The following is a 57,671-nucleotide window of genomic DNA, read 5'->3' as shown; positions in this document are numbered from 1 at the left end:
TTTCTTTACCCGGCACTGGTATTCGCATGGCGACGCTTCGTGAGGGGCATGTCGCCGACCGTCTTGACAGCGGGCCTTCGGTCCGCTCACACTCTCACATGTGAATAATCGTTCAAACATCGTGTCGTTGTCCGCCGACGCCTGCTCCTCCCCTGTCGTCGACGCGCACCGGGTCGCCGACGTCCGGCAGGCGCTGCCGACCGAGCAGACGATCCAGGATCTCGCCCAGATCTTCGGCCTGCTCTCCGACCCCGGACGCCTCCGGCTGATATCCGCACTGCTGGAGGGCGGAGAGATGTGCGTGTGCGACCTCGCGGCGGCGACCGGGCAGAGCATGTCCGCCGCCTCACACGCATTGCGGCTGCTGCGGGCCAACCGCGTAGTGAAAGTGCGCAGGACAGGACGGATGGCCTACTACCGGCTCGCGGACTCCCATGTGCGGATGCTGATCGACCTCACCATCGCCCACCTCGGCCACGACGAAGGGGATCCCCATGACGACTGATCAGCGCGGCGCCGCGGACCTCGGCCACGGACATCAACACGAAAGTGGGCGCGGACACGGGTCCGGTCACGGTCATGGGCATGGGCATGGGCATGGGCACGCGGTGAGCGCTCAGGCGGACCGCCGCTACCTCACCGGCGCCCTGCTGCTGATCGTCGGCTTCATGATGGTCGAGGTGGTGATCGGCTTCATCGCCCGATCTCTCGCGCTCATCTCCGACGCGGGCCACATGCTCACCGACGCCATCGCCATCGTCTTCGCCATGGTCGCCATGCGGATCGCCGCCCGGCCACCCCAGGGCGGTTTCACCTACGGCCTCAAACGCGCAGAGATCATCTCCGCGCAGATCAACGGCATCACCCTGCTGCTCCTCAGCGTGTACTTCGTGTACGAAGGCGTTCAACGGCTGATCACGCCACCGGATGTCGCGGGCGTCTACATGGTGGCGACCGGGCTGGCCGGCATCGTCGTCAACCTCGCCGCCACCTGGCTCCTCAGCAAGGCCAACCGGTCGAGCCTCAACGTCGAGGGCGCCTTCCAGCACATCCTCAACGACCTGTTCGCCTTCATCGCCACCACCGTCGCCGGCGCCGTCGTGTGGCTCACCGGGTGGGGACGTGCGGACGCCATCGCCGCGCTGGTCGTCGCCGCGCTGATGCTCAAGGCGGGCTGGGGACTGGTCCGCGACGCCGGCCGCGTCTTCATGGAGGCCGCGCCCGCCAACATGAACCCCGCCGAGATCGGGCAGAAAACCGCCGCCCTGGAGCATGTGACAGAGGTCCACGACCTGCACGTGTGGGAGGTCACCTCCGGTTACGCCTCCTTGTCGGCGCACATCCTGGTGCGGCCGGGCGCCGACTGCCATGCCGTACGCCAGGCCGCCGAGCGTCTGATGCGCGAGGAATACGGCATCGAGCACACGACCCTGCAGGTCGACCACGCCCCCGAGGACCTCCTCCCCGCTACGGACAGCCGGCGCCACTGCGCCGACCCGCACGGCCCCATCCACCGGGCCGGGATCTCTTCCGTGCAGCAGTAGCCCATACGATCACGGTGCCGGTCCCCTCGCCGACCCCAAGGTGACGGCCACCGTGTCACGCGATGTACCGAGACCAGGACGGGCGACCGACGGCATGCCATCGGTCGCCGCCTCGAGTGGATGATCAGGAAGGCCGCCGATCCGACCAGCGGCCGGCTCCCGGCGGGGGACGGCACTGAGCCGAAATCGCCTCCGCCGGCACTTGCGACCGGTACCCAGGTACAGGCTTACCGTCGGAGACGTCCCCACCCGAAGGGCCCGATGACGGGAGTGATCACGATGACCGGCATGGACGGGATGCCACCCTCGTGCACCTTGCCCACCACCGAGCGGCCCTCACGGGTGGCGGAGTGGGATGCGGTGTTCACCGAGCGGCTCAGTCGCGTGTCCCGGCCGGATCCGCTGCGCCTGCGCCTGGATTTCGGTTCCGGCACCGAGATCGAGGGACAGGTCCGGGACCCGACGGAGCGGGAGACCCGCTGCTGCTCGTTGTTCACCTTCACCCTTACCGCCGACCGCGGCGCCGTCCTGCCGAAGGGCGCGGTGGAGCAGGCGCACGCGCCGGTCCTGGACGCGCCGGCCCTGCCGGCGCCCGCCGCCGGTGAGGCGCGGTGAGCGCGGGCCTGCGCATTGGGCAGGTCGCCCAGGCGGCCGGGGTGAACATCCAGACCTTGCGCTACTACGAGCGGCGCGGCCTGCTCCCCGAGCCTCAGCGCAGCCCGGGCGGTCATCGCCTGTACGAAAGCGAGGCGGTGACCGTGTTGCGTGTGATCAAGGCCGCCCAGCGTCTGGGGTTCACGCTGGAGGAGGTCGGCAACCTGCTGAAAGCGGGCCGCGACCGGCACGGCCGCCCCGCGACCGGCCTCCAGGAGCGCGCGTCCGCGAAACTCGCCGAGGTCGAGGCGAAGATCGGCGACCTCATCACCATCCGCACCGTTCTGGCCGCGGCCGTACAGGCGGGCTGCGATGACCTGACCGTCTGCGCGGAAACCCCTTGCTGTCCCATCCCCTTCGCCGGCCTTGCCGCGGAGGACCGCCATGGCCCGTCCTCCTGCTGACATGCGTCCCCAAAACCACGATCGTTCAAGGACCTGTCCGAGCAGACTCACAGGTGGGCCAGCAGTCCGTCCAGCGGTCGGGGCACTCGATCGAGCTCCAGTGCCGCGACGAGCAGGGCCGAGTAGCGGATCTTGCGGCCGCCGCCTGCTCCCATGAACCGGCGCAGTTGGTCGTGAGTGCTGCGCCCGCGCCATGTGGGTTGCTTCTGAAGTGTGCGAAACGAACCGAGTTCGCCCTCGGCATCGATGACGCGTTCAACCGCGGCGGTGCCGAGGGCGCGGATCAGCTCGTCTTCCAGGTCGGCCACGCACACGAAGAATCCGAGCGCCTCCAGATCGCTTCTGTTGAGATCGGATCCGAGGCCAGCGCGCTCAAGCCCCTTCCGGAAGGCGCCTTCTTCTCCGGCGTCGCACAGACCGGCCAGCCGGAGATCGCGACCGGGAGGTCCGAACTTGCCGATATACGTCCCGATGCTCGTGGCACCGCCCATCGCCACGAGGGAGATGCCTTCGGCCGCGAGGTTTCGGCCCCGGCGCTCGGCCAACGCTTCGATGGCCGACTTGTCACTGATCCCCTCGACCAGGACCACGGTGTGTGTATGGTTCACGCGCTCAGCCTTGCACCGAATCCGGCGAGGTTCATACCGTTTTTGCCGCGTTGAAGGGGTTCGCGATCGGCGGAGCAACAGTGAACCTTTTCACCGTCACGTCGCAGGTCACAGACTCACTACGGCTCATCGTCCCCGATCCTTGCCGCCTCCCGTATGGCGGTGACGGCCGCCGTCGGGACGTAGTCCTCGGGCACGCCGTCGACCATGATGATGTCGCCCTCGATGTGCCGCGAGCGCAGCGGCGCGATCTCGCGGTACGCGGGAGAATCCCACCACGCCCGCGCCTCGGCGATCCCCGGGAACCCGATCATCACGACATGCCCGGACCAGTCGCCCTCCTTCACCTCATGCTGGGTGGCGTGCACGAGGTAGCGGCCGCCGTACGGCTCGAAGGTGGCCGGGAGCCGCTCCATGTACTCGGCGATCTCCGGGTGCGGGGCCGCCTCCCGCAGGTGGGCGATGACGTAGGCGGGCATGGTGTCCTCCCGTGGGGTCGTGCTCGGTGCGCTGCCGATCCTGACACGCCCCTTCCGTGGAGGGCGATTACCTGGCAGGTAAGCGATCCGGCGTGTGATCGTGGCCCATTCGGTCGGGTAGTCGGGGCAGACCTCGGCGACCATCCGCACCGCGCGCTTGTGCAGCTCTGCGGGCTGGCTGTCCCTGCGGCCGAACTCGCCGCGCGTTCAAGCCGGAAGAGCCGGAGACCCGCGCTGCGGTGGCAACGAACCCAACCCGGCGTCACGCGCCCGCGCCACGGCCGCCGCTCGGTCAGCGACGCGCAGTTTGGCGAAGATGTTCGACACATTGTTGCGCACCGTCTTCTCGGTCACTCCGATGCGCATCGCGATCGTCCTGTTGTTCACGCCTGTCGCCATGAGCGCGAGGATGTCGCGTTCGCGGCTGGTGAGGTTGGGGAAGGGCGTCACAGTGGTGCTGCCGCCGACCGCGAAGAACTGGGTCAGGCGCGAGGCGATCGCGGAACCGAAGATCACCTCACCTGCCGCGACAACGAGGATCGAGCGCAGAATGGTCTCGGGTTCGGCGCCCTTGAGGACATAACCCCGTGCGCCCGCACGCATCGCCGCGAATATCGATGCGTCCTCTTCCACCATCGTCAACACCAGCACGGCGACATCGGGCAGCGCGGCAACTATCTTGCGGGTCGCGTCGACACCGTTGAGACCGGGCATCCGCAGGTCCATGACGACCACGTCGGGACGCTGCTCGAGCGTGACGGCGACGGCCTCGTCGCCATCGGCGGCCACCCCGGCCAGTTCGGTCTCGGCCGAGTCGCAGATGAGCGACCGCAGCCCCTCGCGGAACAGCGGATGGTCGTCCGCCACGACGACTCGTACCGTCACAGCGCCTCCTCGAACAGCGGGAACTCCGCGCGCACGATTGTTCCGCACGGGTCACGCCGGCTCACCACACACAAGCCACCGAGCTCCGCGGCCCGTTCCCGCATCGAGTTGAGGCCGACGCCCGCGCGATATCCGTCCGGCAGACCGGCGCCACCGTCCGCGATCGACAGCTCAAGGCAGCTGTTCACCGCGAGCTGGACCGACACCGGCGTTCCCGGCGCGTGGCGCGCCGCGTTGGTCAGGGCCTCGACGGCGATGCGGTACGCCGCCACCTCCACCGCGGCGGGCAGCGATGGAAGTGCCTCGGGAACGTCGATGCTCGCCACGCCCAGTCGCACTGCCTGTTCCCGTACGGCCCCTGCGAGGCCCAGCTCGTCGAGGATCGGAGGCCGCAAGTCATAGACGAGGCGGCGGATGTCGTGGACCGCCGACTCGGTGGCTTCGCGAAGCCTCGCCAGCAGTTCCGCGACAGACCCGTCCGGCGGCGTCGCCCGGCGTACTGTGTCGATGCCCAGCGCGATGCCGGCGAGCGTGGGGCCGAGACCATCGTGCAGGTCGCGGCGCAGCCGCCGCCTCTCCTCTTCACGCGTCGTCACCAGCCGCTGCCGGGAGGACTGCAGCGCCTGGGTCAGCACTACTGCTCGGGCCGCCACGGCTACCTGCTTCGTCAAGTCCGCCAGCAGCCGTCGTTCGTCCGCCGAAAAGTCGCCGCCGCTGCGGGTCTGCAGCATCAGATGCCCGATCGTCTCACCGGCGAAGGGCAGCGGCAGTGCCTCCGTCTCGCCGGGCAGCGCGCGCCCGTGACGGCACAGCACCTCGCCGCCCACTTCGATCGCCACGTACGGGAGTCGAAGAGCCTCGGCAACCGTACGAACGGCGGCCGGGAGGATGTCCTCGGGCGCCCCGGCCGCGTCCAGCCGGTCGCCGAGTCGGGCGAACGCGGCCGCCGGATCGTCTCGAAGCCCGTAAACAAGCTGGTTGATCCGGCGTTGCACCAGGTCACGCAGTGGCAACACCGCAAGGGCGGCCATGACCGCGGCGACGACCTGCGGCACGAGACCGCCGAAGAACAGGCCGAGTGAAACGACCACGATGAGGTAGACCGCGACGAGCGCCAAGCTCAGAAACCCGTACACCAGTGCCCGATTGAGCACCGTACGGGTGTCGAACAGTCCGTGCCTCGCGATGCCGATCCACGCCGCGGCTCCAACCGCGATCGCCGCGCAGTTCTCCAGGACAGCGATGGGCGCCGTGTCTCCGGAGGTGAATCCCGCGATCACACACGCGATGTACGAGGCGGGCACGACGAACGAAACCCGAGCGGCCGTACGCAGGGCAGGTGTGTACGGGCCGGTGTCGCGCCGGGCGAAGCGCCACAGCGAGATACACGCCAGCAGGCTGAGCGGTCCGACGAGAAGGATGCTGATCACCAGCACGTCGGCGCCCGGCACCCCGATGGGGTTGTAGAGCCCTGGCACGTCAATCGATTCCGGCGAGAGCAGCGCCCACACCAGAAGCACGAGAAGCTCGACAGCGAAGACTCGCCCGAGCACACGCCGACGCCGTGTGTCCAGGCGGCGGTCGGGGAAGAGCAGGATCCCGAAGGTCGCCATCAGGGGCACGCTGAGAAGGCTGAACGGAGTCTGCGCCAGGTAAATCCACGATGCGGCGTCGATCCTGCCGACCTGCGCCCCGACATCGGCGGCGGCATTGAGCGCGGACGCGATCGGCGCCGCCGTGCCGGAGATGAGGAAGATCCAGCCGGTCCGGCTGTGCGGCTGTGTTCGCAGTATCGCCGCGCCGACGAAAGCGACCGCCAGGTACACCACTGCGGTCACCGAAATCAGGATGGACAGCCGGCTCAGGTGACCGGTGCCGATCAATGCCACGCCTACGGCAGCGAAGAGCACGGCCAGCGTCACGGTGGCCGAGACGACAAGTCTGAGCTTCGAAGCCATCAGCGTTGATTGTGCGCCAAAGGCGGGTCGCCGGAAAGTGTCCCGGGGCGTTCGTGTACCGCTGAGCGAGGCGGTGACACGACCTGCGATCAGGCCGATGCCGGCCTGATCGCGTGTGTTGTGCGCCTCGGTGAAGGTGGCTTCGCCGGAGATCATCACGCCACCGCAGGGCTACGCCGCCACACCGGCGACGGGCTCGGCTGCGGCGACGCCTTCGCCCGCCGGCAGGTCCCACTGCTCGTTCGGAATGCGCAGGATCTTGGCTGCGACGGCCACGGCGCTGACCAGCAGGAGCACGCTGGAGATCGCGTCGACGACCGGGCTGATCGCGTGTCCGACGAGGTGCCCGACCGGATAGGCGATGAACAGCGCGGCGACCCAGGGCGCGACCGCTCGTGAGCGCCACAGCCCGATGCCAAGCACGATCATGCCGATCGCGTGTCCGAAGACGAAGATGCCCACGAGCGTGCCGTAAACCGGATCGCCGTTCATCTTGTCGATCAACGCCGCCGCGCCTGCCTGGTCGGCGAGCTTGGAGCCCTGGTAGAGCGCGATCTGTCCCGTGCCAATGCTCATGAAGCCGGCGAGCCAGCCGAGCGCCGACAGTCCACCGCCGACGAAGGCCAGGCTCGGCGCACCACGGCGTGCCAGCCGGGCGGCATAGATCACCGCGGGGACCATCAAGATCACGGGAAGGAGGACGATGTTCGACAGCATCGCGAGAGCGGAGTGGTTCGCGTAGTCCTGGAGCTGAGCCGCGATCGGGGCGTCGTCGTCGGTGATCTCGATCGGGATGGCGAGGGCCAATGATCCGACGATCAGTGAGACTGCGCCCGCGACGCGGGAAGCGGTGCGAATGTCCATGGTCTGTCTCCTGTGGACTAAGAGCCCGACTGTGTCGTTGTCGCTCTCACAGTCGTCGCCCCCGGTCCCGGGCAGCAGAGCTTGAGGTCCCGGTGCATGCGGGATTGTCTCCTCTCCCCCGGGGGCGGTACGGCGCGTCCCGATCGGGTGCGACCATGCCGAGATGAGCATGGAGAAGATCGAGGCCAACGTCGCGTTCGCGATCGAGAAACTCGGCCCGCTCAGCGACGTGCCCTTCGGCCTGAACGAGGAGTCCGTCGTCTGGGTCGAGGGCTTCATCGACGGGGCTGAGGCCGTGGGCCGGAGCAGGGGCCACCCCGGCCCCGGCCCCTGACCAAGGAGCGCGGGTGCCGGGGTGGACACACGTGGTTCACCGGGCTCGGCCGGCCCCCTCCAGCAGGGCGGCGTCGGCCTCGACCTGGACGCCGTCCAGATCATCGGCGATCTCGGCGCCCGCCACCGCGTCGGGCAGCGCGTCCTCCATGAGCCGCAGCGGCCGGTACCAGAGCCCCAGCGCGCCCCAGAGGATCAGCAACCCGCCACAGAGGGCCAGCAGCAGTCCGACGCCGCGCCCCGGCCCCACCCCGACGATGTCGCCGATCACGGTGTCCGCGAGGGGGCCACCCTTGACGAGCAGCGGGCCGAAGACGTCGTCCGCCAGCAGCGGCGCGGTGAGGAACGCCAGCGGCGTCATCGAAACCGCGAGCATCTGGTTGGTGGCCAGCACCCGGCCCTGCAGCTCCAGGCCGACCTTGAGCTGGATGAGGGCGAGCCAGTGCGCGTTCAGCACGCTGAGGAACACCCACGCCATCAGCCCGCCGAAGGCGGCCAGCACGAGCGAGGGCCGCAACCCGACGAGCAGCACTCCGGTCCCGAAACCGATCACGAAGCCGACCATGCCGATCGCGCGCCGTTCGGTGCCGCCCCAGAACACCATGACGAGGGAGCCGACCACCGCGCCCAGGCCCTGCATCGCGGTGACCGTACCGACGCCGGCGACGTCGCTGAACGACAGCACCGCGGGCACCGTCACGGCCACCCCGAGCATGTTCAGGTAGTTCATCACGACGAAGAACCCGATCATGATCATCAGGGGGCGACGCCGGATGAGGAAGCGCCAGCCGCCGACGATGGCCTGACCGAAGGACTCCTCCAGGCGGTGGAACAGCCGGTCGGGGAAGCGCACCATCAGCAGCGTGCCGAGCCCGGCGAGGAAGGTGACGATGTTCACGGCCACCACGCCGTGCAGCCCGATCAACGTGATGAGCGCGGCGCCGGCCAGCGGTCCGATGAGCATGCCCAGGCCGGTGCCGAGGTTCGCCAGCGCGTTGGCCTGCATGAGGTACGGCTTGGGCACCAACTGCGCCACCGCCGCGAGGTAGGCGGGCCGGTGGAAGGCCGACACCAGCGACAGCAGTCCGGCGATGATGCCCACCTGCCAGACTTCCAGCCGTCCCAGCCACAGCAGGATCACCAGGGCCGCGGTGGCCACGGCGGAGACGCCGTCGCACACCAGCATGACGAGCCGCCGGTCCACGCGGTCGGCGACCGCGCCGCCCAGCGGCGCTCCCAGCATCGACGGCAGCAGGGCGAGCATGGTGACGACGGCGTAGTCGAGCACGCGGCCGTTCTCCTGGTACGCCCACACGCCCAGCGCGAACGAGGTCAGCGCCGCGCCGAGGAGCGAGACGGTCTGACCGGCCGCGACCGTGTAGAAGCGGCGCAGGTCCCGCCGGGCGCTCTGACCGGAGACCTCGATCTCTCCGACGGGCTCGGGCAGGTCGCCGCCGGCCCAGCGGTCCAGGTGCTCCTCGATCAGCCGGGCCAGAGTCTCGGCCTGGTGCTTGAGGAAGTAGTGACCGGCCCGCGGGATCGTGGCCAGCCCGACCCGCTCGGCGAACGCCCCCCACTCGCGGTAGCGCTCCTGGTAGAGCTCGGTCGCGCGGTCGCGCTCACCGATCACGCACACCAGCGGCGCCGTGAGCCTGCGTTCCTCGGCGGAAGAGTCGAGGCGGCTGCCGAACCACGCCTGGGCCTCACCGACGTCGTGCCGCAGGCCGCGCAGCATGATCTCGGTGTCGCCGAAGTCCTCGTCGAGAGCGCCGAGGGTCCGCAGGAAGTCCCGCTGGACGCGGTCGTTGGCCCAGCGGTGCGCGGGGAACTTCTTGTTCCACCAGGCCGACAGCCGTCCGGGCAGCCGCGCGTCGGGGAAGCTGCCGCCGACGAAGACGCCGGCGACCTGCTTTCCGGACGCTTCCAGCCGCAGCGCCAGCTCGGTCGCGGCGGCCGAGCCGACGCAGTGGCCGTACAGCGCGATCGGACCGGACACGTCGGCCAGCTCGGCCGCGAGCCGGTCGGTCAGCTCCGGCATCGAGAGCATGGCCTCGTCGGGCCGGGCCGGGTCGTGGCCGGGCAGCTCGACGGCGAGCACCGCCGTGCCGGGCGAGGTACGGCCCAGCTCGGCCGCGAGCGGCTGGTAGGCGGCGGCCGATCCGCCGCCGTACGGCAGGCAGACAACGGTGCGGGTGGCCGTGCGCGGACCGGACAGGCGGTGCAGCAGCCCGGCCGCGGCCTCGTCGCCGCCGTCGACGTGGGCGGCCAGCTCACGGATCGTGGGCCGGGTGAACAGGTCGATCACCCGCAGGGCCGGATCGATCTCGCGGACGGCACGTACCGCGCGGAAGGAGTCGCCTCCCAGGGCGAAGAAGTCGTCGTCGACGCCGAAGTCGTCGGCGTCCAGGTCGAGGATGCCGGCCCACACCGCGGCGATCCGCTGCTCGGTGGGCGTGCTCGGCGCGACCCGCTCTCCGGCGGGCGTCGCCTCGGGGACCGGCAGGCGGGCCCGGTCGACCTTGCCCAGCGGGGTGAGCGGCAGCTCGTCGAGGACGACGATCGCGTTCGGGACCATGTAGTCGGGCAACCGATCACGCAGTCCCGCGCGGATCTCGGCGACATCCACGGAGGCCGGCGCGACCCAGGCGGCCAGCCGCCGGGAGCGGCCCTCGCCGACCGGCAGCACCGCCGCCTCCCGGACCCCGGGCTGCTCCTGCAGGGCGGCCTTCACCTCGCCCAGCTCCACCCGGAAGCCCCTGATCTTGACCTGGTCGTCGACCCGGCCGAGGAACTCCACCAGCCCGGCGGAGTTGAGCCGGACCCGGTCGCCGGTCCGGTAGCAGCGGCTGGTCCCCGTCACCGGATCGGGGACGAACCGATCGGTGGTCAGGTCGGGCCGGTTCAGATAGCCGCGGGCCAGGCTCGGGCCGGCGACCCACAGGTCACCCGGCACCCCGGCGGGCAGCGGACGTCCCGCCGGGTCGACGATGTAGCAGTCGACACCGGGAAACGGGCGGCCCAGCGGGGCCGACCCGGACCCCGTCGGCGTGTCGGGCAGCCGGCCGCCGAGGACCGAGACCATCGTCTCCGTCGGCCCGCAGTGGATCTGCACCTCCAGATCCGGACGGGCGGCGCGGATGCGCGCGGCCAGCTCCCACGACGTCGCCTCACCGGCGAGGATCAGCATCCGGCGCGGCAGCATCCGGGCCAGGTCGCCGTGGGCGGCGAGCAGCTCAAGGTGGCTGGGCACCATCTTGATGGCGTCGACCGGATGCGCCTCGAGGTAGGCGGCGTACGCCTCCGGGTCGGTGGCCGCGTCCTGGTCCACCAGGTGGACCGCGGCGCCCCGGACGAGCGCGCCGTACAGGCAGGTCATGACCAGGTCGGAGGCGATCGTGGAGACCACGGCGTAGGACGCGTAGGTGTCGGGCACCAGTTCCGCGAGGCCATGCAGGTAGTGCATCGCCGACCGATGCTCGATCCCGGCCCCCTTGGGCCGCCCGGTGGAGCCGGACGTGAAGATCACGTGTACGAGGTGGCCGGGGGTGACGTCGACGTCCAGGGGGTCGTCGGGCCCGTCGGCCAGGAGATCGGGCAGGACCAGCGCACCGGGGACCCGGGCGGCGTGCTCGGCGTCGGCCAGCACCACGCGCGCGCCGGCCGTCTCCATCATGTACGCGAGACGGTCGTCGGGGTAGGCGGGTTCCATCGGCATGTACGCGCCGCCGGCCCGCAGCACGCCAAGGAGCGCGGGGACCAGGCCACGGTGCCGGTCGACGAGCACGCCGACCGGCTCGTCGGGCCGTACCCCGGCCGCCACGAGGTGGTGGGCCAGGCGGTTGGCCAGCCGGTCCACCTCTCCGTAGGTCAGCGATCCGGTGGCGTCCACCGCCGCGACCGCCTCCGGCGTGCGCCGGACCCAGTCGCCGATGACCTCGTGCAGCGGCCGCGTCAGGTCCATCTGCATCCGGGTGCCCGCGACGACGGGCCCGCCCACCGGCTCCAGCGGCACGGCCGCCACAGGCGCGTCCAGGTCGGCGAGCATGCCCTCCAGCAGGTTCAGATACCAGCCGACCATGCGCCGCGCGGTCGACTCGTCGAACAGGTCCGTGCGGTAGGTGAGCTCGCCGTCGTACTCCTCGCCGCCGTTGACGAAGGCGAGGTTGAGGTCGTACTTGGTGGTGTGGAGCTGGGCCTGCACCGGCTCGGCGGTCAGGCCGGGGAACTCCAGCGCCTGGGGACGGTCCTCCAGGACGTTGAGCATCACCTGGAAGATCGGCGTGGTGGCGAGGTTGCGCTCGGGGTGCAGGTGCTCCACGATCCGGTCGAAGGGCACGTCCCGGTGGGTGAGCGCGTCCAGCGCCGCGTCCTTGGTCCGGGCCAGCAGCTCGCGACCGGTCGGCTCGCCGGACCTGTCGCCGCGCAGGACGAGCGTGTTGACGAAGCAGCCCAACATGCGCGCGGTCTCGGGATGGAGCCGCCCCGCCTCCGGCACGCCGACCGGCACGTCGTCGGTTCCGGAGATCCGGCCGAGCAGTTCCTGCCACGCGGCCAGCAGCACCATGAACGGCGTGCAGCCGTTCTCGGCGGCGACCTCCCGGATCCTGGCGGTCCGCTCGGCCGTCAGCCGTACGGGGATGGACGCGCCCGACCAGTCCGCGATCGACGGCCGCGTCCGGTCCACCGGCAGGTCCAGGACGGGTTCGAGTCCTGCCAGCCGTTCGGTCCACCAGGCGAGGTCGCCCTCCGGCTGCCCGGCGAGCCACGCCGCGTAGTCGGCGTACTGCACCCGGGGCGGCGCGGGCGGCTCGGCCAGGCCGAGCCGTGCCGCATAGAGGGCGGCCAGTTCGGCCAGCGCGAGGTTCCGCGACCACGCGTCGAAGGCGATGTGGTGCACGGTCAGCGCGAGCACGTGCTCCTCGCCGCCGGGAAGGCGGAGCAGCAGGGCGCGGGTGGGCGGTTCGGACTCCAGCGCGAACGGCCGCGCCAGCTCCTCCCGCAGCCGCGTCTCCAGCCGGTCGGGGTCGTCGAGGTCCTCGACCGTGACCGGGACCCGGTCGGCCTCGACCGGGGTGGCGCCGTCGTCGGTGACCAGGCTGCGCAGCACCTCGTGCCGGTCGGCGAGATCCCGTACGGCGCTCAGCAGCGCGTCGGCGTCGAGCGGGCCGCGCAGCCGCACGGCGGCGGGCACGTTGTACGCGGCCAGGTCGTCGAGCTGGGAAAGGAACCACAGCCGGGCCTGGGTGGGGGACAGAGCGGCAGGGCCGTCGGCCGCCCCTCTGACGGGGATGGCCGGGGCGGCCTGGGCGGCGGCGCGGCGTGCCGCCGACAGCCTGGCGGCGAGAGCGCTCTGGCGCTCGTCGCTGATGGTCATCAGATCTCCTCCGTCGGTCGCGTGACCGCGGTGTCGTGTCTCTTGCGGGCCTCGGCGATCTCGGTCACCGGGCCTCCTCCATGTCGGCCAGGAGCAGGACCTCTATCTGCGCGGCGTAGTCCGCGAGCCTCCGCCGTTCGAACAGCAGGCGCACGGGCACGCGCAGGCCGAGGGCGTCGCTCAGCCGGGCCGCCACGAGGGCGGCGGTGGCGGAGTGGCCGCCGAGGGCGAAGAAGTCGTCGTGCGCGCCGAGGTCGGAACGGCTCGACACGGCGGCCCACACGTCGGCGACCAGCAACTCGGCCTCGGTGCTCGGCGGCACCCGCGGGGTGTCGTCGCCGGGCTCGGGCAGCGCGGTCCGGTCCACCTTGCCGGAGGCCGTGAGCGGCAGGGCGTCCAGGAGCACCCAGCGGCGGGGAACCATGTAGTCCGGGAGCCGGGAGCTCAGGCGCCGCTCCAGCTCGCCCGTGTCGGTCCCCGCCGGCGCCGCGAGATAGCCGACCAGGTGGTCGCCACCGTGCACGATCACGGCCGCGTCGGCGACGTTCTCCCGGAGCGCGGTCTCGATCTCGCCCAGCTCGATCCGGTGACCGCGCACCTTGACCTGGTGGTCGCGGCGGCCGAGGAAGTCGAGCGTGCCGTCCGGCCGCCAGCGGGCCAGGTCACCGGTACGGTACCGGCGCCCGCCCAGCGGGTCCTCGGTGAAGGCGGCGGCGGTCAGCTCGGGCCGCCCCCGGTACCCCCTCGCCACGCCCACGCCGCCGATCCACAGGTCGCCGACGGCTCCGGCGGGCAGCATGCGGCCCGCCCGGTCGAGCACGTAGGCGCGCTCCCCCGCCAGCGGCGTGCCGATCGACACCGGGTCGCCGACCGGGGCCGTCACCCGGATCATCGTGGAGTAGATCGTGGTCTCGGTGGGGCCGTAGGCGTTCCACAGCTCGGCCACCCGCTCCAGCAGGTCGCCGGCGAGGGGCGCGTCGAGCACCTCGCCGATGCTGACCACGCGCACGTTCCCGCCACGCCAGCCGGAGGCGACCAGCATGCGCAGGCTCGTCGGGGTGGCCGTCATCAGGGTGACCCCGGCCTCCTCGATCCGCCGCGCGACGGCCCGCCCGTCGAGCGCGTCCTCACGGCCGAGCATCTCCAGCCGCAGGCCGTGGCACAGGCTCACCCACAGGTCGAAGCCGAACACGTCGAACGAGAACGGCGTCAGGCCGAGCATGACGTCGTCGGGCCGGACCCCGGGGGCGATCGTCATCGAGGTGACGAACGCCGCGAGGTTGGCGTGCGTGACCTCGACTCCCTTCGGCCTGCCGGTGGAGCCGGAGGTGTAGAGGACGTAGGCCACGCCGTCGGGTTCCACCGCCGCGAGGTCGGCGGGGTCCACCTCAACCGGTACGGCTTGCGCCGACGACAGCCCGGCGAGGTCGACGACGGCGACGCCCAGCCGCTCGGCCACCGCCAGCGCCTCGCCCGCCGCGACGATCATCTTGATGCCGGCGTCCTCGACCTGGTCCCCGAGCCGCTGGAACGGGTTGCCGGGGTCGAGCGGGACGTAGGCGGCGCCGGCGAGCAGCACGCCCACGAGCGCCGCCGGGAGGTACCGGTCGCGGGGCAGGCAGACGCCGACGCAGGTACCCGCGGCGGCCGGGCCGAGCGCCGTCGCGACCCGTCGCGCCACGTCGGCCAGCTCGCCGTAGGTGAGGGCGCCCTCGGCGTCGACGACCGCCGGTGCGTGCGGGCGCCGTACGGCCTGCTCCAGCACGGCCTCCACCACGGTGCGCGGCGCGTCGCCGGGCAGCGGTACGCCGGTTCCGGCGGCCAGCAGCTCCGCCCGCTCCTCGGCGCCGACCACCTCGAACGCCGACAGCGGCCGATCGGGGTGGGCCAGGGCGTCTTCCAGCAGACGGACCAGGCGCTCGGTGAGGACCTCGGCGCCGGGCCGGTCCAGGTGCTCCACGTCCCACTCGACCTGAAGCTGGAGCCCGGCGGCCGTGTCGTTGACATAGACGATCAGCGGCGCCTGGGCGCTGCCCGCGTCCAGCTCGCCGATCAGATCCACGGCCACACCCTCGCGCTCCAGGGAGAGGGGCACCTCCGACGGCTGGATCGACAGCGTGACCGGCGTCAGCACCGCGCCGGGCGGGCGCTCCACGCCACTCGCCTCGGCCCGCTCCGGCCCCGACAGCGCGTGGTGGTCCATCGCACGGGCGGTCACGGCTCCGGCGTGCCGTACGGCCTCGCGCAGGGACAGCCCGTCCTCCAGGCGCAACCGCACCGGGATCACGTCGACCAGCATGCCGACCACGGACTCCAGGCCGGGGTCGGCGCGATCCGCCACGGCGGCGCCGAGGACGACGTCCCGCCGATCGGTCAGCCCGGCGACCAGCATGCCGAGCACGGTCAGGTAGATGGCGAACGGGGTCGCGCCGCAGTCGGCCGCCAGTTCGGCGACCCGGGCGGCCGTCGACGGGTCAATCCCGCGTACCAGTCGCTCACCGTTCAGGCGGCTGAGGCGGTCGTGCGCGCGGGGAAGCAGCTCGAACGGCGGGACGGCGCCGGCGAGCTCCTCGGCCCAGAAGGCCCGCAGGGCCTCGGTGTCCAGGACGGTCGCCTGCTCGCGCAGCGCGACGTCGCCGATCTGGAACCGCGGTTCCGGCAACCGGATGTCGCCGCCGTTGGCGAGCCCGTCGAGAAGCTCCTCCATGACGACCCCCAGCGACCAGCCGTCGAACGCGGTGTGGTCGGTGAGGAGCACCAGTTCCGCGCTGTCCGGCCCGGACCACAGCAGGGTGGCCCGCAGCAGCGGCGACTCCTCGGCGATGTCGAAGTCATGGTCGACCGCGGCCCGCCGCAGCTCGTCCGCCTCGTTGTCGGAAGCCGGGCGGTGCTCTTCGAACGGCACGGGCAGCGGCGGCCTGACCACCGCCGTGACGCCGTCCACCACGACGGAGCGGAGCGCCTCGTGGCGGCGCACGATCGCGTCCAGGGCGGCTCGCACCGGCTCGGCCGAGGTGAGGCCGCGCAGCCCGAGCCGGAACGCGATCGCGGTGGCGCCCATGTTCTGGCTGACCTCACGCATCAGCTGCATGGCGCGGTGGCCGGTGGACAGCGGATAGCTGCCGCGGCCCGCGTGGCGGGTCAGCGGGGTCGTCGCGGTGGGTGCGGCCTCGGCGATGTACGACGCCAGCTCGGCGACGGTGGGCCGGGCCAGGAACGTCGTCAGCGCCACGTGGACGCCGAGCGTGTGCTCGATCCTGGCGCAGATCTTGGCGGCGGCCAGGGAGTGCCCGCCCAGGTCGAGGAAGTGGTCGTGGACGCCGACCCGTTCGACGCCGAGCACCTCGGCGGTGATGGCGGCGAGCCGCTCCTCGGTCTCGTCCCGGGGGGCGACGTACTCGGCCGTGGGGCCACCCCCGTCGGCGGACGAGGTCGGCGCGGTGAAGAAGGTCACCGCGGGCAGCCGGGAACGGTCCGCCTTCCCCGTGGGGCCCACCGGGATCGCGTCGAGGAACACGAAGCGGGAGGGGACCATGTAGTCGGGCAGCCATTCGCGCAGCCAGGACCGCAACCGCCCGTCGTCGAGGCCCGGGCCGGACGGCTCGATGTAGGCGACCAGCCGCCGGGTCCCCTCCTCGTCGGTGGGGGCGAGCACGACGGCGTGGTTCACCAGCGGGTGACGCGCCAGTCTGCCCTGCACCTCGCCCAGCTCGACGCGGAAGCCCGCGACCTTCACCTGGTCGTCGATCCGGCCTTCGTAGAAGTAGAGGCTGTTCTCCCTGCGGACCAGGTCTCCGGTGCGGTAGTGGCGCACGCCGTCGGCGTCGGTCACGAACCGCTCGGCGGTCAGCTCGGGCCGGTTCAGGTAGCCTCGGCCGACCAATGGGCCGGCCACCCAGAGTTCGCCGAGCTCTCCGTCGCCGAGCGCCTCGCCGTCGCCGCCGCGCACCGACAGCTGCGACCAGGCGTAGGGCGTGCCGATCGGCGGCTCGCCGGTCTCGTCTCTGGAGATCTCGGACGCGCAGCAGTGCACGGTGCACTCGGTCGGCCCGTACAGGTTGACCATGCGCCGCACGCCGGGGTTGACGAAGACGCGGTCGGCCAGCGCGCGGCTCACCGGTTCGCCGCTGGAGAGCACCGTGCGCACGTTCGGGGGCAGCGGCTCCCGCAGCATCGCGGTCAGCGCCGAGGCCGCCGCGCTGATCATCGTGACCTCGTCCTTGGCGGGCAGGGTGTGCAGGGCGAGGGGGTTTTCGGCGATGATCACCGTGCCGCCGAGCAGCAGGGGGAGATAGAGCTGGGGAACGGACGGATCGAAGCAGACCGACGTCGAGGCGAGGAATCCGGCCAGTTCTTCGGCGGTGAAGTAGTCGGCGTCCCAGCGCAGCAGCGTCATCACGTTGCTGTGTTCGATCGACACGCCCTTGGGCCGCCCGGTCGAGCCGGAGGTGTACATGATGTACGCCAGGTCGGCCGGGTCGCTCGGCAGATCCGGATCGTGGTCAGGGCGGTGGCCGACGGTCTCCACCAGGACGAGGCCACGCTCCGGAAGCCGCTCCGACAGCGCCGCCGAGGTCACCGTGTGCGACACCCCGGCGTCCTCGATGATGAACTCCAGGCGGTCGGCCGGGTAGGTCGCGTCGAGCGGCACGTAGGCGGCGCCGGTCTTCCAGACGGCCAGAAGCGCCGCGATCAGCCTCTCATCGCGGTCCAGGCACACGCCGACGGTCGAACCTCGCCCCACTCCTTGGGCGATGAGTTCGTGGGCGATCCGGTTGGCCCGGGCGTTGAGGTCGGTGTAGACCGTTCGGGCCGTCCCGGCGATGACCGCTGTCCGGTCAGGAGTTCGTCTTACCTGCTGCTCAAAGGCCTTATGGACCGGTTCGAGCAGTTCAAGCTTGCCAACCACTTAGGGGGTCTCCTCGCGATGTCCGTAAAGGAGGCTCAAGTCGTACGAGGGTAAGAGTGGCAAACGCGACTTGCCCAAGAGAGGGCAAAAACCGTTTTGTTACCTGAATGTATCTATTCGGACACGGTACCCAATAAGCGAGATTTCCGCCTTGGGGGACGGCCGATGCCGTGAGTTGTAGTGACGTGAAAGCGTTCCGTGACCTCCACGGCCATCGGGAAAGCGATTACCCATCCCGAAGAAAGTCGCTACGGCCCGTAGGGGATTATCAAGGCGTGCACTGTCCGCCATGGGATCGTCTCCCCTACTGCCCGGCGGATCCCCTCACGGATCGCCCGCGGAGCACGTCGGCAGGCCGCCGTCGTGTCACGGGAAGACCACCCGGGCGGGCCCCGGTCCACCTCGCAACCTCCGGCGAGCACCGGCTTTTCGCCGTCAACGGAATGACACGCCCGAACCGGCCGCAGTCAAATAGAGGGTGATGCATCTCCGCTATACAGCGAAATGACATTTCCCCCAATTCGGCGGTGGCGATTTCCGGTTAGGCGTGGTCGTGCGGTCCACATCCAGGCGTAGCCCTTGTCGCGAATGGCATTCCCTTTTCCATGGCCGGCCGGGCATCTGATATTGACACGCGAATTTACCGGCGCGGCCGCAGGCCTCGACATGGCGATTCATTGGACATGGCGAATCGACCATCGCCCGCAGGCGGCCGGAGATCCCGACCGCTGACCGGAAGCCGACCGCTTCCGGCGGAACGGCCGGTGGGCGAAGCGGTACGGGACCACGAGATGCCCTGTGGTCCGGTACCGCCGGCGGCCCTCCGGACGTCGGCCCCGGACCACCGGCTCTTGCGGCTAGCCGAGGTATTGGTGCAGGTCGTTCAGGTTGTTGCTCGGGTTGTAGGTGCAGTAGTACCGGAAGCCGAGGATGTTCTGCGACCTCTTGTAGGCCTCGGTGCGGCAGTCGCTGCAGTTGCTGTAACTCTTGATGAACCTGCTGGGCGGCGTGGCCTGTGACGGGAAGTTGCAGGTGTTCGCCGCGAATGCCGGTGCCGGCGCGACAGCGAGCGGGACCACGAGCGCTGACGCAGTCAGAGCCGCCGCCGCGAAGATTTTCCTCGCCAGTGCCATGAATCCTCCCACAAGAGGTGATCGCAGATGCTTCTTTCTCCAGTGAGATGCTCAGGCGCGAGCAGGAGATACGACAACCTGGAAGCTTCCAGGGTCGACATCAAGATCGAAACTCACACCGGGTGCCGGGGCAGCATGAGTGTGAACACCGCTCCCCCACCCGTCGCGTTGGCGGCGGTGAAAGTGCCGCCGTGCAGGCGCGCGTTCTCGGCGGCGATGGCGAGACCGAGGCCGCTGCCCTCGCTGCGGGCCCGGGCCGCGTCGCCTTTGGTGAAGCGGTCGAAGATGTGCGGCAGGGCGGTTTCGGGAACATCGAGGTGCCGGGCGTCTCCGGGGTCCAGATCGTCTCGGCGCCGGCCGTCCGGCGCATCGTCTGTGATCGATGAGCCTCCCGTTCCCCTGCCGGCTGCTCGAGAGAGTTGGTGGTCTTCCGCGACACACTGCCGCCGGCACCAGGCCATCGGCTGGGGTGAAGGCGACCGCGGAAACCGGAACCGCGACTGGGACTGGCCGTCGTCGTACCCGAAGGCCGTGCCAAGGGGTTCCGTGTTCCACAGTCGCCTGTACTTACCGCCCCGCGCCCGGATGGCTCACACGCGCGCCGTGACTCCTCCGGGGGCGGGCACACCGCGCGGCGCCGGATGGAACGGCCACCACGCCACCCGGCCGAGAAGCGTCATCGCCGACGGAAGGATCAGAACGCGGATGACGAAGGCGTCCAGCAGCACGGCGGTCGCAAGGCTGAAGCCGATCTGCTTCATCTCGGCCAGGTGAAGGAAAACGAAGGCGGCGAACACGGTCACCATCACGGCTGCGGCGCTGGTCACGACACCGGCGGACGTGCCGATGCCGTCGACGACGGCCTGGCGGGTGGGCACCCCGCGCATCACGGCCTCCCTGATCCGGCTCACCACGAACACCTGGTAGTCCATCGACAGCCCGAACAGGATCACGAAGAGGAACAGCGGCACCCGGGACCCGATCGCGCTCGTGGCGCTCGGGTCGAAGCCGAACAGCACCGACGCCAAGCCGTGCTGGAAGAACACCACAAGCAGCCCGAACGCTCCGGCTGCGGACAGCAGGTTGAGTGCGATCCCGACCAGCCCGAGCACCAGCGAGCGGAACATCACGACCGTCATCACGAAGGTCGCAAGCAGCAGGAACCCCACGACGAGTGGCAGCTTGGCGTCCTGGTTGGCGAGATAGTCGGCGTCGCGGGCCACGTCCCCCGTGACGGCCGCCTCCACCCCCGGCAGCCGACTGACCGTGACGGGCAGATAGTCGTTACGGAGCCGGTCGAGCGACTCCCGGGCCTTTTGCGAACTCAACCGGAACGGAGTGGACAGTTCCAGCACACTGATGCGCCCGTCTGCCGACTCGCGTGCGTTCGCATGCTTGGCGAACAACGGGTCCGCCTGCGCGCGTCGCGCGAGATCCTGCAGCGCCCGTGCGACCTCGGCCGCCTGTCCCGGCTCGGACCGTACGACGACCTGGTGCTGGACGCGCAGCTCAGGGAACGCGGCGGTCTGCCGGTCGTACACCTGCAACGCGGGGATCTCGCGTGAGTGGCTGTCCTTGTTCAGGACCCTCAACTGCATGCCCAGCGCGGGAAGCGCCAGTGCGACCATGACCAGTACCGACAGGCACAGCGTGATCGCCGGATGCTTGCTCGCAGGACGCAGCAGGGCGCTCCAGACCCGGCTCGTGCCGGCCCTCTCGGGCGCGACCGGCCTGCGCCTGCGGGCCGCTCGCCGGCCGATCTTGACCAGTAGCGCGGGCAGCACGGTGAGCGAGCTGATCACCGCGACCAGGACCACGACGATCGTGCCCGTCGCGAGGGAGGCGAAGACGATGTCCCCAGCCAGGTACAGCGTGGCGGTCGAGATGATCACCGCGAGGCCGGAGACCACGACCGCGTGGCCCGAGGTGGCCGTCGCGATCTCCACCACCGCCTCCGGACTGAGCCGCCCCCCGGCACGGGCACGCTCCTCACGTTCCCGCTTGAGGTAGAACAGCGTGTAGTCGACCCCGACCGCCATGCCGATCAGCAGGATCACGTTATTGCCCACACCGGCGTCCGGGACGATGTGCGAGACCATCATTCCGAGCCCCATCGCGGCGGCGATCGACGAAAGTGCCAGCAGTAGCGGCACGCCTGCCATGACCACCGAGCCGAAGACAAGCAGCAGGGTCACCAGCGTGATCGGCAACGTGAGCGTCTCGGAGAGCGCCAGGTCGTCGCCGCGCTGCTTCTCGACGCCCCTGCTGATCGAGGGGCCGCCGGTCTCCTCAACGACCAGGTTCGGGTGCTCTTTCTGCACCTGCGAGGTCTGGTCCAGCAGCGCGTCGACGTGCTTGCGGGCGTCGAGTTCCTCGCCCTTCATCGTCACGTCCACCCGGAGTACCGAGCCGTCCGCCGATCGCACCGGCGGGTCGACGTGGGCGACCTCGGGTAGGGCCGTCATGCGGGCGGTGAGGTCCTTCACGACGGTGCGGGCCACCGCCACGTCCAGCGGACCGGACCTGGCCCGGACCGTGACGTACTCCACGGGCCTGCGCTGCAGGTCGCCCGCGGCGACCATCGCCTCGGCCCGGCCCGCCTCGCCGACCCGGTAGTCCTCGGTGGACGCGCTGCGGGTGCCCACTGCGGCGCCGGCACCGAGACAGAGCGCGACGAACAGGAACCAGCCGATGATGGCCCGCCACGGATGGGCGGCGCTCCAGCCCGCGACCCGTACGGTCAGCGGCCGCCTCGTCTCGCCGTTCACCGGCCCGCGCCGTTCGGCTCAGCGACGGCCCTGCGGGACGATTTGCATTCGAGCAGCATGAGCTGCTCTCCTTTCCTTGAGGTTCGTGTGCGTTGAAGGCACGCCGTCGAGGCGTGGGTCACGCGACTTCGTTTCCGGGGTGGCGAGTGCCAGCTCGCCACCCCGCTCTGCACGACCGGCCGCTCATCAGAGCCTGGACGACGAGTGCCGCCACGCGGCCCACTCCGTCTCACCGGTTTCATGAAATGACGGCCCCTCCGGCGTCGGCCGCGAGTGCCAGCTCGCGTTCGGCGCCGTCCGGGCTATCCCTGATCACGTAGTCATTCGACGCTCCGGAGGATCCGCTCGACATCGGTCAACCGAGTGGCGAGCTCGGCCAGTTGCCCCTGGAGCTGCTCCTGGTTGCGTACGGTCAGCTCGGCCAGCCGGCGGTACTCGGACATGGCCGCGATCTCGGTGCGGTGGAGCGTCAGCCGGAAGTAGAAGACCATGCCGGCCACGACCATGACAGTGAGGAACAGGAAGACCACGCTGGGAATGATGATCTCCTTCAACTCCGTGGCTCCTGCATGTCATCGGGTCCTTCCCGGTCGTCGTTCCGTGAACCTTGATCCATCCGCGCCGCCTCATCCCTCTGCGCGACCTCGTCGGCCCGAAGGGCGTCAAGGACTGTGTCCACCGACAGGCGCACGTCGAACGGCACCAGCTGGAAGTACTTCATCGCCTTGCCGTCCGGCGAAAGCTCCAGGTCGCCGGTGACCAGCCCGGCCTTCTCCATTCGCTCCAGGTGCATGTAGAGCAGCGGACGGGAGATACCCATCCGCCGGGCGAGCTCGCTCACGTGCACCCGACCCTCGGCGAGCCTGGCGATGATCCTCAACCGCTGCGGATGCCCAAGGGCTGCGAGCACCGCCAACAGCTCCTCACTGGTCAGAACCCCTCCGCGGTATTTCCGTGTTGCACCCTGTTAGTCAACACTGACAGGTGACATCCCGCACCGTCAACTCAGGCACTGGCGCGCTCATGGGACACGGAGGGAAGAGTGATCGTTTGGCGTTCGGCATCCTGAGACAGCGAACCCCGCCTTCCGCTACCGGAAGACGGGGTTTCCGCAGTTCAGGGGTTACGTGAGGAGTTGGCGATCCCTTCGATCGGTTGCCGGAGCGCTCCACGTCTGCCCCTGGGGCTGGTGGGCGGGCAGGCGGTGACCCTAGGATGATCGCTCTATCTTGATCATGAAAGGAGTCGCCGATGCACGCCTTTCGGAAGGTGCTGCGGAAGGTCGCCGCGGTCGCCCTGGGCGTCGGTTTGATGGCGGGATCCGTCGTGGCGTGGAGCGCCCCCGCGTCGGCGGGCGCGGCCTGCTCCGGGACGCGGGTCGAATCCCAAGCTCTGAAGAACGTTTCCGGGACGACGATCGGCTGGCTCAACGTCTACTGGGACGGCACCAACAACTGCGCCGAGATGCAGTCTGCCGGTGCCACGTGGGGCCAGCGGAAGTGGATGGTCGCCTCGATCTCCTCATGCCCCCTGTCCGACAAGGGCAAGAACTACTGCAACACCATCGCCAGCAAATCCGACGCCGGAAACTACCAGTACTACGCTGGCCCCGCCCGCGTGAACGGCGTCGGCCGGTGCATCACGGCCTGGGGCGAGATCAGCGGCCTGCCCGGCGACAGCTACATCTATCAGGTCCACACTCGCCCGTACGTCGGCCACTGCTGACCCGCCGCCTTCCCCGGTCCTCGCGCCCAGCCGGCGCGGCATTCAGGACCATGGGCGACTGCCTGACCCGCCACCTCTGAGCCCCGCCCGGCAGGGCAGCCGGGGCGGCGCGGCCCGTGGCGACCGGCGCGGTCTTACTGGAGCGCGCCGGTCGTCATGGTCAGCGGTATTCGTCCCCGGGCGCGGACGGTGAAGCACGGGAAACTCACGGTCCGAGGCCGACGGCCGCCGGACGGCGGCGCGGAGGCGGAACCCGGCCGGGTGACCGGCGCGGCCCTGCCGTATCGGGCGGGCCTCGCCGGTTCTGTGCGGCGCTCCGCGGCCCCGTCTCACCCGTCGCCGCGGGCCGGGCCGTTCTTCTCGTTGAGGGCGAGGAGGCTGTGTGGCCCGGCCAGGCCTGCCACAGGCACGGGCAGGAGGACCACATGGCCTTTCTGCGCGCGCCGTTCCTCCAGGCCCGCGAGCTGCTGCTGGCGCGGTCGGCCGAGCGCCGGTGACCGCGGCCGCCGGGCCGGACGATCAGCTGTGCAAGAGTGCCGGTACCAGTGAGGCGAGGACGGCCTGGTCCTCCTCACTGTGCGGGGCGTACTCGGTGATGCCCAGGCCCGCCGGCGCGCAGCGGGCAGTGAGCGCCCGTACGGCGTCACGCAGCGCCCCGACAGTGAGGCCGCCGGCCTCGGGGCAGCTCAGCGAGCCGAATCCTCCCGGGTCGAGGACGTCGAGATCGATGTGGATGTAGACGGCCGTGGCCCCGGTCGCGGCCACTGCCGCGACCAGGGCGTCGGGCGAGGACGCCAGGTCGGCGACGTCATGCCAGGCGATCTTCGCGTCGGCGACGTAGGCCAGCTCTGCCGGATCCAGCGCGCGGACACCCGCGAGGATCACCTGCTCGGGCCGGAGCGCTCGTGCGGGAACCAGATCGGGGTGCCCCTCGCCCAGCAGAGTGCGGAGGACCATGCCGTGGAAGGCGTGCGAGGGTGAGGAAGCGGGGGTGTTGAGGTCGCCGTGGGCGTCGAACCACACGACGGCGAGCGCGTCCCCGTACCGGGCCAGCGCGGCCGACACGGGCTCCAGCTCGACCCCGCAGTCGCCGCCGACCGTCACCACCGCGGCCGCATCCGCCTTCTCAAGGGCGGCGCGGGTCCGGGCGGCGACGGTCGTCAGCACGTCCAGGGCGCGCACGCCGTCCCGTTCGACACCCTCGGCGTCAGGGACGGGTACCTCGACGATACGGGTGGGCTGCACCAGAGACGCGAGCAGCGCGGAGCCGCGTGCGAGGCGCCGGGCATCGGCGACGCTCGATCCCTGCCACTGCGGTACTTGGATGACGGTGGTCGAAAGCATGATCTGATCATCTTAGACATCGTCACGACCGTTCAAACGATCAACGGCCTTACCGGCGCGGGTGTGGTGAGGACGTGCGCCCACGTGGTCGGTTCCGATTGACGGCGCGGACGTGGTCGAATCCTCCTTGCGGTGATCAAGCCCGGCGGAGTCGGCGGATCGGACGCGTCAGCAACAGGGCCGCGCAGACCGCGAAGCTGACGCCGGTGGAGACGAACAGCAGGTCCCGAGGGCTGACGATCTCCGAGACCGGTCCCACCAGTGCCTGCCCGACGGCGATCCCGGACACCGATCCGGCGATCTCGTAGGCGGTGACCCGGTTGAGGACGTCGGGGGCGACCTGGGTCTGCACGCTCGTCGACCACATCACCGACCAGAACGCCCAGGACATCCCGCCCAGCAGGTGGCCCGCCATCAGCAGCGGCAGCGGCAGTTCCAGCGCCACCGTCAGCGGGATGAACCCGAACCCGAAGATGGCCGCGCCACCGGCGGCGAGCGGTCGTGACGGCCGGATCTTGATCGCGATCAGCCCGCCGAGAACGGTGCCGGAGCCGAGGCCGGCCATCACCCAGCCGTAGGCGGCGTCGCCGAGGCGGTCGCCGATCAGGCGCGAGCCCAGCGGGATGTAGGGGCCGAAGACCAGGATGCCGAAGAACACCCAGATGAGGATCACCGACCACATCCAGCTGCGGGAGCGGAACTCCAGCCAGCCGCGGCGCAGGTCCACCATGACCGTCGAGCGTTCCTTGGCCCCGGTGGCCGAGGCCAGCCGGACGAGGACCAGGCACAGGCCGCTGAGCAGGAAGGTTCCCGCATCGACCGCGTAGACGGCGCCCGCGCCGGTCAGCGTTATCAGTAGGCCCGCGAGGACGGGCCCGCCGAGTTGGGTGGCCGCATCGGCGATCTTCAAGGTGCCGTTGGCGCGCTGCGGGTCCTTGGCGACAAGGGGGACCATGCCGTTGACACCGGGCTGGAACATCGCGCTTGCCGTACCGGACAGGAACGAGGCGGACAGCAGCAGCCAGAGCGGCGGGGTGCCGGTGAAGAAGGCGACGGCCACCGCGGTCTGGGTGAAGATCCGGATGATGTCCGCGCCGACCATCATGGTCCGGGCGCCCAACCGGTCAGCGAACACTCCGCCGAACGGGATGAAGAGCACGAACGGGGCGGTATAGATGGCCAGCACGTAGCCGACGCCGGACACCCCGTAAATCGCGCCGACGGCCAGCGCGGTCGCGACGGGCATCATCGCGTCACCGAGCAACGACACCGCTCTGGCGCCGAAATACAGGACGAAGTTCCTGGTCCAGAGCCTGGCCGGGGCGGCGAGGGACTGTTCGCAGTCGTAAATTGCGGTCATTTCGTGAACTCCATGACCATCTACTCTGGACATCCAGCAAGGTCGGCACAGGTGTCCACAATGACATCATTAGGTACATTCATGCCATGAAGCATCGCGTGGTCGCCCTGGTGAGCCCGCTCCAGGAGCTGTATCCGGTGACCAGCGCCTCCGCGGTCTTCGGCTACCACGGCCCGGACATCCCCGAGCACTACGACTTCACGCTCTGCGCCGAACGCCCGGGGCCGATCCGGACGACCATGGGCGTCGACATCATCGTCGAGCGCGGGCCGGAGACCCTCGCCGAGGCCGACACCCTTCTCATCGCGGGCTGGTGCTCAACGGTGGAGGTCTCCCCCGACCTCGGCGCCGCGATCCTCGCGGGCCACGCCCGCGGTATGCGGATCATGGCCATCTGCTCGGGGATCTACATCCCGGCGAGCCTCGGCCTCCTGGACGGCCGCACCGCCGCCACCCACTGGGAACAGACCGCCGAGATCGCCGTACGTTTCCCCCGCATCCGGCCCGACGCGTCCGTGCTCTACGTGGATCACGGCGACGTGGCGACGGCCGGTGCCACCGCCACGACCGTCGACCTCTGCCTGAACCAGGTCCGGCGCGAGTACGGCGCCGCCCTGGCGATGCGCATCGGCCGCCAGTTGTCGGCCGCCCCGCACCGGGAGGGCTGCCAGCGCCAGTATCCCGAACTGCCGACCACCGGCCCGGTGCCCGACTCGCTCGCCCCGCTGCTGGACTGGATCACCGCCAACCTGGACCGGCCGCTGACGATCGAGAACATGGCGGCCCGTTCCGGCCTGTCCTGCCGTACCTTCAGCCGTCACTTCACCGACCAGCTCGGCATCTCCCCCGGCCGCTGGCTGCTCGACCGTCGCATAGCCGGTGCCCGCGCCTTCCTGGAGGAGACCGACCTGTCCGTCGAGACCATCGCCCAGCGCGTCGGCCTGTCCTCGGCGGTGAACCTGCGCCGCCATTTCCACAACGCGCTGAACACCACCCCCGCCGCCTACCGGCGCTCCTTCCGTTAAGGGAATGTCCTGACAAATGCTGCCGCAGCGAGCGCGCATCCAGGTGGATGCGTCGCAAGGTGGCGGAGGAGGTCGGAGCGGAGCCCTGGTCGGGGCACGGAAAGGCCGCGTTCGAGACGGCGCCGCAGTGGAAACCCTCGCCGAAGCCGGAGTGGAACCAGCCGGCGCGGTTGGCGATGACGCGGTTTCACCCCGGCCCCCCGGGGCTCCATCGCGGCTCGTACAGTCAGGCGTGGCACTGGGCGTGACGCTCAGCCACTCGAACCTGCTCGCAGAACGTCGACCGCAGGCATGGCGACCTGGTCACGAGAAGACGCGGTCCATGACCTCAGCTCCGCCGAGGAGGACAGGGCGGATCTGCTCGCGGTAGACCGCTTCGGTCGCCGCTGTCCCGCCGTTGACCACGCCCGCACCATGAAACACGATCTTCGACTACTGGCAACCGGAGGTCCGGGGCTGCATGTCACCGAGGCCGGTGACCCCTCCCTTTACGGCGGGCCGGCACGGCGCGGCGGCCGGAGCCGTTCTGCGCGGGTTTTGGTGCCTGCCGCTGTGCGGGTTTCTTCGCAGGGGAGGCGGGGGTACGGCCCCGCGAGCTGTTCACTGTCCGGCCGCGGACGATGCCGATGAAATCTTCCACCAGATCGGTGGTCGCGTCCGTGGGCCAGGCCAGCGCGACCTGAGACTGCGGCGCGTCCAGCATCGGCCGGTAAGTGAGATCCTTGCGGTGGTGAAGGCGTGCCAGCGACTGCGGAACCAGGAGAAGCCCAGTGCCGGCCGCCACCAACTCGACCGCGCCCGCCGTTGTGGCCGGGCGGGTGAACGCGGGCAGCCCGGGTCGGACCGTCCACTCGATGGTGTCGTCCAGAGGATGCAACACCTCGTCGTCGCTCAGATCGGCGATGGCCACCTCGTCGACGGCGGCCACCGCGTGGTCCTTGGGCACCACGACCACCGTGGTCTCCACGTAGAGAGGAATCACGCTGAGCCCGTCCCGGTCGACCGGCAGCCTGACGAATGCGGCGTCGGCGCCGCCATCCCGCAGGAGTTTCACCACCTCGGCGGCGGAAACCGCGACCAGGGTAACCGGCACGTCGGGCATCCTCTCGGTCCAGACGTTGACCCATTTCGCGGGCGTCACCCCGGGCACGTACGCCAGCCGGAACACCCTGCCGGTCTCCCCATCAGTCACTTCCTCAGGGTACCGATGTCAGGTAACCGGTTCCGACTGACTACTCTTGGCGCCATGACCTCGCCCAAACCGAAGACCACCCAGACGATGAAGCCCGCGACCGCGGCAAAGAAGCTGGGTGTCCTCCTCTCGGCCACTCCCGCCGAGTTCCAGGCGGGTGTCGTCTCCAGGGACGAGCTGAACGAGTTGCAGTCGACGCCACCCGCCTGGCTCGCTGATCTGCGCCGCAACGGCCCGCACCCCAAGCAGGTCATCGCCGCGAAGCTCAGGGTCTCCATTTCCGGCCTGGCCAGAGGCGGGATCACCGGACCGCTCACCACCGCTGAGATCGATGCGCTGAAAGCGGAGAACCCGGAGTGGCTGGAGCGCGAGCGGTCCATCCACGCCGAGATCCGCAAAGAAGCACTCCGCCTCAAGGAACGCTAGACAGCTGAGATCCTGCACGTCTCCGACCCGAGACGAGCCCGTCGAATCAGCCGCGCTTGCCCCGCACGGGCAGGATGGCCTCCGGCAGTGGCACCAGCTGAGTGACATCGTCGCGGTTGCCGCCGGTCACGATGACGGCGAGAGGGATGCCGGCGGAGTCAATAATCAGGTGGTGCTTGCTGCCTGAGGCGACGGTGACCACGACGTGGGCCACCGGGTCGGTCATGGCGTCCACGTCGCGTGGCCGGAGCACGCCGACGTCGGCGAGCGCGCCCCCTCGGACGCACGCCGAGTTCCCTGCCGAGGCGGTCGCCAAGGGGCTTGGGACGGGGGTCGAATCCAGCCGGCGGTTGGGCGCTACCGCTGGATGTCGTTGAGCGCTCGGTCTCCTGGCTGGCCGGCCGCCGACGCTTGAACCGCAGCGATGAACGCAGGGCTCCTGGGCGCAAGGACCATGCCTCCTCCGCTCGAGTAGGCGGCTTACGGCCCATGGCTATCCCGGCAAGCAGACGACCCTGGTCTTGTGCGGACATTTCTGGGGCCAATTTTTACATCGTTTCATCGAGAGACGCCGGGTGGACTCATGTCGTAGCTTTCGAACCCCAACCTTGAATTGTTGACCAGTTTCCAAGGAACATCGCTCGGGAATGGTGCGAGCACGGCCTCGACGAGGCTCTTCTCATCGCGGGGGGATCATGACCCATCTCATCGTGTGCTGCGACGGTACCTGGAATACTCCGGAGATGGAGTCGGTCACCAATGTTCGCCGACTGTATAACGCTCTCAATGAGAAGGACTTGAACGGCGACCGCCAACTGGCCTACTACCAGCCCGGTGTGGGGACTCTGCGCAACAGGCTGCTGGGTGGAGCTTTCGGGCTCGGACTGTCCGACAATGTGATGGATGCCTACCTCTGGCTGACCATGCGATATTCCCCGGGGGATCGCATCTCTCTGTTCGGGTTCAGCCGCGGCGCCTACACTGCCCGAAGCCTTGCCGGAATGATTTCGGCGTGCGGACTGATCGACACCACGAAGATGGACGAGGCGAAGCTCTGGCCTCAGATCAAAGAAATATATAACCGTGGGTATCGGCAGAGAAAGCACGACCCGCACGGTCGTGAATGGCGGAACGGGCTCACCTTTCGCTGGGCCCCGGACAATTTCGAGCAGATCCCCATTCACTTCATCGGGGTATGGGAGACAGTCGGCGCGCTCGGCATTCCGGCCTACATGGGGTGGCTCAGTCTTCTGGACCCGTTGCACCGGTACGACTTCCACGACATGCGGCTCAACCCGTACATCAAGCACGGTCGCCACGCCGTGGCCATGGACGAGCGCCGCAGTCCCTATACGCCCGCTCTGTGGTCGGAGCCGTATGGGCCCGCGCAGGTCGTCAAGCAGGTGTGGTTCGCCGGTAGCCACGTGGACGTCGGCGGCGGTCATTCTCAGCGGGGGTTGAGCGACTGCGCACTGCTGTGGATGATCGACGAAGCGCGCGAGGCGGTCGGTATCGGTTTCTACAAGTCGACGGTGGAAGACCAGATCAAGCCCGATCCACTCGACGTTCTGCATGACGACGACCATGGTGCGTTCGGCGTGCTGGAGCCGTTGATCGAGCCGCAGTTCGAGCCAGTACGTGAGATCTTCCTACAGCCGCGACCGCGTGCCGTGCCGAGAATCGATCCGGACGCGATGACTCCCCTGATCCACCAGTCGGTGTACGACCGGTACCTCAACCCGCCCATCACAAGCGGGCCCTACCGGCCGACCCAGGTGCTTGCTCCGGGACAGAGCAGGACGGTCGAGGTGTTCGCCCACGAGCCGTGGAACGAAACCGGACTCTACCTCGAGGCCGGCGACTATCGCTTCACCGCCGAGGGCCAGTGGCGCGACGCCGGGATCCTGTCCGGGCCCGCCGGCACCACAGGTCTGGGCCGCTTCAATCCTCTGGTCGAGAAGCTCCGACTCGTGGGCACGCTGCTGGGTCAGGGCGAGGAGCTGTTTCGGCTCGTGACCCGGAACAGGGTGGCGGATTTCATCGGTGCGCGCCGGGAGGAGGACCTGCCCTGGATGTCGCTGGTCGGTGTCGTCGCCAACGACGCGATATCGGTCGACGGTGAGTACAAGGTCCACGAGCGGATTGCCGTCGGGGCCGGCACAAGCTGCCGTGTCACCAGGAGCGGGTATCTATATGCCTTCGCGAACGACGCCTGGGGTTTCTACGGCAACAACCAAGGCAGCGTGCACCTCACCGTGACAAGAGTCCCTGTCGAGGAGCAGCGAACCGTCTCCGCGCGCGCCAAGCGGGAAGGCAATCGGCAGCAAGCCCCACAGCGCGGCAACGAGGAAGTCACAGGCGTAGTAGCTCCGCGGCGCGGCGCCGTACCCTCCGGCACTCGCCGGACAGAGTTGGCCGATGCCCGCCGAGGACGCCGTGCCGGTCAGCAAGAGTAACGAGCGCCCCAACTTTCAGCGACGACGCCCCGGGACTCGATTCAGCTCGGCAGCGCCGCCTCAAGCCGTGTCAGCTCCGCCGTGCTCAGCTTGACCTGCACGGCCTGAGCCGAGTCCCGGATGGAGGCCGGGCGGCTGGCTCCCGGCACCGGGATCACCACCGGGGAGCGGGCCAGCAGCCAGGCCAGGGCGAGCCGTTGCGGGCTGACGCCACGCTCGGCGGCGATGTGGTGGAATGCGGTGCCTGCCGAGGTCGAGCCGTAGGGGCCGTCGAGGGAGCTGCGGGAGATGCCGCCGAGGGGACTCCAGGTCAGGAAGGCCAGGCCCAGCTCGGTGCTCAGCCGCAGCTCGGGCTCACTGTCGCGGACCGCCGGCGAGTACTGGTTTTGCACGGAGACGAGCCCGTCCCCGAGGATCGCGTGCGCCTCGCGGATCTGGACGGTGGTCACGTTGGAGATCCCGGCGGCGCGGATCGTGCCGGCGTCGAGCAGCTCGCGCAGTGCGCCGACGGAGTCAGCCCAGGGCACGGCCGGGTCCGGCTTGTGCAGCTGGTACAGGCCGATGGCCTCGACGCCCAGGCGCTTGGCGGAGGCCTCGGCGGCGCGCTTGAGGTGATCCGGGGTTCCGGTGACGGTCCAGCTGCCGTCGCCGGGGCGGCCGCGGCCACCCTTGGTGGCCACGAGGACGCCGGAGGTGTCGCCGCCGTAGCGGGCCAGGGCGCGGGCGATGAGGAGCTCGTTGTGCCCTGTCTCACCGGCGTGCCAGTGGTAGCTGTCGGCGGTGTCGATGAGCGTGACCCCGGCGTCGAGTGCGGCGTGGACGGTGGCGATGGCTCGCTGTTCGTCCGGGCGGTGCTCGATGGACAGCGGCATGGCGCCCAGGCCGACGGCACTGACGGTGGTGTTTCCGATACGGCGGTACTGCATGGTGGCTCTGTTCCTCAGATGGTGGGGACGGCGGATGTGGTGAGGGGCTGGACGGAGCCGCGATTGATCACAGTGACCTGATGGCCGGCCGCCTGCAGGCGCTCCACCAGGAGCTTTACGACGTACCGGCTTCCGCCGATGACGCAGATCTTTTGCATGCCCCCATCCTGGAGATCTATGGTCATCAGCAGAAGTGCCGACTTGCTGGACACGCATTAAGGAAAACTGTTGATCGATGTGCAGCGGCTCCGCGTCCTGCGGGCGGTGGCGGAACACGGCAGCTTCAACCAGGCGGCCACCGCCCTGCACCTCACCCCCTCGGCCGTCTCCCAGCACGTGGCCGCCCTGGAGCGCAGCCTCGGCGCCCAGGTCGTCACCCGCAGCACCCGCGGCGTCACCCTCACCCGATCCGGCCAGATCATGGTCAGCGCCGCGGAATCGGTCGCCGCCGAGCTCGAACACGCAAAACAGCAGGTCGACCGGCTCAGCACCGGACGCATCCAGCTCACCATCGCCACCTTCACCAGCGGCGGCAGGCTGCTCCTCCCCGGCGCGTTTGCTCGGCTCACGACCGCCCATCCCGACACCGTGCTCCACGTCACGGAGAACGAGCCCGAAGACAGCCTGCCCCTGGTCCGCCAGGGCGCCGTGGACCTCGCACTCGCCTACCACTTCGACGGCCCGCTGCCCGGACAGCAAGGACGGAGCCACAGCCTGCAGTGGACCGCGCTCATGGAAGACCCACTGCACGTCGTCCTGCCGGAAGGCCATCCACTCGCCGAACGCGACGCGCTCGACCTCGCCGAGTTGGCGGACGAGCCCTGGGTGCTCGGCTGCCTCAAGACCGAGGCGTACCTCCGCCGCTACGCCGAGCGCGCCGGCTTCGACCTGGAGGTGCGCGGCACGACCACCGACTACTTCTTCGCCCGCTCGCTCGTCGCCGCGGGCATGGGAATCTCCCTGATCCCCTCCATCGCACTGGCCCCCGAGGTGCCGGGCCTGCACACCGTCCCGATCACGCCACCGGTTCCGACCCGGCACATCGGCGTCGCCACGATCGGCCGCCGACGTGACCACCCCCAGGTCACGACGCTCATCCAGGCCCTCCGCGATCAGGCGGCAGCGCTGAACGAGGCGTGAGCACGGGCCAGTTCACGCTGTACGCACCCGCCCTCCCATCCACCGCCACCTCGAGAAGCCCCTGCCGCTGTAGGCAACCGAACCGAAGCCCGCGTGGGTCAGCGGGAGACGTCGGCGAAGTAGGCGCGCAGCAGCCGCCGCCCCTGGTCGATCATCGCCGGGTCTCCCTGGCGCGAGGCGCGGAAGGCCAGCGCGAGAGCCACAGACGTGGCCTCGATCGCGAGCCGCATGACGCGATGCGGGTCGGGCAGCGGAGGCAGACCGACCTCCCCGACGGCGAAGGCGTAGAGCCGGTCGGCCAGCACGTCACCGCCCTCCTCCGTCTCGCCGTCGGGCAGGAAGGACGGGCCACCGGGGCGGGTGTCGGCGAAGTCGACCACGGTGAAGCCGGGGACGGTGCGCCGCATCTCGATCGTCTCCTCGATGACGATCTCGGCCGCCCGAGGCCACGTGAGCATGGCCTCACCGGCGGCGCGGCGCCGGAGCCGCTCGATCAGCAGCTCCAGGTTCCGCATGGCGAGCTCGCGCATCATGCCGGGCTTGCCGTCGAAGAACTGGTAGACCGTACCGCTCGGCACACCGGCGCGGCGGGCGACCTCCGAGGTGGTGAGGGAATCGAAGCCGACCTCGTCCAGGAGCCCGGCGCAGGCGTCGAGGATCCGCTCGACGCGTTCGATGCTGCGTTTCTGCACCGGTCTGCGACGGACGCCGTGACTGGTCAAGGTAGATCCCTCCAGGGTCTTAACATGACACCCCGTCATGTTCTAACGTGGCGCCCACTCACCTTAGGACAGGAGGGGCGTCCGTGGCCGATCGGCGCACCACACCCGGACCCGGCACCGGACGCGATACCGGAGGTGACGCAGAGGGCGGCGCCGTCCCCGGGGAGCCCACCCGGAAGGTCTCCGTCGGCTGGATGTCCCTGCTCGCCATGGTCCAGATGGGGATCATCATGGCCTCCACCACCGGAGGCCAGATCCTGCTGCCGTCCCACGTGGAACGCATCGACCCTCTGCACAAGGAGGCGTCGCTCGCCGTGGTCTTCGCCGCGGGCGCCGTGTTCACCGCCGTCGCCAATCCGGTGTTCGGCGCGCTGTCGGACCGCACCGTCGGCCGGTTCGGCCGCCGCCGCCCCTGGATCGTGGCGGGCGCGCTGCTCTGCGCGGCCTCCCTGGTCTTCCTCGGCGGGCAGAACTCACTGGGCGGCCTGGTGGTGGGCTGGTGCCTGGCCCAGCTCTCCTTCACCGCGATGATGGCCACGGCCGTGGCGACCGTCCCCGACCAGGTGCCCGTACCGCAGCGGGGCAAGGTGTCCGCGCTCGCGGGCGTCGGCCAGCTCACCGGGCCGCTGCTCGGCGGGCTGGTCGTGACGATGGCGGTCACCGGGCTGTTCCCCGGCTACGTGGCGGTGGCGGCGCTGGTCCTGCTGTCGGTGCTGCCCTTCGGCCTGTTCACCCGTGAAGCGCCGATCACGCGCTCGCCCGGACGTGGATTCGACCCGCGCGCCTTCGTCACCGGATTCTGGATCAGCCCGCGCCGCCACCCTGACTTCGCCTGGGCCTGGCTGAGCAGGTTCCTGATCAACCTCACGCTCTCGATGGGGATCGGCTACCTGCTCTTCTTCCTGCGGGACGCCGTGCGGTACGAGCGGCTCTTCCCCGGCTCCACGGCCGAGCAGGGCGTGCTCGTCCTGGTGACGGTGTTCACGCTGAGCAGCGTCGCGCCGGGCCTGCTCGCGGGATGGCTGTCGGACCGGATCGGGCGCCGCCGGCCCGTCGTCTTCGCGGGCGGCCTGACCATGGGCGCCTCCGCGCTGGTGCTCACCACCCTGACGAGCTGGCCGGCCGCCATCGCCGCCGCGGCGCTCCTCGGCGCGGGCACCGGGATGTTCGCGTCGGTGGACCAGGCCATGGTCACCCAGCTGCTCCCCGCCGCCACCGACCGGGCCAAGGACCTCGGGGTGGTGAGCCTGGCGAACTCCGCCGCCGGCGTCCTCGGGCCGGTGATCGCCGCGCCCCTGGTCACCTCCGCCGGCGGTTACCCCCTGATGTACGGCGTCGCGGCGGCGTTCGCCGCGTGCGGAGCCGTACTCGTCTGGAAGATCCGCGGCGTTCGCTAGATCACGCGGAAGCTCGCTGGAGCACGAGGAAGAGAGAAACGATGCCCGAGATGACCGATCCGACATCCGCCCCGTGGTGGCGTGACGCCGTCGTCTACCAGGTGTATCCGCGCAGCTTCGCCGACGCGGACGGCGACGGCGAGGGAGACCTGCGCGGTGTGCGGGCGCGGCTGGACCACCTGGCCGACCTGGGCGTGGACGCCGTCTGGATCAGCCCGTTCTATCCCTCGCCGATGGCCGACGGCGGCTACGACGTCGCCGACTATTGCGACGTGGACCCCCGTTACGGCACGCTGGCCGACTTCGACACCCTCGTGGCCGAGGCGGCGGAGCGTGGGATCCGGGTGATCGTGGACATCGTGCCCAACCACTGCTCCTCTGAGCATCCCTGGTTCAGGCAGGCGCTGGCGGCACCCCCGGGCAGCCCCGAACGCGACCGGTTCATCTTCCGCGACGAACCCAACAACTGGCAGTCGAACTTCGGCGGCCGCGCCTGGACCCGGGTCGCCGACGGCCAATGGTATCTGCACCTGTTCGACTCGGGACAGCCCGACTGGAACTGGCGCAACCCCGACGTGGTGGCGATGTTCGAGCAGGTGCTGCGTTTCTGGCTGGACCGGGGCGTCGCGGGCTTCCGTATCGACGTGGCCGCCATGCTGTACAAGCAGGAGGGCCTGCCCGACCTGCCGCCCGACCGCCAGACGGCCTACCTCGTCCCGGACGGGTCGCCGGTGCCGTACGAGCACCAGCCCGAGCTGCTCGAGCTCTACCGGTCCTGGCGGAAGATCCTGGACTCCTACCCCGCCGACGCGTTCCCTGGGCCGCGCGGCACAGTGGCCGAGATCTGGTTCGACGACACCACCAGGGCCGCGCCATACCTGGCCGGGGACGGGCTGGGGCAGCTGTTCAACTTCCGGCTGATGCCGACGCCGTGGTCCGCGGCGGAGTTCCGCGCGGTCATCGAGGACTCGCACCGGCTCGCCGTCGAGACCCGCGGTTCGGTCCCGTGGGTGCTCGGCAACCACGACGTGCCCCGCATGGTCACCCGGTACGGCGTCGACCAGGCCCTCGTCCGCAACCCCACCCCGGACGTGCTGCTCGGCCGGATCGACGTGGACCGCGAGCTGGGGACCCGCCGCGCCCGCGCCGCCGCGCTGATCCTGCTCGCGCTGCCGGGCGCCGCCTACATCTACCAGGGCGACGAGCTGGGCCTGCCCGAGCACCTGACCATCCCGGACGACGAGCGCCAGGACCCGATGTTCGAGCGTACGGCCCGGACTTTCATGGGCAGGGACGGCTGCCGCGTGCCGCTCCCCTGGTCCGGCACCGCCGCGCCGTACGGCTTCGCCGACCGGCCGGTCCGGACCTGGCTGCCGCAACCGGACGACTGGGCGGAGCTGACGGTCGAGCGCCAGCGGGCCGACCCGGGCTCGATGCTCGCCCTCTACCGGGCCGCGCTGGCGGAACGCCGCCGCCATCCCGCCCTCGGCGACGGCGACATGACCTGGCTGGACCTCGGCCCCGACGTGCTCGCGTTCGGGCGCGAGCCGGGCTTCGTCCTCGTCGCCAACCTCGGCGCGGAGCCGATCGCGTTGCCCGCGCACGACGAGGTGCTGCTCGCCGGCGGACCGCTCGACGGCGACCTGCTTCCCGCCGACACCGCCGTGTGGCTGCGGACCGGCGCCTGACCGCCCCACCCCAGGAGAACCACGATGATCTACGACGCAGAAGCACGGCTGTGGCTGCTGTCCACGCCGTCGAGCAGCTACGCCGTACGGCTCGGCTCCGGTGACGCGCTGTACAACGCCCACTGGGGCCGGCCGCTCACGATCGAGCAGGCGCGCACCCTGCCGCCGGACCGCGAGGAACTCCCGGCAGAGGGCGGCGGGCGGTTCGGCGCGGCGTCGCTCCAGATCAGGTACGGCGACGCCGTACGCGGCGTGGAGTGGCGCCACCTCGGACACGACATCCACGAAGAGTCGGGCGGCGGGCGGCTCTCGATCCGGATGGCCGACCGGCACTACCCGCTGGAGATCACGTTGCACTACCGGGTACGGCCCGGCAGCGACGCGGTCGAACGCCGGACCCGGCTGCGCAACGCCGGAACCGAGCCGATCACCATCCTGCGCTGCGACTCGGCGGCGTGGACGGCGCCGCCGCGTGAGGACTACCGGATGACCCACGTCGTCGGCGACTGGGGGCGGGAGTTCCAGCTCAGACGCGGGCCCGTACCCGAAGCTGAGACCGTGCTGACCAGCAGACGCGGGCACAGCGGTCACCAGGTGAACCCGTGGCTGATGATCGACGCGGGCGACGCGACCGAGGACCACGGCGAGGTGTGGAGCGCCGCGCTCGCCTGGAGCGGGAGCTGGCGGATGACCCTCGGCCGCGACCAGGACGGCCGCGCCGGCTGGACCGGCGGGTTCGGCCACGAGGGGCTGACCTGGCGGCTCGGGCCGGGCGAGGAGCTCGAGACACCGGTCTTCACCGGCATGTACGCGCCGGACGGCTTCGGAGGCACCAGCCGCCGCTGGCACGACCACATCCGCCGCCATGTCCTGCCCGCTCCCGACCGCGTCCGCCCGGTGATCTACAACTCGTGGGAGGCGACAGAGTTCGACATCTCCGAGACGCAGCAGATGAAGCTCGCGGAGCGGGCGGCGGGCGTCGGCGTCGAACTGTTCGTGATGGACGACGCGTGGTTCGGCGGGCGGACCGGCGAGCACGCGGGGCTGGGCGACTGGTGGCCCAACCCGGACCGCTTCCCGAACGGCCTCACACCCCTGATCGATCACGTGCAGCGGCTCGGCATGAGGTTCGGCATCTGGGTGGAGCCCGAGTCGGTCAACCCCGACAGCGACCTCCACCGCGCGCGTCCGGAGTGGGTGCTGCACCAGCCGAACCGCGCGCGGACGGAGGTGCGCGAACAGCTCCTGCTCGACTTCTCCCGCTCCGACGTCGCCGAGTGGGCGCACGGCTGGCTGGACGACCTGCTGACCAGGAACGACATCTCCTTCCTGAAGTGGGACATGAACCGTCCCTTCACCGAGGCCGGGGACGACGTCTGGATCCCGTACATCCGCAACGTGTACGCCGTCATGGACCGGCTGCGCGCCGACCACCCGGACCTGCTCATCGAGGGGTGCGCGAGCGGCGGCGGCCGGGCGGACCTCGGGATGCTGGCCCGTACCGACCAGATCTGGACCTCGGACAACACCGACGCCCTGCAGCGGGTCGCCATCCAGCACGGGTACACGCAGATCTATCCCGCCTGCACGATGGGGGCCTGGGTCACCGACAGCCCGAACCGGATCACGGCCCGCCTGTCCCCCGTCCGCTACCGCTTCCACGTCGCGATGGCGGGGGCGCTCGGCATCGGCGGTGACCTGCGCACCTGGAGCGAGGACGACCTGCGCTGGGCGGCGATGCTCGTGGAGCAGTACAAGCGCATCCGCCCGATCGTGCACGGCGGCCGGATGTATCGCCTCGGGGACTGGGCGGTGCAGTACACGCGCGGCCCGGAGACCGTGGTGTTCGTCTGGCAGCCCACCGCCCTGCGCCGCGTCACCTCCCCGGTGCGGCTCAGAGCACTCGATCCGGACGGGCTCTACCGCGACGAGGAGACCGGGGCGCTGCACCACGGCGCCGTCCTGATGAGCCACGGCCTGCCCCGGCCGCTGCCCTTCGACACCATGAGCGAGCTGGTCCGGCTCACCCGGGTCACCCACCCCTGACGCACGCCCGGCGGTGGCCCGGCGTAGGCCGCGCTGCCGCCGCGTGGGTGATCAGCGGGGGCGGCGATCGTCTCGTCCGAGGCGCCGGTGACCGACTCGACGTCCTGCCCCATGTCCTCGCCGGCCTCGGCCTCTCTAAAGAGCGGAGTTCCGCAGAACCGAGAAAATCCTGGGGTACCTTGCCGCAGCCTCCCCGGATCCTCACCGCTGCCGGGCGGTTCGAAGAGGCAGAGCGGCTGCTCTTCCAGGCTTTGGAGCGACTGTCCCAAGACGCGGATCTGAGCAGCCATCAGGCGTACAACCTGGGATTGCTCGGCAAGCTGTATCTGGAGTGGGATCGCGCGGGTGACGCAGAAGCCCCGCTTCTGGCGTCCTGGAAACGAATCTCCACCACAGGTAACCTCGCGGTGAACAGCGAGGTCGCCGCGCTCAGTTTGAAGGCGCCGGCGACGCCTTGCCGAAGCCGGGACCATGCCCGCCCTTCGCACCGAAGAGGTCTTCTGGGCGCACGCCCAGGTGTTCGCCGCGATCGGGCACACCGGCGAGGCCGCGTTGTGGCGCGACCGCGCGGACAAAGTTGTCATGGACAAGGCATCCACCATCGGTTCTCCAGACGATCGACAGGCCTTTCTCAGCCGAGTGCCTGTCAACCGCGAAATCCTCCTGAACGGTCAAGCGAGCTGATGCGCCCCACCTTCCGTGGAACTGTCACCTGACCGAACCGGTAGCCGCCCGCGAGCGCGTCGCACAGCCGGAGACCGAACCGGCCGTCACTCGCCGAGCCGTTGAGCTGACGGGCCAGGCGGTGCCCCGCGTCGGCGGCGCTCAGGTGGGGCGGGGCGGCATGACGAGGGCCGTGATCCATCCGATCAGCACGACCGCGCCGGTGGCCAGGAAGGCCACCTCGTACGAGTACGACGCGGCGAGCTGACCGGCCACCAGGGGGCCGACGGTCATACCGAGGTCGGCGGTCATCTGGTAGCCCGCCACCACGGTGCCGCCGCGTCCCCGGGTGACGTCGCCCACGGTGGCCGCCCCGCCCGTGGTGCAGAAGGCGGTGCCGAGTCCCATCAGCGCGAACGCGGCCAGGTACGCCACGAGGGTCTGCCAGGTGATGACCATGACGAGGCAGCCGAGGATGAGCCCCTGGCCGACCAGCAAGGAGGGGCGGCGGCCCCACAGGTCGGCCACCCGCCCGGCGACCGGCAGGGTGACCGCCTGCGTGATCGCGCCCACCGCGAGCCCGGCCCCGATCCAGGTGGCGTCTGCCTTGATCACGAACATGAGGTAGAGCGGCAACACGGAGACGCGGACGCCGAAGACCGCCCAGCCGAGCCCGAAGTTGCTGGTCAGCGCCGCCAGGTACGACCGGTGCCGGAGCGCCCGGCCCAGGGTGATCCCTGGCCGGCCGTCCCCGGCGCCGGCCCCGGGTCCGGCTCCACTCCCCGTCCCGCTCTCCGCCGCGCTCCCGGTCCGGGCCACGGCATCGATGATCGGCACGGCCTTGGAGAGGGCGACGGTCGCGATGGCCCCCGCGATCGCGACCGCCACGCCGTACACGAAGAACGGCAGCCGGGGTGAGACGCCGAGCAGCCCGCCACCGAGGGCGGGCCCGGTCACCGTGCCGAGGTAGTAGCCGCCCTGGAAGTAGCCGGTGGCCCGTCCGCGGTGCGAAGCCGGCGTGACCCGCAGCAGCATGTTCATCGCGGACACGGTGTACAACGCGGACCCGACCCCGCACGCGCCCCGGAAGATCAGCAGTTGCGGGTAGTTCCAGGAGAGCCCGGCCAGGATGCTGGTCACCGCGAGCAGCACCATGCCGGTGGTCAGCACCGCCCGCTCCCCGAACCGGTTGACCAGCCGTCCGCCGGGCAGGCCGGTGGCCAGGCGCATGAACGCGAACGCCGAGACCACCGCGCCGACCGCCGCGCTGCCCACCCCGAACTCCCCCGCGAACACGGGGATGGCCGGTGACTGGATGCCGAACCCGACCGCCACCGTGAACGCGACGGCGGTCAGGATCTTGACTTCGCGCGGCAGCTCCCGGAAGCCGCCCATCTAGGCCCGCCGCCTGGTGACCTCGTCCAGAAGCTGCGGCACCACCTCGAACAGGTCGCCGACCACGCCGTAGTCGGCGAGTTCGAAGATGGGCGCCTCCGCGTCCTTGTTCACGGCCACGATGGTCTTGCTGGTCTGCATTCCGGCGCGGTGCTGGATCGCGCCGGAGATCCCGACGGCGATGTAGAGCTGCGGGGACACGGTGACGCCGGTCTGCCCGACCTGGTGGGTGTGCGCGTACCAGCCCGCGTCCACCGCCGCGCGGGACGCGCCGACCGCGGCGCCCAGCGCGTCGGCGAGCCGTTCGATCAGCTCGAACTGCTCGGCCCCGCCGAGGCCCCGGCCACCCGACACGACGATGTCGGCCTCGGTGAGCTGGGGCCGGCCGGTGCTCTCCCGGGGTTCGCGGGACACCACCCTGGTACGGCGGTCCGCCTCGTCGAGCACGAGCGGACTCCGGGTGACCATCGGCGTGGCCGGGGCCTCCTCGGGCACGGCGGCGTTGGACTTGACCGCGATGATCGGGATGCCGCCGACCACCCGGGAGGTGACGGTGTAGCCCGCGGCGAACGCCCACTGGGTGATGACCGGTCCGTCCGGTCCCGGCTGGACGTCCACGGCGTCGGTGAGGACGCCACCGTCCAGCCTTATGGACAGGCGGGCCGCCGTCTCCCTGCCGTCCGGGGTGGATTCGGTCAGTACGGCCACCGGCCGGGTGCCGGCGGCGAGGTCGGCCAGAGCGCGTACCCAGGCCACCGGGTACTCCCGCACATCGTCGGATTCGATGACGTGGATCCGCCGCGCGCCGTACCTGCCGAGCGTTTCCACGGCCCGCTCGTCGACCGTACCCGCGCAGACGGCGACCGGGTCGCCCAGGCGTCGGGCCAGGGTGAGCAGTTCCAGGCCGGCTTTGCCGACCGGTCCCGCGAGGTGCCCGACGAGCACCAGAACATCCGACACGGCCATCCCTCCTCAGATGAACTTCTGCGTGGACAGGAAGTCGGCGAGCCGCCGTCCTCCTTCGCCTTCGGCGGGCACGATCGTCCCGGCGGCCCGGGGCGGCCTGGCGGTGATCCCGTCCACGACCGTGCGGGCGGCCGGGCCGACCCGGTCGGCGGGCACGCCGAGGTCGGCGAGGGTCCAGGTGTCCAGGGGTTTCTTCTTGGCCGCCATGATCCCCTTGAAGGACGGGTAGCGCGGGTCGCCGATCCGGTCGGTCACCGACACGACGGCGGGCAGTTCCGCCGCGAGGTGCCGCACCTCCCCTGTGGCCTCCCGCCTGATCTGTACGGTGCCGCCCTGGTCGAGCGTCATCTCGGCGGCGAAGGTGAGCTGGGGCCACTCCAGGTGCTCGGCCAGCATGGCCGGGACCAGTGACGTGCCGCCGTCGGTGGAGGCCATCGCGCACAGGACGAGGTCGGGGGTGAGGCGGCGCAACGCGGCGGCCAGGATCAGCGCGGTCGCGGGCGCGTCGGATCCGGCGATGCCGGCGTCGCTGACGTGGACGGCGGCGTCGCCGCCCATGGCCAGTGCGCGGCGCAGCGCCTCGGCAGCGGGGGGCGGACCGACGGTCAGGTGGGTGACGTGTGTGCCCGGCACGGTGTCGGCGACACGCAACGCCTGTTCGACCGCGTACTCGTCGAGTTCGGAGAGCTGTCCACCCGCCCGGTCCACCCGGTGGTCGGCGGTGAACCGGGGCTGGGCGGCCAAGTCGGGGACGTATTTGACGCAGACCACGATGTTCATCGGCGTCACCGGCCCCGGAAGACGGGGGCGCGCTTCGCCACGAACGCGGCGGCGGCCTCCTTGTGGTCGTCGCTGACGAACGTGCCGCCCTCCAGGGCCAGCCCGAAGTCGAGTACCAGATTCATCCGCTCGCGCACGATCTTGTTGACCGTGGCCTTGGTTCCCTGCACCGCGAGCGGTGCGGCGGCGGCCAGCCTGCGGGCGACGGCGGTCGCCTCGGCCCGCAGGTCCTCAGCGGGTACGGCCCGCAGGGCGAGCCCGAGCCGGGCGGCCTCCGCGCCGTCGAGCCGGTCGCCGGTCATCAGGTAGTACTTGGCCGCGCCGAGCGGCATGGCCAGCGGCCAGGCGACGGCCCCGCCGTCCCCGGCGACCAGGCCGACCGCGACGTGGGTGTCGGCGAACCGCGCGTCCTCGGCGGCGATCACGACGTCGCAGAACAGCGCGATCGTCGCGCCCAGCCCCATCGCGTACCCGTGGACGGCGGCCACGATCGGCTGCGGCACGGACAGGATGGTCTCCAGGATGTCGCGGCCGTGCAGGAGCTGGTAGACCTGCTGTCCGGCGCTGGGTCCCTCCTCGCCCTCCGCGCGTACGGCCATCTCCTTGACGTCGCCGCCGACGCAGAACGCACGTCCCTCGCCGCGCAGCAGGACGGCCCGCACGTCCCGGCGGGCGGCGACGTCTCTGAGCACCTGGGCCAGCTCCCGTTCCAGTCCGCCGCCGATGGCGTTCAGCCGGTCGGGGCGGTTCAGCGAGATGGTGGCGAGCCCGTCGTCGTCCACGTCCACCAGCAAAGTCGTGTAGTCGCTCATCGGTTCTCCTTTTCGCGGGAAAGGCGGCCGACCGTCTCGGCGCGGGCTCGCTGCCTGGCGGGGTCGGCCACGGCGCGAGCCTGGAGCCGCTCCTCCTCGTTCAGCAGGTCGGCCAGGCCGTGGGTCAGGCCGTAGTCGAGCAGTCGTTTGGTGAGCCCGAGCGCGGCCCCCGGTACGGCGGCCATCCGGTGGGCCAGGTCGAGGGCGGTGGCGAGCAGGTCGTGCCCCGGAACGACCTGCGACACCAGCCCCCAGCGCAGGGCCTCCTCGGCCTCGAGCGGGCGACCGGTGGCCAGCCACTCGTACGTACGGGCGTAGCCGAGCAGCCGGGGCAGGAAGTACGCGCCCCCGGCGTCGGGCACCAGCCCGATCGCGGCGAAGGCCGGGACGAATCTGGCCGTGTCGGCGGCGATCCGCACGTCGGCGGCGGCGGCGAGGGACAGGCCGGCTCCTGCGGCGGGGCCGTTCACCGCGGCGATCACGGGTTTGTCCAGCGCGGCCATCGCCAGCACGTGCGGGTGATAGGCGCGGCGCAGCCCGCCGGGCGGGGACGGGTCGGCCGGTGCGCGCAGGTCGGCCCCGGCGCAGAAGCCCCGGCCGGCGCCGGTGACGACGACGGCCCTGACCTCGGGGTCCGCCGCCTCCTGCCAGGCGTCGGCGAGCGCGTGCAGGGTGGCGGCGTCCAGGGCGTTGAGCACCTGCGGCCGGTTCAGCGTGACGGTCAGCACCGGGCCGTCGTGTTCGGTGAGTACGGGGCTCACAGGCTGTCCCCTCCTCCGAGGACGGCGGTGACCTGGCTGGACAGCTGGCCGCCGTTGCCGTGGGCGAGCGCGATCGTCACGCCGGGCTGCTGCCGGTCGCCCGCCTCGCCGCGGATCTGCCGGGTCGCCTCGATGAGGGGGAAGATGCCGTACATCCCGGGATGGCAGTACGACAGGCCGCCGCCGTTGGTGTTGACCGGCAGATCGCCGCCGGGCGCGATCCGGCCGCCGGAGACGAAGTCGCCGCCCTCGCCCTTCGCGCAGAAGCCGAGGTCTTCGAGGAACAGGATGGTGTTGATGGTGAAGGCGTCGTAGAGCTGCACCAGGTTCACGTCCCGCGGCCCGATCCCGGCCATCCGGTAGGCGCGGGCGGAGGACTCGGTTGCGGCGGTGACGGTCAGGTCGGGCATCTGGGAGATCGCGCGGTGCCAGTGCGCCTCGCCCGCGCCCAGCAGGTAGACGGGCGGTCTGGGCAGGTCGCGGGCTCGTTCCGCGCTGGTGACCACGACCGCGCCGCCGCCGTCGGTGACCAGGCAGCAGTCCAGGGTGCTCAGCGGGCTGGACACCATGCGGGCGGCCAGCACGTCCTCCACGGTCAGCGGGTCGCGGGCGAACGCCTTCGGGTTGAGCGCGGCCCACTGCCGGGCGGCGACGGCGACCTCGGCCAGGTGGGTACGGGTGGTGCCGTACCGGTGCATGTGCCGGGCGGCGGCCAGCGCGTACCCGGTAATCGGCGGGCGTGGCCGGTAGGCGGCCTCGTACGACGGCAGCTCGGGCGGGCCCATGGCGAGCCTGCCGTGTCCGCTGTCGGAGCGGGCGGTGCTGCCGTACGTGATCAGGGCGACGTCGCAGGCCCCGGTGGTGATGGCCAGCGCGGCGTGGTGCAGATGGGAGATGAAGGAGCTGCCGCCGACCATCGTGCCGTCGGTGTATCGGGGCCGGATGCCGAGGTATTCGGCCACGTCGAGCGGCGCCATCCCGCGCCCGGCGATGGCGCAGAACAGCCCGTCCACGTCGCGGGTGGTCAGTCCCGCCTCGGCGAGCGCGGCTCCGGCGGCCTGGGCGGCCAGTTCGATGGCGTACCTGTCGGGTCCCACCTCGCCCAGATCGGACTCGGCGACCCCCACGATCGCGGTCGAACCCCGCAGGTCGGGCAGAGTCATGACGCGGCCTCCCGTTCCTCGGGCGTGAATACGACCCGGGGGCCGGTCGGCCCGTCGGGGTCGACGCCGGCGCGGACCCGCATCCCGATCCGCACGTCCCGCGCGGGGAGGTCCACGACGGTGCTCATGATCCGGAATCTCTCGTCGAGATCGACCAGGACGACGGAGTAGGGCTCGGCGTCGCGGGGCGCGATGACGCTGGCCGAGTAGACCGTGCCGAGTCCGGCGCTCTCCCGCCAGCTCAGGTCGGTGGCCCCGCAGAACGGGCAGATCACCCGGGGCGGGAAGACGGCGGACAGGCATCCGTCGCAGCTCTGGTACGGCAGGCTCCCGGTGGCGACCCGGTCGGTGTACTCGCGATGCGGCGCGGACTGGGTCATATCTCGCTCCCGGGGGCCGGGTAGGCGGCGGTGGCCCCGCCGCGCAACACCAGCCGTGGCTCGCGCCCGTCGGCCTCGCTGTGGACGGCCAAGCCGACCTCGACCTCGACCGAGCCGTCCGGACCCGTCCCGGTCCGCAGCACCTCGCCGCTGAGGACGAGGGTGTCGCCCGGCCAGACCTGGCCGACATAGCGGACGTTGAACCGGCGCAGGTTGCGCCGTCCGAGCCACGAAGCCACATAGCCGCCGAGGATCCCGGCGGTGAGCAGCCCGTGCCCGAAGACGGCCGGATATCCGGCGGATCGGGCGAAGGTCTCGTCGTGGTGGATCGGGTTGAAGTCTCCGCCCGCTCCGGCGTACCTCACGAAGTCGGTGCGGGTCAGCGGCCCGATCCGGCGCTCCGGGGCCGCCGGCACCGGCCCGGCGACCGTCACCGGCGCGGTGTCCGGCTCTGTCACTGCTCCCCCATTTCGATCACCGTGCTGCGCAGCCGCATCACGGTCTCCTCGTGTTGGTTGACGAAGTCGTACTCGGTGATGATCAGGGTCATCGGGCCGCGGCTTCCGGTCTTCTTCCGCACCTCGGCGATGTGCGACCGCACGGTGAGCACGTCACCGGCGACGATCTCGCTCATGTACTCCCACTCCGCGCCGCCGGCCAGCACCCGGCGCAGATCGAGCCGGAGCACGTCCGCGTCCCGCACCGCCCAGTGCGAGGTGACGGCGGAGAAGGTCGGCGGCGCGGGGAGGTGCCGGTATCCGGCGTCCCGGGCCGCCACGACGTCGCGATAGACCGGGTCCTCGTCCTTGACGGCCTGGGCGAACTCGCGCACCTTGCCGTGTTCCACCGGGAACGTGTACGGCGTGTAGGTGTGCCCGACGAGATGGCTGCGGTCAGTCATGGTTCACCACGATCAGCGCGTCGGCCGCGAGCACGACGCCGTCGGCGACGCGCAGCGGGTTGACGTCGACCTCGGCGACCTCGTCCAGCTCCAGCGCCAGAGCGCCGAGCCCGGTCATGACCTGGGCGGCGGCCCGCTGCTCCTCTTCCGACAGGCCGCGCCGCCCGGTGATCAGCCGCCCGCCGAGCAGATCGCCCAGCGCGGCGAGCGCCGTGTCCACGTCGAACGGGGGACGCAGCAGCACGGCCTCGCTCAGCACCTCGACCAGGACTCCGCCGAGCCCGATCGCGACCATGGGCCCGAAGACCGGGTCGCGCTGCACTCCGCAGGTCAGTTCGAGCCGGGCGGGGGCCATCTGCTGCACGAGCACGCCCTCGGCGACCGCGCCGGGCTCCCGGCGCGCGACCTCGGCGAGCATCTCCCGGTATCCGGCGCGTACGGCGTCCGGGCCGCGCAGGCCGAGCCGGATCGCCCCGGCGTCGGACTTGTGCGGCAGTTGATAGGACATCACCTTGATCGCGACGGGACCGCCGATCCGCTCGGCCGCCTCGACCGCCGCGTCCTCACCGGTGACCAGTTCCTCGCGGGTGACCGGGACGCCGTACATCGCGAGGATGCGCTTGCCGGTGGACTCCAGCAGCGTGGTCTCCCGCCCGGCCTCGGCGATCAGCTCGCGGGCCCGTCGTACGCGGCCGGCGTCGGCGGTGAACGCGGCGGGGTCGGGCGGCAGCGGGCCGCGGGCCGACTGCCCGGCCAGCGCGGCGAGGGCGACCATGGCGCGGCGCGGGTCGGTGAAGGTCGGCACCCCGGCCTGCTGGAACTGCGGGGACCAGGCGGTGGACAGGATGGCGACCGGCTTGGTGGTGGTCCGGTACATCTCGACGATCGCGTCGTTGGCCGGTCCGGGGCCCGCCCAGGTGACGGCGGCCAGCATGTCGGCGGACGGGCTGGCCGCGACCGCGTCGAGCACCTTCCGGTACGCGTCGGGCATGGCGGTGGTCTGCGCGGTGGTGTCCACCGGGTTGGCCGTGCTGCCGTAGAACGGCACGGGCATGTCCGCGGCGAGGGCGGCCTGCTCGTCCTGCGGGAGTTCCGGCACCGCCAGCCCGGCCTGCCCGGCCTCGTCGGCGAGCAGGACACCCGCGCCGCCGGAGGAGGTCATGACGATCACCCGGTCACCGCCGGCCCGGCGGCCGTCCTGGAAGATGGTGCCGAGGTCGAGCAGCTCCTCCATGGTGGAGGCGATGTACACGCCGTACTGGCGGCAGACCGCGTCGAGCACCTGGGCGGAGCCGACGATGGAGGCGGTGTGGCTCATCGCGGCCCGCGCGGCCTCCTCCGAGCGGCCCGCCTTGAGCAACACCAGCGGCTTGTCCAGTTCCGCGGCGCGGCGGGCGGTGTCCACGAACACCTCGGGGTCGCGCAGCGTCTCGACGAACGAGAGCAGCACCCCGACCTCGGGCCGTTCCACCAGGTGGCGCAGCACGGCGGCCACGTTCACGTCGGCCTCGTTGCCGGTGGAGACGAACCAGCCGAGCCGCAGCCCGGCGAGCACGGCCTTGTTGGTGATGTACGACCCGAAGCCGCCGCTCTGCGAGACGAGCGCCACCGGGCCCGCCTCCGGCATCGGCTGGTCCGGGGTGAGCATGAAGTTGGCCATCACGCCGCCGTGCGTGTTCATGTAGCCGATGCAGTTGGGGCCGACGACGCGGATGCCGGTCTCGCGGGCCACGGCGGTGAGCCGGTCCTGGAGCGCGCGGCCCTCCGGCCCCGCCTCGGCGAAGCCGGAGGTGATGACGGTCGCGCCGCCGACGCCGCGGGCCGCGCACTCGGCGACGACGTCCACGACGGCCGGGGCGGGCACCGCGATCACCGCCATGTCCACGGCCTCCGGCAGGTCGCGCACGCTGCGGTAGGCGGCACGGCCCTGGACGACCTCGTCCTTGGGGTGCACCGGGTACACCTCGCCGGGGAAGTTCCGCAGCAGGTTGCCGAACACGGTGCCGCCGATGCGGGCCGGGCTGTTCGACGCGCCGACCATCGCGATCGAGCGGGGCGAGAGCAGCCGGTCGAGCGCCGGCCGGTCCTGGGTCGGGGTCATGGCTGTACCTCCTCGGGGTGGGGTGACGGGTCGTCCGGCTCACGAAGGAGCGAAGCGGTGTGCGCGCCCGGCTCGGGGGGCGGGCCTGGTTCGGGTTCGGGGTATTGGGCACGGGCACCGTCGCGAGTGCGCGGCCGTTCGACCGCGACGACGTCCGCGCCGAGCTCGGCCGGCGGCGTCGTCACGTACGGCCCACCGTTGCGCGGGGCGGAGGTCACCACCCGTGCTCCGCCGAGCGGGCCCCGCAGGCTTGCCGTCACCGTCAACGCACCATCATTCCGCCGCCGTCCACCGAGAGGACCTGGCCCGTCATGTAGCCGGACTCGGCGCAGGCCAGGTAGACGAAGGTCGGCGCGATCTCCTCAGGGTCGGCGTGGCGGCGCAGCGGCAGCCGCTTGACCGCGTCGGCGAAGCGCGGGTCGGTGCGCACCTTGAGCGTCATCTCGGTCGCCGCCGCCGGGGCGACCGCGTTGACCAGGATGTTGTAACGGCCCAGTTCACGGGCGGCGGTGCGGACCATGCCGAGCATGCCGGACTTGGCGGCGGCGTAGTTGATCTGGCCGATCGAGCCGTTCTGCGCCGTGGAGGAGGAGGTGAAGATGATCCGGCCGGTCTCCCGTTCGATCATGTCGTGGACCACGGCCTGCAACCAGTGGAACGAGCCGTGCAGGTGGACCGCGAGCACGGTCTCCCACTGCTCCTCGGTCATCTTGTGCAGCATCGCCGGGCGGGTCACCCCCGCGTTGTTCACCAGGATGTCGATCGGGCCGTACGTCTCCCTGACCGTGGCGGCGGCCTCGTTCACCGCCGCCCGGTTCGACACGTCGCACACCACGGCGACGGCGGCGCCGCCGGAGGCGCGGATGCCCGCGGCGACCTTCTCCGCGGCCTCGGCCTGAACGTCCACGACCGCGACCCGCGCGCCCTCCCTGGCGTACAGCTCGGCGACGGCACGGCCGATGCCCTGCGCGGCGCCGGTCACCACGGCGACCCTGTCCTTCAAACGCATGCGTTCACTCCTCTCATTGATTGCCGGTGGTCAGCTCTTCGCCGGACCGGCCCAGGTACACCTCGCGGATCACCGCGCCGTCGTCGAAGACGGACTTGGGACCGGCGGTGATGATGCGCCCGTTCTCCATGACCGCGACGTCGTCGGCGATCTCCAGGGCGTGCTCGATCCGCTGCTCGACGAGGAGGATCGACAGCCCCTCCTGGTCGCGCAGCGCCGCCACCATCGCGAGGACCTCGTTGACGATGGAGGGGGCGAGCCCGGCGGAGGGTTCGTCGAGCATCAGCAGTTTTGGTCCCGGCATCAGCGCCTGGCCGATGGCGAGCATCTGCTGCTGGCCGCCGGACAGGCTGCCCGCCAGGGCGCGCCGCCGCTGCCGCAGGACGGGGAACCGCTCGTACGCCTGTTCCAGAGCCGCCCGGCGGGCGCCTCCACGCAGGCCGAACCCGCCGAGGGTGTAGCCGCCGAGGAGCAGGTTCTCCTCGACGGTCCTGGCGCGGAAGACCCGCTTGTTCTCCTGGACGAGGGCGAGCCCGGCCCGCACCCTGCGGTGCGCGGGGGCGCCGGCCAGGTCCTGGCCGTCCAGCTCGATCCTGCCCCCGCTCACGGTGGGCAGCAGGCCCGCGACGGCCGACAGCAGCGAGGTCTTCCCCGCGCCGTTGCGGCCGAGCACGACGGTGATCCGTCCGGGCCGTACGGTCGCCTCCACGTCCCACAGAACGCGCAGGTCGCCGTATCCGCCGGTGACTCCGGTGACGGACAACATCAGTTGGCTCCCTTCGGCGTCGCGGGGGCGTGCGCGTCGTCCGGCTCCTCGGGCAGGTCGGTCGCGCCGGTGTACTCGGCGAGGACCCTCCGGTCGGCCTGGATATGGGCCGGGGGGCCGGAGGCGAGCAGCTTGCCCTGGCTGAGCACGTGGATCCGGTCGGCCAGCTTGAGCACCAGCGGGAAGTTGTGCTCGACGAGGATCACGGTCCCACCGGCCTCGCGGATCATGCCGATGGCCCGTTCGAGTACGGCGAGGTCGCTCTCGTCCAGGCCGGAGCCGACCTCGTCGAAGAGGAAGACCCGCGCCCCCGAGGCGAGCGAGCGGGCCACCTCGACCAGCCGCCGGGTGCCGAGAGCCAGGGAGTTCACCTGCTTACCCGCGACGTCGGCGATGCCGACCAGCCGCAGCAGTGCCATGGCCCGCTCGTCGTCGGCCGCGTACCCACGGCGGAACACCGGCAGCCGCAGGATCGCGGGCAGGATGCCGACCTTGTGGTTCATGTACCTGCCGGTCGCGACGAAGGCGAGCGTGGACATGTCCTTGGGAATGAGCGGCGTCTGGAAGGTACGGGCGACGCCGTACCGTGCGATCCGGTACGTCGGCTGCCCGCCGATCTGCTGGTCGCCGAGCAGCAACCGGCCGCCCGAGGGCTTGTACAGGCCGCAGATCAGGTTGAGCAGGGTGGTCTTGCCCGACCCGTTGGGGCCGATGAGCGCGGTGACCTCGCCGGGGCGGGCCTCGATGGTGACGTCGTCGAGCGCCCGGTTGCCGCCGAAGGACTTGCTCAGTCCCTCGGTGCGCAGTACCACGCCGTCCAGCGGTTCCAGCGGGGTCTTCACCGGTTCGTCCCCACCGGGTGCGGCGGCCGTGGCCGGGCGGTTGGGCAGCCATCCCCTGCGGCGGGCGGCGGCCAGCCCGTCCTGGGCGAGCCCGACCAGCCCCCGGTTGAAGGCGATCCCGGCGATCAGCAGGAAGGCTCCGTAGATGACGAGCTGCCAGGTCTGGAACTGGGTGAAGGTCTGCTGGCCGAGTTGCATGACCGCCGCACCGGCGATGGCGCCGTACACGGAGGTCGCGCCGCCGACGACGGAGGCGGCGAGCACACTGAGCGCCAGCGCGAAGGTGAAGGTGTCGGGCGCGATGAACCCGTCCAGCATGGAGAACAGCGCGCCGGCCAGCGCCGCGGGGATCGCGCCGACGACGTAGACCAGCAGTTTCAGCCGGTATACCGAGACGCCGAGCACCGACGCGAGGATCGGGCTCTGCCGCAGGACGAGGAACATGTTGCCGTGCCGGGACAGCAGCAGGTTCCGGGCGACCGTGAACCAGGCGATCACGACCAGGATGACCAGCCAGTACAGCCGGTCGCCGACGATCTCGATGCCGAACAGGGTCGGTACGGCGGTGGCCATGCCGAGCGTGCCGCCGGTGACGTCGGAGAAGACGTCCACCAGGTTCGGCACCAGTGTGACCAGGAAGAAGGTCACCATGGCCAGGGACCAGCCGCCGAGCCGCAGCCCGGGTATGCCGGTGATCAGCCCGACGACGACCGCGGCGAGCATGGCGGCGACCAGGGCGACCAGCACGTTCGTCAGGCCGAACTCGACCCCGAGGTATCCGGCGACATAGGCGCCCACGGCGTACAGGGCGACCTGGCCCATGGCCAGCTCCCCGGCGTAGCCGAGGACCACGTTCAGACCGCTGACCAGCAGGCTGAGGATCGCGATCAGCATGACCGTACGGGACCAGTAGCCGTCGAGCAGGCCGACGGTGGGCGCGACCAGCAGCAGGACCAGCAGGAGAAGCACGCCCAGCGGGCGGAACCGGTGGATGAGTGCGTTCATGGCTACACCCGCCGTTCGAGCGCGGCGCCGAATAGCCCGCGCGGTCGCAGGAACAGGATGAGGAGGAACACCCCGAAGACCACGATCTGCGGGTACGCCGCGCCGATGTACCTGGCGGCGAACGCGTAGACGAGTCCGGTGGCGAAACCTCCGATCAGCCCGCCGAGCTGGCTGCCGGAGCCGCCGATCGCGATGGCCACGAACCCGAACAGCGCCAGGGAGTGGCCGAGGTCGAAGACGGCGTACGTGCGTGCCCCGACCAGCAGCCCGAACACGCCGGCCACGGCCCCGGCGACGGCGAACGCGCCGACGCCGAGCAGCCGCACGTTGATGCCACGGGCCGAGGCGGCGTCCCTGTCCTCGGCGGAGGCCAGGGACGCCAGGCCGGTCAGCGTGTGCCGCGACCACAGGTGCAGGCCGACGCCGACGACGAGGGTGAATCCGATCAGCGCCAGGTCCACCGGCCGTACGGTGCCGCCGAGCAGGGTGAGCGGCTCGTCGGGCAGGACCGAGGGCACGGTCAGCGGCTGCCTGCCCCAGATGGCCGCGGCCAGGCCGTCGAGGACGGTGGCCGCGCCGACCGTGGTGATCAGCGTGCCGTGGCTGTCGGTACGGCCGAGCAGGGGCCGGATGGCGACCCGCTCCTCCACGAGGGCGATGACCGCCACCCCGGCGGCGGCCAGCAGCACGGTCGGCAGCACGGGCAGCCCGAAGGTGACCGCCCCCGTGTAGGCGAGGAACGTTCCCACCATCAGGAGTTGCGCGTGGGCGAAGTTGAACGTCCCGGAGGCGAGCAGCACGACGTTGTACCCGATCGCGATCAGGGAGTAGATCGCGCCGGTCGCCAGTCCGGCCCAGACCGTCGTCATCGGGACCTCACGCCTTGCCGGACGCGTAGAAGCCGTCGCCGTCGAACACGCCGGGCGCGACGTACTGGAAGGTCTCCTCGCTCGCGGTCGGGAAGTGGTCCTGCGCCGTGTAGGCGAACTTCACGTACTGTCCCGCCGGTCCGCCGGAGTACCACAGGGGTGCTCCGGTGGGCTGGGGCAGCTTCTCCAGTTCGGCCTTGACCTTGTCGGAGTCGGTGGCCCCGGCCTGCTGCGCCGCGTAGACGATGAGCGCGAGCGCGTCGTGCCCGGTGGTGTACAGGCCCACGCCGGTGCTGGAGATCCCATCGGCCGCCGGGCCCTTCTTGATCTTCTCGATGAAGCCGGCGAGGCCCGGGTGGGGCTCGGTGGAGGCCAGGGTCGCGGTGGAGACGACCACGTTGATGTTCTTCAGCTGTCCGGCGTCCAGGTTCTTCATGTACGGGAAGCCGGAGGCGAGCTGGTCGCAGTACGACGGGATGTCCCAGCCGATCTGGGCGCGGCTGCGCATCACGTACAGGGCGGCGGCGCCGTACCCGTTGAGGACGAGCGCGTCGGGGTCCTGCGCGCGGAGCTGGTTGAGCTGGGAGGTCATGTCGAGCGCGGTGGCCTCGTAGCGGGCCTCGACGAACTGCATGCCCGCGCCCTCCACGGCCTTCTTGTAGATCTCGGCCGAACTCTGCCCGGTGGCGTCGTTGGAGTACAGCATCGCGATCTTCTGGTAGCCCTTGGCCTTCGCCTCGCTGATCAGCGCGGGCGCGTAGTCCTTGCCGGGCGAGGAGATCCCGAAGTGGTACGGGAACTTGGCCGGGTCGTTGAGCAGGGTGCTCACGGTGCCGCCGACGGACAGGATCTTCTGCCTGCTCAGGATGGGCAGCAGCGACAGGGAGACCGCGCTTGAGCTGCCGGGGTAGACGAGGTCCGGCTTGGCCCCGGAGGAGAGCCGCTGCTGGAGCAGGCTGACCGCCTTTGTCGGGTCGTTCTGGTCGTTGGCCGTCTCGACGACGATCTTGCGACCGTTGATCCCCCCGGCGGCGTTGAACTCCTCGGCAGCGATCTTGATGCCCGCGTCCAAGCTCGCGTTGTTGGTGGAGACCGCCCCGGAGTAGTCCCCGGTGAAGTAGACGATGAAGGGCTTGTCCGCGTCGTCGCCGGACGCGCCGTCACTCCCGGAGGCGCCGCACGCGGACAGGGTGAGCGCGAGCAGCGCACTGAGCGATATCGCGGAAAGACGGATGTGGCGTGATCTCATAGCGGCCTCCTCAGCCGAGCGATGCGACTGAATGATGTTCAGGAGGAGAGGACACGTGTGCCCGCGAAACGGCACCGTGTCTGGGGGATGTCGGGGGTGGCCGGGCCTGGTGTCACCGGCCACCGGAAGATCACAGCGATGCGGCCACCGACGTCGCCGGGGCGGGACGCCGGACGGATCAGCGGGGCATGTCGAGCATGCGGGCGATGATGTTCTTCTGGATCTGCGACGACCCGCCGTACACGCTGACGGGGCGGGACGTGAAATAGGAGCTGAGCCAGCCGTCGGCGACGCCGGTCATCTCGTCGGCGCCGAGGATGTCCATCGCCAGGTGCTGCAACGACTGCTCGGCGTCGGCCCACAGCAGCTTGGCGACGGAGCCCTCCGGGCCCGGCGGCCGTCCCGAGACACGCAGGGACAGCTGCTCCATGCAGTTGAGCCGCAGCACCTCACCCCGCACGTACGCGCGGGCCAGCGCCTTGCGGGTCTCCGGCTGGTCGAGCAGCCCGCGCCCGGCCGCCAGCGCCTCGACCTTGCGCAGCGTGCGCCGGTAGCTCGCGATGAAGCCGATGTCGGCGGGGCCGCGCTCGTAGGTGACCGTGGTCATCGCGATCCGCCAGCCCTCGCCGGGCGCGCCGAGCCGCTGGTCCACCGGGATGCGCACGTCGTCCCAGAAGACCTCGCTGGTCTCCGCCTCGCCGCTGGCGATCACGATGGGACGACACGTGACGCCGGGCTCGGTCATCGAGACCAGGAACGCCGAGATGCCCTTGTGCCTGGGGGCGTCCGGATCGGTCCTGGCCAGCAGCAGGCACCAGTCGGCGTACTGGCCGCCGCTGGTCCACATCTTCTGCCCGTTGACCACGTAGTGGTCGCCGTCGAGCCTGGCGGTGGTCCGCAACGACGCCAGGTCAGACCCGGCCTCCGGCTCGCTGAAGCCCTGGCACCAGTTCGTCTCGCCGGACAGCAGCGGCGGCAGGAAACGCCGCTTCTGCTCGTCGCTCGCGTACATGAAGATGGCCCGGCCGATGTAGCCGACGGCGGGCAGCGGCGGGGAGTTCAGGTTGCCGCACTCTTCGTTGAGTATGGCGTCGTAGATCGGGCTCAGGCCCCGGCCGCCGTACTCCTCCGGCCAGCTCAGGCCCATGTATCCGGCCCGGTAGAGGGTGCGGTGCCACTCCTTGCGGAGTTGGACGGCCTCCTCCTCGTCGTCGATCTTGTCCCAGCCGGCCGGGATGGTGGCGCTCAGCCACGCGCGCAGAGAGGCGCGGAACTCCGCCTCCTCGGGGGTGTCGCGGTAGTCCATGGTCACTCTCCCGTCAGTCGGACGTCGGCGATGCGCAGCAGGTGGACGCCCTCGTCGCCGAGGACCTGGCGGTTGGTCAGCGCCCGCCGGGTGTGGACGTGCGCGATGTGCTCGTAGGTCTGGCCGATGCCGCCGAACACCTGCATGACGGTCTCGGTCACCTCGCGGGCCACGGTCGCGCACTGCGCCTTCGCCGTGCGGGCGGCCAGCAGCGCCTCGTCCGGGTCCAGCTCGTCCACCGCCCATGCCGCGTAGTTCACGGCGCTCGCCGCCGCCTCCGCCTGGACGTACGCCTCGGCGCACATGTGTTGAACCGCCTGGAAGGAGCCGATGAGCACGCCGTACTGCACCCGCTCCTTGGTGTAGGCGACGGCCCTGTCCACGGCGGACCGCATGACGCCGACCGTGTCGGCGCTGAGCGCGGTGAGCGCCAGGGCCTCCCAGCGCCGCAGGTGCTCGTCCGACAGCGGGCCGCCGACGGGGGTGAGCGCGGCGGCGTCGATCGGGCCGTCGGAGCGGAGCAGCGTCCGGGTGAGGTCGGCTCCATTCGCGGCGGTGAACCCGGTCGCCAGGGAGACACGTACCACCTGGTGGCCGCCGGGCACGACGGTCAGCGCCAGCGCGTCGGCGGCCCCGTCCACGTCCCAGCCGTACACGGTCTGGTCCGCGGGCAGCACCGCGAGCGCGGACAGGTCGCGGTCGAGCAGGACGCCGGTGCGGGCCGCGCCCTCGGCGAGGGCTTCGGCCTCGTCGTGCGCGCCGGCCAGAGCGAGCAGTTCGGTGGCCAGCACGGCCGAGCCGAGATAGGGCACCGGGACCAGGCCCGCGCCCAGAGCCTCGGCCACCACCGCGACTTCAACCCCTGACCCGGCCGGACGCCCGTCGTCCCTGGTGCGCAGGGCCAGCAGGCCGGACTGGGCCAGGGACCGCCAGGCCGCGTCCCGGTCGAGGGTACGGAGGTCGCCGGGGTTCGCCGGACCGGCGGAACCGGCGAGCTGGGCGGCCACATCTTTGAGCATCTGCTGCTCGTCACTGAGTAGAGCGAGCACTACTGCACCTCCCAAGCCCCTGATGTTCCAGGGGCGGCACATGACTGAATGTCATTCAGGACGATGTCTAGCACGGGGCCGAGAAGGGCGTCAACGGACACCTGTGCGTTACATCCCCGCAACCCGGCACGGTACGGCCTGCGACGGTTGACCACCCGCCGAACAGCGTGTTTAGCTTCTTCAATGCCGGATGAGAGCATCGGTGGCGGTCCGACATGCGGGACACCGTTGCCCTCAGCGGCAATGAATGAAATTCAGACAAGCGGTTTCACCGGCCACGACGCCGGGCTGAGG

The 57,671-nt window shown here is 70.7% G+C and carries 49 protein-coding genes and 3 pseudogenes; 15 read left to right on the top strand and 37 right to left on the bottom strand.

The window, feature by feature from the left end; all coding sequences use genetic code 11:
* The first annotated feature begins 100 nt into the window (after positions 1 to 100).
* From AWQ68_RS35975 to AWQ68_RS35960, 4 genes are all read left to right on the top strand, one after another.
* Entirely contained in the window at positions 101 to 505 is a 405-nt protein-coding gene (locus AWQ68_RS35975; protein ID WP_281217830.1) for an ArsR/SmtB family transcription factor, read from the top strand.
* 103 nt (positions 506 to 608) lie between these two features.
* The gene (locus tag AWQ68_RS35970) at positions 609 to 1,544 is read left to right on the top strand and encodes a cation diffusion facilitator family transporter (RefSeq protein ID WP_066949825.1); all 936 of its coding nucleotides are present in this window, start codon (positions 609 to 611) and stop codon (positions 1,542 to 1,544) included.
* Positions 1,545 to 1,805: 261 nt separating this feature from the next.
* Entirely contained in the window at positions 1,806 to 2,159 is a 354-nt protein-coding gene (locus tag AWQ68_RS35965) for a hypothetical protein (protein ID WP_218007188.1), read from the top strand.
* Complete coding sequence (locus AWQ68_RS35960; protein ID WP_066949823.1) at positions 2,156 to 2,602, top strand: MerR family transcriptional regulator; 447 nt, start codon at positions 2,156 to 2,158, stop codon at positions 2,600 to 2,602. The genes AWQ68_RS35965 and AWQ68_RS35960 overlap by 4 nt, the downstream gene beginning before the upstream one ends.
* Before the next feature lie 47 nt (positions 2,603 to 2,649).
* On the opposite strand, the gene AWQ68_RS35955 is transcribed toward AWQ68_RS35960, so the two are convergent.
* From AWQ68_RS35955 to AWQ68_RS35935, 5 genes are all read right to left on the bottom strand, one after another.
* A complete protein-coding gene (locus AWQ68_RS35955; RefSeq protein ID WP_245656435.1) occupies positions 2,650 to 3,192 on the bottom strand; it encodes a TOPRIM nucleotidyl transferase/hydrolase domain-containing protein in 543 nt (180 codons plus the stop codon).
* A 137-nt stretch (positions 3,193 to 3,329) separates the two neighbouring features.
* Positions 3,330 to 3,689 carry a DUF1330 domain-containing protein gene (locus AWQ68_RS35950; protein WP_066949816.1) on the bottom strand — a complete coding sequence of 120 codons (360 nt, stop codon included), beginning with the start codon at positions 3,687 to 3,689 and terminating at the stop codon, positions 3,330 to 3,332.
* Positions 3,690 to 3,896: 207 nt separating this feature from the next.
* Positions 3,897 to 4,574: a response regulator transcription factor gene (locus AWQ68_RS35945; RefSeq protein WP_066949813.1), complete on the bottom strand. Its 678-nt coding sequence runs from the start codon at positions 4,572 to 4,574 to the stop codon at positions 3,897 to 3,899.
* Positions 4,571 to 6,688: a sensor histidine kinase gene (locus AWQ68_RS35940; RefSeq protein WP_066949810.1), complete on the bottom strand. Its 2,118-nt coding sequence runs from the start codon at positions 6,686 to 6,688 to the stop codon at positions 4,571 to 4,573. Before AWQ68_RS35940 ends, AWQ68_RS35945 begins: the two co-directional genes overlap by 4 nt.
* 15 nt (positions 6,689 to 6,703) lie before the next feature.
* Complete coding sequence (locus AWQ68_RS35935; protein WP_066949807.1) at positions 6,704 to 7,396, bottom strand: hypothetical protein; 693 nt, start codon at positions 7,394 to 7,396, stop codon at positions 6,704 to 6,706.
* Between the two features lie 163 nt (positions 7,397 to 7,559).
* On the opposite strand from AWQ68_RS35935, the gene AWQ68_RS43140 reads away from it, so the two are divergent.
* On the top strand, positions 7,560 to 7,730 hold the full coding sequence (locus tag AWQ68_RS43140; protein WP_157546276.1) for a hypothetical protein: 171 nt from the start codon (positions 7,560 to 7,562) through the stop codon (positions 7,728 to 7,730).
* 36 nt (positions 7,731 to 7,766) lie between these two features.
* On the opposite strand, the gene AWQ68_RS35930 is transcribed toward AWQ68_RS43140, so the two are convergent.
* The 7 genes and pseudogenes from AWQ68_RS35930 to AWQ68_RS35900 all read right to left on the bottom strand — a co-directional run bounded on the left by AWQ68_RS35930 (position 7,767) and on the right by AWQ68_RS35900 (position 22,823).
* Positions 7,767 to 13,103, bottom strand: a complete 5,337-nt coding sequence (locus AWQ68_RS35930; protein WP_066949804.1) for a non-ribosomal peptide synthetase/MFS transporter — start codon at positions 13,101 to 13,103, stop codon at positions 7,767 to 7,769.
* 64 nt (positions 13,104 to 13,167) lie between these two features.
* A complete protein-coding gene (locus AWQ68_RS35925; protein ID WP_084464784.1) occupies positions 13,168 to 18,012 on the bottom strand; it encodes a non-ribosomal peptide synthetase in 4,845 nt (1,614 codons plus the stop codon).
* Positions 18,013 to 18,869: 857 nt separating this feature from the next.
* Positions 18,870 to 19,091 carry a hypothetical protein gene (locus tag AWQ68_RS35920; RefSeq protein ID WP_157546274.1) on the bottom strand — a complete coding sequence of 74 codons (222 nt, stop codon included), beginning with the start codon at positions 19,089 to 19,091 and terminating at the stop codon, positions 18,870 to 18,872.
* A 167-nt stretch (positions 19,092 to 19,258) separates the two neighbouring features.
* A pseudogene (locus AWQ68_RS41660) lies at positions 19,259 to 19,453 on the bottom strand (ATP-binding protein); the annotation flags it as partial.
* A gap of 282 nt (positions 19,454 to 19,735) precedes the next feature.
* Positions 19,736 to 21,913 carry an MMPL family transporter gene (locus tag AWQ68_RS35910; RefSeq protein WP_218007187.1) on the bottom strand — a complete coding sequence of 726 codons (2,178 nt, stop codon included), beginning with the start codon at positions 21,911 to 21,913 and terminating at the stop codon, positions 19,736 to 19,738.
* Between the two features lie 320 nt (positions 21,914 to 22,233).
* Positions 22,234 to 22,467: a hypothetical protein gene (locus AWQ68_RS35905; RefSeq protein ID WP_218007186.1), complete on the bottom strand. Its 234-nt coding sequence runs from the start codon at positions 22,465 to 22,467 to the stop codon at positions 22,234 to 22,236.
* On the bottom strand, positions 22,464 to 22,823 hold the full coding sequence (locus AWQ68_RS35900) for an ArsR/SmtB family transcription factor (RefSeq protein ID WP_245656433.1): 360 nt from the start codon (positions 22,821 to 22,823) through the stop codon (positions 22,464 to 22,466). Before AWQ68_RS35900 ends, AWQ68_RS35905 begins: the two co-directional genes overlap by 4 nt.
* Before the next feature lie 341 nt (positions 22,824 to 23,164).
* On the opposite strand from AWQ68_RS35900, the gene AWQ68_RS35895 reads away from it, so the two are divergent.
* Positions 23,165 to 23,638: a hypothetical protein gene (locus AWQ68_RS35895; protein ID WP_066949791.1), complete on the top strand. Its 474-nt coding sequence runs from the start codon at positions 23,165 to 23,167 to the stop codon at positions 23,636 to 23,638.
* Positions 23,639 to 24,157: 519 nt separating this feature from the next.
* Here AWQ68_RS35895 and AWQ68_RS35890 read toward each other — a convergent pair.
* Together AWQ68_RS35890 and AWQ68_RS35885 are read right to left on the bottom strand one after the other, a co-directional pair.
* Positions 24,158 to 24,982, bottom strand: a complete 825-nt coding sequence (locus AWQ68_RS35890; protein WP_066949789.1) for an arginase family protein — start codon at positions 24,980 to 24,982, stop codon at positions 24,158 to 24,160.
* Positions 24,983 to 25,118: 136 nt separating this feature from the next.
* Positions 25,119 to 26,342: an MFS transporter gene (locus AWQ68_RS35885; protein ID WP_066949786.1), complete on the bottom strand. Its 1,224-nt coding sequence runs from the start codon at positions 26,340 to 26,342 to the stop codon at positions 25,119 to 25,121.
* Between the two features lie 86 nt (positions 26,343 to 26,428).
* Between AWQ68_RS35885 and AWQ68_RS35880 the strand changes: the two genes are divergently transcribed.
* Complete coding sequence (locus AWQ68_RS35880) at positions 26,429 to 27,367, top strand: helix-turn-helix domain-containing protein (RefSeq protein WP_066949783.1); 939 nt, start codon at positions 26,429 to 26,431, stop codon at positions 27,365 to 27,367.
* A 463-nt stretch (positions 27,368 to 27,830) separates the two neighbouring features.
* Here AWQ68_RS35880 and AWQ68_RS35875 read toward each other — a convergent pair whose 3' ends face one another.
* Positions 27,831 to 28,559, bottom strand: a complete 729-nt coding sequence (locus AWQ68_RS35875) for a LysR family substrate-binding domain-containing protein (protein WP_245656431.1) — start codon at positions 28,557 to 28,559, stop codon at positions 27,831 to 27,833.
* Between the two features lie 54 nt (positions 28,560 to 28,613).
* On the opposite strand from AWQ68_RS35875, the gene AWQ68_RS35870 reads away from it, so the two are divergent.
* On the top strand, positions 28,614 to 28,985 hold the full coding sequence (locus AWQ68_RS35870) for a DUF5997 family protein (protein WP_066949777.1): 372 nt from the start codon (positions 28,614 to 28,616) through the stop codon (positions 28,983 to 28,985).
* A gap of 49 nt (positions 28,986 to 29,034) precedes the next feature.
* Here the strand turns inward: AWQ68_RS35870 and AWQ68_RS41655 are convergent.
* Positions 29,035 to 29,169: pseudogene (locus AWQ68_RS41655) on the bottom strand (IS5/IS1182 family transposase); the annotation flags it as partial.
* Positions 29,170 to 29,314: 145 nt separating this feature from the next.
* Between AWQ68_RS41655 and AWQ68_RS46310 the strand changes: the two are divergent.
* Together AWQ68_RS46310 and AWQ68_RS35860 are read left to right on the top strand one after the other, a co-directional pair.
* A pseudogene (locus tag AWQ68_RS46310) lies at positions 29,315 to 29,420 on the top strand (IS5/IS1182 family transposase); the annotation flags it as partial.
* Between the two features lie 260 nt (positions 29,421 to 29,680).
* Positions 29,681 to 31,441 carry a T6SS phospholipase effector Tle1-like catalytic domain-containing protein gene (locus tag AWQ68_RS35860; RefSeq protein WP_066949772.1) on the top strand — a complete coding sequence of 587 codons (1,761 nt, stop codon included), beginning with the start codon at positions 29,681 to 29,683 and terminating at the stop codon, positions 31,439 to 31,441.
* A 41-nt stretch (positions 31,442 to 31,482) separates the two neighbouring features.
* On the opposite strand, the gene AWQ68_RS35855 is transcribed toward AWQ68_RS35860, so the two are convergent.
* Positions 31,483 to 32,367 (bottom strand): aldo/keto reductase, encoded by an 885-nt coding sequence (locus AWQ68_RS35855; protein WP_066949769.1) that lies wholly within the window; start codon positions 32,365 to 32,367, stop codon positions 31,483 to 31,485.
* Positions 32,368 to 32,381: 14 nt separating this feature from the next.
* Entirely contained in the window at positions 32,382 to 32,579 is a 198-nt protein-coding gene (locus AWQ68_RS44500; protein ID WP_218007185.1) for a hypothetical protein, read from the bottom strand.
* Positions 32,580 to 32,604: 25 nt separating this feature from the next.
* Between AWQ68_RS44500 and AWQ68_RS35850 the strand changes: the two genes are divergently transcribed.
* On the top strand, positions 32,605 to 33,507 hold the full coding sequence (locus tag AWQ68_RS35850) for a LysR family transcriptional regulator (protein ID WP_245656438.1): 903 nt from the start codon (positions 32,605 to 32,607) through the stop codon (positions 33,505 to 33,507).
* Between the two features lie 98 nt (positions 33,508 to 33,605).
* Here the strand turns inward: AWQ68_RS35850 and AWQ68_RS35845 are convergent, their stop codons facing one another.
* Positions 33,606 to 34,229, bottom strand: a complete 624-nt coding sequence (locus tag AWQ68_RS35845; RefSeq protein WP_245656429.1) for a TetR/AcrR family transcriptional regulator — start codon at positions 34,227 to 34,229, stop codon at positions 33,606 to 33,608.
* A gap of 83 nt (positions 34,230 to 34,312) precedes the next feature.
* Between AWQ68_RS35845 and AWQ68_RS35840 the strand changes: the two genes are divergently transcribed.
* The 4 genes from AWQ68_RS35840 to AWQ68_RS35825 all read left to right on the top strand — a co-directional run bounded on the left by AWQ68_RS35840 (position 34,313) and on the right by AWQ68_RS35825 (position 40,044).
* Complete coding sequence (locus AWQ68_RS35840) at positions 34,313 to 35,626, top strand: MFS transporter (protein WP_066949761.1); 1,314 nt, start codon at positions 34,313 to 34,315, stop codon at positions 35,624 to 35,626.
* A 50-nt stretch (positions 35,627 to 35,676) separates the two neighbouring features.
* Positions 35,677 to 37,314 (top strand): glycoside hydrolase family 13 protein, encoded by a 1,638-nt coding sequence (locus AWQ68_RS35835; protein ID WP_066949866.1) that lies wholly within the window; start codon positions 35,677 to 35,679, stop codon positions 37,312 to 37,314.
* A gap of 24 nt (positions 37,315 to 37,338) precedes the next feature.
* On the top strand, positions 37,339 to 39,360 hold the full coding sequence (locus AWQ68_RS35830) for an alpha-galactosidase (RefSeq protein WP_066949759.1): 2,022 nt from the start codon (positions 37,339 to 37,341) through the stop codon (positions 39,358 to 39,360).
* Between the two features lie 471 nt (positions 39,361 to 39,831).
* On the top strand, positions 39,832 to 40,044 hold the full coding sequence (locus tag AWQ68_RS35825) for a hypothetical protein (protein WP_066949756.1): 213 nt from the start codon (positions 39,832 to 39,834) through the stop codon (positions 40,042 to 40,044).
* Between the two features lie 141 nt (positions 40,045 to 40,185).
* Here the strand turns inward: AWQ68_RS35825 and AWQ68_RS35820 are convergent, their stop codons facing one another.
* The 18 genes from AWQ68_RS35820 to AWQ68_RS35740 all read right to left on the bottom strand — a co-directional run bounded on the left by AWQ68_RS35820 (position 40,186) and on the right by AWQ68_RS35740 (position 57,377).
* Positions 40,186 to 41,418: an MFS transporter gene (locus AWQ68_RS35820; RefSeq protein WP_066949753.1), complete on the bottom strand. Its 1,233-nt coding sequence runs from the start codon at positions 41,416 to 41,418 to the stop codon at positions 40,186 to 40,188.
* Positions 41,419 to 42,378: an electron transfer flavoprotein subunit alpha/FixB family protein gene (locus AWQ68_RS35815; RefSeq protein WP_066949863.1), complete on the bottom strand. Its 960-nt coding sequence runs from the start codon at positions 42,376 to 42,378 to the stop codon at positions 41,419 to 41,421.
* A 12-nt stretch (positions 42,379 to 42,390) separates the two neighbouring features.
* Positions 42,391 to 43,164 carry an electron transfer flavoprotein subunit beta/FixA family protein gene (locus AWQ68_RS35810; RefSeq protein ID WP_066949751.1) on the bottom strand — a complete coding sequence of 258 codons (774 nt, stop codon included), beginning with the start codon at positions 43,162 to 43,164 and terminating at the stop codon, positions 42,391 to 42,393.
* Positions 43,165 to 43,169: 5 nt separating this feature from the next.
* Positions 43,170 to 43,976: an enoyl-CoA hydratase/isomerase family protein gene (locus AWQ68_RS35805; RefSeq protein WP_066949748.1), complete on the bottom strand. Its 807-nt coding sequence runs from the start codon at positions 43,974 to 43,976 to the stop codon at positions 43,170 to 43,172.
* A complete protein-coding gene (locus AWQ68_RS35800; RefSeq protein ID WP_066949745.1) occupies positions 43,973 to 44,737 on the bottom strand; it encodes an enoyl-CoA hydratase/isomerase family protein in 765 nt (254 codons plus the stop codon). The genes AWQ68_RS35805 and AWQ68_RS35800 overlap by 4 nt, the downstream gene beginning before the upstream one ends.
* Positions 44,734 to 45,900: an acetyl-CoA acetyltransferase gene (locus tag AWQ68_RS35795; protein WP_066949742.1), complete on the bottom strand. Its 1,167-nt coding sequence runs from the start codon at positions 45,898 to 45,900 to the stop codon at positions 44,734 to 44,736. Before AWQ68_RS35795 ends, AWQ68_RS35800 begins: the two co-directional genes overlap by 4 nt.
* A complete protein-coding gene (locus AWQ68_RS35790) occupies positions 45,897 to 46,280 on the bottom strand; it encodes a Zn-ribbon domain-containing OB-fold protein (RefSeq protein ID WP_066949740.1) in 384 nt (127 codons plus the stop codon). Before AWQ68_RS35790 ends, AWQ68_RS35795 begins: the two co-directional genes overlap by 4 nt.
* Positions 46,277 to 46,738 (bottom strand): MaoC/PaaZ C-terminal domain-containing protein, encoded by a 462-nt coding sequence (locus AWQ68_RS35785; protein WP_218007184.1) that lies wholly within the window; start codon positions 46,736 to 46,738, stop codon positions 46,277 to 46,279. The genes AWQ68_RS35790 and AWQ68_RS35785 overlap by 4 nt, the downstream gene beginning before the upstream one ends.
* Complete coding sequence (locus tag AWQ68_RS35780; protein WP_066949737.1) at positions 46,735 to 47,181, bottom strand: FAS1-like dehydratase domain-containing protein; 447 nt, start codon at positions 47,179 to 47,181, stop codon at positions 46,735 to 46,737. Before AWQ68_RS35780 ends, AWQ68_RS35785 begins: the two co-directional genes overlap by 4 nt.
* Positions 47,174 to 49,282, bottom strand: coding sequence for an acetate--CoA ligase family protein (locus tag AWQ68_RS35775; RefSeq protein ID WP_066949734.1), 2,109 nt, complete (start codon positions 49,280 to 49,282; stop codon positions 47,174 to 47,176). The genes AWQ68_RS35780 and AWQ68_RS35775 overlap by 8 nt, the downstream gene beginning before the upstream one ends.
* A complete protein-coding gene (locus AWQ68_RS43130; protein WP_157546271.1) occupies positions 49,279 to 49,548 on the bottom strand; it encodes a CoA transferase in 270 nt (89 codons plus the stop codon). Before AWQ68_RS43130 ends, AWQ68_RS35775 begins: the two co-directional genes overlap by 4 nt.
* On the bottom strand, positions 49,545 to 50,291 hold the full coding sequence (locus AWQ68_RS35770) for an SDR family NAD(P)-dependent oxidoreductase (RefSeq protein WP_066949732.1): 747 nt from the start codon (positions 50,289 to 50,291) through the stop codon (positions 49,545 to 49,547). Before AWQ68_RS35770 ends, AWQ68_RS43130 begins: the two co-directional genes overlap by 4 nt.
* Positions 50,292 to 50,304: 13 nt before the next feature.
* Positions 50,305 to 51,057 (bottom strand): ABC transporter ATP-binding protein, encoded by a 753-nt coding sequence (locus tag AWQ68_RS35765; protein ID WP_066949729.1) that lies wholly within the window; start codon positions 51,055 to 51,057, stop codon positions 50,305 to 50,307.
* Positions 51,057 to 52,904, bottom strand: a complete 1,848-nt coding sequence (locus tag AWQ68_RS35760) for a branched-chain amino acid ABC transporter ATP-binding protein/permease (RefSeq protein WP_066949725.1) — start codon at positions 52,902 to 52,904, stop codon at positions 51,057 to 51,059. Before AWQ68_RS35760 ends, AWQ68_RS35765 begins: the two co-directional genes overlap by 1 nt.
* A gap of 2 nt (positions 52,905 to 52,906) precedes the next feature.
* Positions 52,907 to 53,773, bottom strand: coding sequence for a branched-chain amino acid ABC transporter permease (locus AWQ68_RS35755; RefSeq protein WP_066949722.1), 867 nt, complete (start codon positions 53,771 to 53,773; stop codon positions 52,907 to 52,909).
* Positions 53,774 to 53,780: 7 nt separating this feature from the next.
* Positions 53,781 to 55,022, bottom strand: a complete 1,242-nt coding sequence (locus tag AWQ68_RS35750) for an ABC transporter substrate-binding protein (RefSeq protein WP_066949720.1) — start codon at positions 55,020 to 55,022, stop codon at positions 53,781 to 53,783.
* Positions 55,023 to 55,200: 178 nt separating this feature from the next.
* Positions 55,201 to 56,328, bottom strand: a complete 1,128-nt coding sequence (locus AWQ68_RS35745; protein ID WP_066949718.1) for an acyl-CoA dehydrogenase family protein — start codon at positions 56,326 to 56,328, stop codon at positions 55,201 to 55,203.
* 2 nt (positions 56,329 to 56,330) lie between these two features.
* Positions 56,331 to 57,377 carry an acyl-CoA dehydrogenase family protein gene (locus AWQ68_RS35740; RefSeq protein WP_169809052.1) on the bottom strand — a complete coding sequence of 349 codons (1,047 nt, stop codon included), beginning with the start codon at positions 57,375 to 57,377 and terminating at the stop codon, positions 56,331 to 56,333.
* Positions 57,378 to 57,671: the final 294 nt, after the last annotated feature.

The organism is Microtetraspora fusca (assembly GCF_001570365.1).
GTDB classification, from domain to species: Bacteria; Actinomycetota; Actinomycetes; order Streptosporangiales; family Streptosporangiaceae; genus Microtetraspora; species Microtetraspora fusca.
Note: the sequence above shows the minus strand (reverse complement) of the source record. Positions and strands in the feature narration are given on the sequence as shown.

Coding starts and splice junctions, on each gene's coding strand:
- AWQ68_RS43140 (WP_157546276.1), top strand. CDS start 7,560: ATGAGCATGGAGAAGATCGAGGCCAACGTCGCGTTCGCGATCGAGAAA.
- AWQ68_RS35935 (WP_066949807.1), bottom strand. CDS start 7,396: ATGGACATTCGCACCGCTTCCCGCGTCGCGGGCGCAGTCTCACTGATC.
- AWQ68_RS35965 (WP_218007188.1), top strand. CDS start 1,806: ATGACGGGAGTGATCACGATGACCGGCATGGACGGGATGCCACCCTCG.
- AWQ68_RS35930 (WP_066949804.1), bottom strand. CDS start 13,103: ATGACCATCAGCGACGAGCGCCAGAGCGCTCTCGCCGCCAGGCTGTCG.
- AWQ68_RS35765 (WP_066949729.1), bottom strand. CDS start 51,057: ATGTTGTCCGTCACCGGAGTCACCGGCGGATACGGCGACCTGCGCGTT.
- AWQ68_RS35805 (WP_066949748.1), bottom strand. CDS start 43,976: ATGAGCGACTACACGACTTTGCTGGTGGACGTGGACGACGACGGGCTC.
- AWQ68_RS35835 (WP_066949866.1), top strand. CDS start 35,677: ATGACCGATCCGACATCCGCCCCGTGGTGGCGTGACGCCGTCGTCTAC.
- AWQ68_RS35820 (WP_066949753.1), bottom strand. CDS start 41,418: ATGGGCGGCTTCCGGGAGCTGCCGCGCGAAGTCAAGATCCTGACCGCC.
- AWQ68_RS35780 (WP_066949737.1), bottom strand. CDS start 47,181: ATGACTGACCGCAGCCATCTCGTCGGGCACACCTACACGCCGTACACG.
- AWQ68_RS35890 (WP_066949789.1), bottom strand. CDS start 24,982: ATGCTTTCGACCACCGTCATCCAAGTACCGCAGTGGCAGGGATCGAGC.
- AWQ68_RS35745 (WP_066949718.1), bottom strand. CDS start 56,328: ATGGACTACCGCGACACCCCCGAGGAGGCGGAGTTCCGCGCCTCTCTG.
- AWQ68_RS35760 (WP_066949725.1), bottom strand. CDS start 52,904: ATGAACGCACTCATCCACCGGTTCCGCCCGCTGGGCGTGCTTCTCCTG.
- AWQ68_RS35810 (WP_066949751.1), bottom strand. CDS start 43,164: ATGAACATCGTGGTCTGCGTCAAATACGTCCCCGACTTGGCCGCCCAG.
- AWQ68_RS35880 (WP_066949783.1), top strand. CDS start 26,429: ATGAAGCATCGCGTGGTCGCCCTGGTGAGCCCGCTCCAGGAGCTGTAT.
- AWQ68_RS35775 (WP_066949734.1), bottom strand. CDS start 49,282: ATGACCCCGACCCAGGACCGGCCGGCGCTCGACCGGCTGCTCTCGCCC.
- AWQ68_RS35860 (WP_066949772.1), top strand. CDS start 29,681: ATGACCCATCTCATCGTGTGCTGCGACGGTACCTGGAATACTCCGGAG.
- AWQ68_RS35750 (WP_066949720.1), bottom strand. CDS start 55,022: ATGAGATCACGCCACATCCGTCTTTCCGCGATATCGCTCAGTGCGCTG.
- AWQ68_RS35825 (WP_066949756.1), top strand. CDS start 39,832: ATGCCCGCCCTTCGCACCGAAGAGGTCTTCTGGGCGCACGCCCAGGTG.
- AWQ68_RS35885 (WP_066949786.1), bottom strand. CDS start 26,342: ATGACCGCAATTTACGACTGCGAACAGTCCCTCGCCGCCCCGGCCAGG.
- AWQ68_RS35895 (WP_066949791.1), top strand. CDS start 23,165: ATGCACGCCTTTCGGAAGGTGCTGCGGAAGGTCGCCGCGGTCGCCCTG.
- AWQ68_RS35940 (WP_066949810.1), bottom strand. CDS start 6,688: ATGATCTCCGGCGAAGCCACCTTCACCGAGGCGCACAACACACGCGAT.
- AWQ68_RS35855 (WP_066949769.1), bottom strand. CDS start 32,367: ATGCAGTACCGCCGTATCGGAAACACCACCGTCAGTGCCGTCGGCCTG.
- AWQ68_RS35755 (WP_066949722.1), bottom strand. CDS start 53,773: ATGACGACGGTCTGGGCCGGACTGGCGACCGGCGCGATCTACTCCCTG.
- AWQ68_RS35790 (WP_066949740.1), bottom strand. CDS start 46,280: ATGACCCAGTCCGCGCCGCATCGCGAGTACACCGACCGGGTCGCCACC.
- AWQ68_RS35950 (WP_066949816.1), bottom strand. CDS start 3,689: ATGCCCGCCTACGTCATCGCCCACCTGCGGGAGGCGGCCCCGCACCCG.
- AWQ68_RS35830 (WP_066949759.1), top strand. CDS start 37,339: ATGATCTACGACGCAGAAGCACGGCTGTGGCTGCTGTCCACGCCGTCG.
- AWQ68_RS35770 (WP_066949732.1), bottom strand. CDS start 50,291: ATGCGTTTGAAGGACAGGGTCGCCGTGGTGACCGGCGCCGCGCAGGGC.
- AWQ68_RS35870 (WP_066949777.1), top strand. CDS start 28,614: ATGACCTCGCCCAAACCGAAGACCACCCAGACGATGAAGCCCGCGACC.
- AWQ68_RS35795 (WP_066949742.1), bottom strand. CDS start 45,900: ATGACTCTGCCCGACCTGCGGGGTTCGACCGCGATCGTGGGGGTCGCC.